At 74.3% G+C, this 56,812-nt stretch carries 51 protein-coding genes and 4 pseudogenes (1 of these 55 only partly in view); 36 read left to right on the top strand and 19 right to left on the bottom strand.

Annotated elements, in window-relative coordinates; genetic code table 11:
• Positions 1-148 precede the first annotated feature (148 nt).
• Complete coding sequence (locus tag HEP85_RS01220) at positions 149-1,360, top strand: helix-turn-helix domain-containing protein (RefSeq protein ID WP_168525336.1); 1,212 nt, start codon at positions 149-151, stop codon at positions 1,358-1,360.
• 414 nt (positions 1,361-1,774) lie between these two features.
• Positions 1,775-1,903, top strand: coding sequence for a hypothetical protein (locus tag HEP85_RS01215; RefSeq protein ID WP_282189824.1), 129 nt, complete (start codon positions 1,775-1,777; stop codon positions 1,901-1,903).
• Between the two features lie 91 nt (positions 1,904-1,994).
• Here HEP85_RS01215 and HEP85_RS01210 read toward each other — a convergent pair whose 3' ends face one another.
• Complete coding sequence (locus HEP85_RS01210; RefSeq protein WP_168525334.1) at positions 1,995-2,468, bottom strand: DUF1772 domain-containing protein; 474 nt, start codon at positions 2,466-2,468, stop codon at positions 1,995-1,997.
• A gap of 233 nt (positions 2,469-2,701) precedes the next feature.
• Between HEP85_RS01210 and HEP85_RS01205 the strand changes: the two genes are divergently transcribed.
• Positions 2,702-4,300, top strand: a complete 1,599-nt coding sequence (locus HEP85_RS01205; RefSeq protein WP_369657536.1) for an FAD-dependent monooxygenase — start codon at positions 2,702-2,704, stop codon at positions 4,298-4,300.
• A gap of 101 nt (positions 4,301-4,401) precedes the next feature.
• On the opposite strand, the gene HEP85_RS01200 is transcribed toward HEP85_RS01205, so the two are convergent.
• Entirely contained in the window at positions 4,402-4,995 is a 594-nt protein-coding gene (locus HEP85_RS01200; RefSeq protein WP_211117768.1) for a TetR/AcrR family transcriptional regulator, read from the bottom strand.
• A gap of 284 nt (positions 4,996-5,279) precedes the next feature.
• Between HEP85_RS01200 and fabD the strand changes: the two genes are divergently transcribed.
• The 24 genes and pseudogenes from fabD to HEP85_RS01080 all read left to right on the top strand — a co-directional run bounded on the left by fabD (position 5,280) and on the right by HEP85_RS01080 (position 27,124).
• On the top strand, positions 5,280-6,248 hold the full coding sequence (fabD, locus tag HEP85_RS01195) for an ACP S-malonyltransferase (protein WP_329284336.1): 969 nt from the start codon (positions 5,280-5,282) through the stop codon (positions 6,246-6,248).
• Positions 6,249-6,419: 171 nt separating this feature from the next.
• Positions 6,420-6,842, top strand: a complete 423-nt coding sequence (locus HEP85_RS01190) for an acyl carrier protein (RefSeq protein WP_248001767.1) — start codon at positions 6,420-6,422, stop codon at positions 6,840-6,842.
• 177 nt (positions 6,843-7,019) lie between these two features.
• Positions 7,020-7,787 carry an SDR family NAD(P)-dependent oxidoreductase gene (locus HEP85_RS01185; RefSeq protein WP_168525328.1) on the top strand — a complete coding sequence of 256 codons (768 nt, stop codon included), beginning with the start codon at positions 7,020-7,022 and terminating at the stop codon, positions 7,785-7,787.
• Between the two features lie 32 nt (positions 7,788-7,819).
• The gene (locus HEP85_RS01180; protein ID WP_168525326.1) at positions 7,820-8,272 is read left to right on the top strand and encodes a 3-hydroxylacyl-ACP dehydratase; all 453 of its coding nucleotides are present in this window, start codon (positions 7,820-7,822) and stop codon (positions 8,270-8,272) included.
• Positions 8,269-9,546: a beta-ketoacyl synthase gene (locus HEP85_RS01175; RefSeq protein ID WP_168525324.1), complete on the top strand. Its 1,278-nt coding sequence runs from the start codon at positions 8,269-8,271 to the stop codon at positions 9,544-9,546. Before HEP85_RS01180 ends, HEP85_RS01175 begins: the two co-directional genes overlap by 4 nt.
• A gap of 78 nt (positions 9,547-9,624) precedes the next feature.
• Complete coding sequence (locus HEP85_RS01170) at positions 9,625-10,008, top strand: 3-hydroxyacyl-ACP dehydratase FabZ family protein (protein ID WP_369658099.1); 384 nt, start codon at positions 9,625-9,627, stop codon at positions 10,006-10,008.
• Complete coding sequence (locus tag HEP85_RS01165; protein WP_369657535.1) at positions 10,005-10,844, top strand: beta-ketoacyl synthase; 840 nt, start codon at positions 10,005-10,007, stop codon at positions 10,842-10,844. Before HEP85_RS01170 ends, HEP85_RS01165 begins: the two co-directional genes overlap by 4 nt.
• Positions 10,811-11,101, top strand: a pseudogene (locus HEP85_RS01160) (hypothetical protein); the annotation flags it as partial. The gene HEP85_RS01165 and the pseudogene HEP85_RS01160, both read left to right, overlap by 34 nt.
• Positions 11,102-11,140: 39 nt before the next feature.
• Positions 11,141-11,296, top strand: a complete 156-nt coding sequence (locus tag HEP85_RS01155) for a hypothetical protein (protein WP_369658166.1) — start codon at positions 11,141-11,143, stop codon at positions 11,294-11,296.
• Positions 11,297-11,529: 233 nt separating this feature from the next.
• Positions 11,530-13,890 carry a beta-ketoacyl-[acyl-carrier-protein] synthase family protein gene (locus HEP85_RS01150; RefSeq protein ID WP_329524821.1) on the top strand — a complete coding sequence of 787 codons (2,361 nt, stop codon included), beginning with the start codon at positions 11,530-11,532 and terminating at the stop codon, positions 13,888-13,890.
• Positions 13,891-13,892: 2 nt separating this feature from the next.
• Positions 13,893-15,023, top strand: a complete 1,131-nt coding sequence (locus HEP85_RS01145; protein WP_329284323.1) for a 3-oxoacyl-ACP synthase III family protein — start codon at positions 13,893-13,895, stop codon at positions 15,021-15,023.
• A gap of 68 nt (positions 15,024-15,091) precedes the next feature.
• Complete coding sequence (locus tag HEP85_RS01140) at positions 15,092-15,961, top strand: ester cyclase (RefSeq protein ID WP_168525320.1); 870 nt, start codon at positions 15,092-15,094, stop codon at positions 15,959-15,961.
• Positions 15,962-16,421: 460 nt separating this feature from the next.
• Complete coding sequence (locus HEP85_RS01135) at positions 16,422-17,414, top strand: aldo/keto reductase (protein WP_168533187.1); 993 nt, start codon at positions 16,422-16,424, stop codon at positions 17,412-17,414.
• 26 nt (positions 17,415-17,440) lie between these two features.
• Positions 17,441-18,637, top strand: coding sequence for an NAD(P)/FAD-dependent oxidoreductase (locus tag HEP85_RS01130; RefSeq protein ID WP_282189822.1), 1,197 nt, complete (start codon positions 17,441-17,443; stop codon positions 18,635-18,637).
• Between the two features lie 43 nt (positions 18,638-18,680).
• A complete protein-coding gene (locus tag HEP85_RS01125) occupies positions 18,681-19,337 on the top strand; it encodes a thermostable hemolysin (protein ID WP_168525316.1) in 657 nt (218 codons plus the stop codon).
• Between the two features lie 58 nt (positions 19,338-19,395).
• Positions 19,396-19,608: pseudogene (locus HEP85_RS01120) on the top strand (AMP-binding protein); the annotation flags it as partial.
• Between the two features lie 284 nt (positions 19,609-19,892).
• Entirely contained in the window at positions 19,893-20,942 is a 1,050-nt protein-coding gene (locus HEP85_RS01115; protein ID WP_369658098.1) for an AMP-binding protein, read from the top strand.
• Positions 20,939-21,340, top strand: a pseudogene (locus HEP85_RS01110) (TauD/TfdA family dioxygenase); the annotation flags it as partial. The gene HEP85_RS01115 and the pseudogene HEP85_RS01110, both read left to right, overlap by 4 nt.
• A 188-nt stretch (positions 21,341-21,528) precedes the next feature.
• The gene (locus HEP85_RS01105; RefSeq protein WP_369657534.1) at positions 21,529-21,849 is read left to right on the top strand and encodes a TauD/TfdA family dioxygenase; all 321 of its coding nucleotides are present in this window, start codon (positions 21,529-21,531) and stop codon (positions 21,847-21,849) included.
• Positions 21,850-21,935: 86 nt separating this feature from the next.
• Positions 21,936-23,426, top strand: a complete 1,491-nt coding sequence (locus tag HEP85_RS01100) for an MFS transporter (RefSeq protein ID WP_369657533.1) — start codon at positions 21,936-21,938, stop codon at positions 23,424-23,426.
• 43 nt (positions 23,427-23,469) lie between these two features.
• Entirely contained in the window at positions 23,470-24,114 is a 645-nt protein-coding gene (locus HEP85_RS01095) for a cupin domain-containing protein (protein ID WP_369657532.1), read from the top strand.
• A 42-nt stretch (positions 24,115-24,156) separates the two neighbouring features.
• Positions 24,157-24,627 (top strand): nuclear transport factor 2 family protein, encoded by a 471-nt coding sequence (locus HEP85_RS01090; RefSeq protein ID WP_168525308.1) that lies wholly within the window; start codon positions 24,157-24,159, stop codon positions 24,625-24,627.
• Positions 24,628-24,868: 241 nt separating this feature from the next.
• Positions 24,869-26,356, top strand: a complete 1,488-nt coding sequence (locus tag HEP85_RS01085; RefSeq protein ID WP_168525306.1) for a DHA2 family efflux MFS transporter permease subunit — start codon at positions 24,869-24,871, stop codon at positions 26,354-26,356.
• A gap of 141 nt (positions 26,357-26,497) precedes the next feature.
• Positions 26,498-27,124 (top strand): dTDP-4-dehydrorhamnose 3,5-epimerase family protein, encoded by a 627-nt coding sequence (locus HEP85_RS01080; RefSeq protein WP_168525304.1) that lies wholly within the window; start codon positions 26,498-26,500, stop codon positions 27,122-27,124.
• A 314-nt stretch (positions 27,125-27,438) separates the two neighbouring features.
• Here HEP85_RS01080 and HEP85_RS01075 read toward each other — a convergent pair whose 3' ends face one another.
• The 4 genes from HEP85_RS01075 to HEP85_RS01060 all read right to left on the bottom strand — a co-directional run bounded on the left by HEP85_RS01075 (position 27,439) and on the right by HEP85_RS01060 (position 31,531).
• Positions 27,439-28,734 carry an MFS transporter gene (locus tag HEP85_RS01075; protein WP_168525302.1) on the bottom strand — a complete coding sequence of 432 codons (1,296 nt, stop codon included), beginning with the start codon at positions 28,732-28,734 and terminating at the stop codon, positions 27,439-27,441.
• The gene (locus tag HEP85_RS01070; RefSeq protein ID WP_168525300.1) at positions 28,731-29,270 is read right to left on the bottom strand and encodes a transcriptional regulator; all 540 of its coding nucleotides are present in this window, start codon (positions 29,268-29,270) and stop codon (positions 28,731-28,733) included. Before HEP85_RS01070 ends, HEP85_RS01075 begins: the two co-directional genes overlap by 4 nt.
• Before the next feature lie 204 nt (positions 29,271-29,474).
• Positions 29,475-30,467 carry a dTDP-glucose 4,6-dehydratase gene (rfbB, locus tag HEP85_RS01065; protein ID WP_168525299.1) on the bottom strand — a complete coding sequence of 331 codons (993 nt, stop codon included), beginning with the start codon at positions 30,465-30,467 and terminating at the stop codon, positions 29,475-29,477.
• The gene (locus HEP85_RS01060) at positions 30,464-31,531 is read right to left on the bottom strand and encodes a glucose-1-phosphate thymidylyltransferase (RefSeq protein WP_168525297.1); all 1,068 of its coding nucleotides are present in this window, start codon (positions 31,529-31,531) and stop codon (positions 30,464-30,466) included. The genes rfbB and HEP85_RS01060 overlap by 4 nt, the downstream gene beginning before the upstream one ends.
• A gap of 190 nt (positions 31,532-31,721) precedes the next feature.
• Here HEP85_RS01060 and HEP85_RS01055 point away from each other — a divergent pair, with 190 nt between their 5' ends.
• The gene (locus tag HEP85_RS01055; RefSeq protein WP_168525295.1) at positions 31,722-32,141 is read left to right on the top strand and encodes an ester cyclase; all 420 of its coding nucleotides are present in this window, start codon (positions 31,722-31,724) and stop codon (positions 32,139-32,141) included.
• Positions 32,142-32,315: 174 nt separating this feature from the next.
• Here HEP85_RS01055 and HEP85_RS01050 read toward each other — a convergent pair whose 3' ends face one another.
• Together HEP85_RS01050 and HEP85_RS01045 are read right to left on the bottom strand one after the other, a co-directional pair.
• Positions 32,316-33,284: a Gfo/Idh/MocA family protein gene (locus HEP85_RS01050; protein ID WP_369657531.1), complete on the bottom strand. Its 969-nt coding sequence runs from the start codon at positions 33,282-33,284 to the stop codon at positions 32,316-32,318.
• 17 nt (positions 33,285-33,301) lie between these two features.
• Positions 33,302-34,702, bottom strand: coding sequence for an NDP-hexose 2,3-dehydratase family protein (locus HEP85_RS01045; protein WP_168525293.1), 1,401 nt, complete (start codon positions 34,700-34,702; stop codon positions 33,302-33,304).
• 264 nt (positions 34,703-34,966) lie between these two features.
• Here HEP85_RS01045 and HEP85_RS01040 point away from each other — a divergent pair, with 264 nt between their 5' ends.
• Complete coding sequence (locus tag HEP85_RS01040) at positions 34,967-36,145, top strand: glycosyltransferase (protein WP_168525291.1); 1,179 nt, start codon at positions 34,967-34,969, stop codon at positions 36,143-36,145.
• 207 nt (positions 36,146-36,352) lie between these two features.
• Here HEP85_RS01040 and HEP85_RS01035 read toward each other — a convergent pair whose 3' ends face one another.
• Complete coding sequence (locus HEP85_RS01035; protein WP_369657530.1) at positions 36,353-37,981, bottom strand: condensation domain-containing protein; 1,629 nt, start codon at positions 37,979-37,981, stop codon at positions 36,353-36,355.
• A 185-nt stretch (positions 37,982-38,166) separates the two neighbouring features.
• Between HEP85_RS01035 and HEP85_RS01030 the strand changes: the two genes are divergently transcribed.
• Positions 38,167-38,793 (top strand): TetR/AcrR family transcriptional regulator, encoded by a 627-nt coding sequence (locus HEP85_RS01030; RefSeq protein ID WP_329284281.1) that lies wholly within the window; start codon positions 38,167-38,169, stop codon positions 38,791-38,793.
• A 126-nt stretch (positions 38,794-38,919) separates the two neighbouring features.
• Here the strand turns inward: HEP85_RS01030 and HEP85_RS01025 are convergent, their stop codons facing one another.
• Positions 38,920-39,381, bottom strand: a complete 462-nt coding sequence (locus HEP85_RS01025; RefSeq protein WP_168525283.1) for a DUF2871 domain-containing protein — start codon at positions 39,379-39,381, stop codon at positions 38,920-38,922.
• 197 nt (positions 39,382-39,578) lie between these two features.
• On the opposite strand from HEP85_RS01025, the gene HEP85_RS01020 reads away from it, so the two are divergent.
• Genes HEP85_RS01020 through HEP85_RS01010 form a run of 3 tightly spaced genes read left to right on the top strand, consistent with a single transcriptional unit; the run spans position 39,579 to position 40,452 of the window.
• Complete coding sequence (locus HEP85_RS01020; protein ID WP_168525281.1) at positions 39,579-39,716, top strand: hypothetical protein; 138 nt, start codon at positions 39,579-39,581, stop codon at positions 39,714-39,716.
• Positions 39,713-39,955: a hypothetical protein gene (locus HEP85_RS01015; protein WP_329524811.1), complete on the top strand. Its 243-nt coding sequence runs from the start codon at positions 39,713-39,715 to the stop codon at positions 39,953-39,955. Before HEP85_RS01020 ends, HEP85_RS01015 begins: the two co-directional genes overlap by 4 nt.
• A complete protein-coding gene (locus HEP85_RS01010; RefSeq protein ID WP_329524810.1) occupies positions 39,949-40,452 on the top strand; it encodes a hypothetical protein in 504 nt (167 codons plus the stop codon). The genes HEP85_RS01015 and HEP85_RS01010 overlap by 7 nt, the downstream gene beginning before the upstream one ends.
• Before the next feature lie 383 nt (positions 40,453-40,835).
• On the opposite strand, the gene rfbD is transcribed toward HEP85_RS01010, so the two are convergent.
• The 9 genes and pseudogenes from rfbD to HEP85_RS00965 all read right to left on the bottom strand — a co-directional run bounded on the left by rfbD (position 40,836) and on the right by HEP85_RS00965 (position 54,268).
• Complete coding sequence (rfbD, locus tag HEP85_RS01005) at positions 40,836-41,714, bottom strand: dTDP-4-dehydrorhamnose reductase (protein WP_369658097.1); 879 nt, start codon at positions 41,712-41,714, stop codon at positions 40,836-40,838.
• A gap of 329 nt (positions 41,715-42,043) precedes the next feature.
• On the bottom strand, positions 42,044-42,637 hold the full coding sequence (locus HEP85_RS01000) for a hypothetical protein (protein ID WP_248001761.1): 594 nt from the start codon (positions 42,635-42,637) through the stop codon (positions 42,044-42,046).
• A gap of 106 nt (positions 42,638-42,743) precedes the next feature.
• Positions 42,744-43,346, bottom strand: a pseudogene (locus HEP85_RS00995) (MFS transporter); the annotation flags it as partial.
• 10 nt (positions 43,347-43,356) lie between these two features.
• Positions 43,357-45,513, bottom strand: coding sequence for a hypothetical protein (locus tag HEP85_RS00990; RefSeq protein ID WP_369657529.1), 2,157 nt, complete (start codon positions 45,511-45,513; stop codon positions 43,357-43,359).
• Positions 45,510-46,742 (bottom strand): ATP-grasp domain-containing protein, encoded by a 1,233-nt coding sequence (locus HEP85_RS00985; protein ID WP_168525277.1) that lies wholly within the window; start codon positions 46,740-46,742, stop codon positions 45,510-45,512. The genes HEP85_RS00990 and HEP85_RS00985 overlap by 4 nt, the downstream gene beginning before the upstream one ends.
• 92 nt (positions 46,743-46,834) lie before the next feature.
• Positions 46,835-47,887, bottom strand: coding sequence for a guanitoxin biosynthesis L-enduracididine beta-hydroxylase GntD (gene gntD / locus HEP85_RS00980; RefSeq protein WP_168525275.1), 1,053 nt, complete (start codon positions 47,885-47,887; stop codon positions 46,835-46,837).
• Between the two features lie 96 nt (positions 47,888-47,983).
• Entirely contained in the window at positions 47,984-48,220 is a 237-nt protein-coding gene (locus HEP85_RS00975) for an MbtH family NRPS accessory protein (RefSeq protein ID WP_168525273.1), read from the bottom strand.
• Between the two features lie 126 nt (positions 48,221-48,346).
• Entirely contained in the window at positions 48,347-53,380 is a 5,034-nt protein-coding gene (locus tag HEP85_RS00970; RefSeq protein WP_369657528.1) for an amino acid adenylation domain-containing protein, read from the bottom strand.
• A gap of 291 nt (positions 53,381-53,671) precedes the next feature.
• Entirely contained in the window at positions 53,672-54,268 is a 597-nt protein-coding gene (locus HEP85_RS00965) for a TetR/AcrR family transcriptional regulator (protein ID WP_168525261.1), read from the bottom strand.
• Between the two features lie 165 nt (positions 54,269-54,433).
• Between HEP85_RS00965 and HEP85_RS00960 the strand changes: the two genes are divergently transcribed.
• The 3 genes from HEP85_RS00960 to HEP85_RS00950 form a co-directional block, all read left to right on the top strand.
• Positions 54,434-55,042, top strand: coding sequence for an ATP-binding protein (locus tag HEP85_RS00960; protein ID WP_248001759.1), 609 nt, complete (start codon positions 54,434-54,436; stop codon positions 55,040-55,042).
• 734 nt (positions 55,043-55,776) lie between these two features.
• Positions 55,777-55,914, top strand: coding sequence for a hypothetical protein (locus HEP85_RS00955; RefSeq protein ID WP_168500444.1), 138 nt, complete (start codon positions 55,777-55,779; stop codon positions 55,912-55,914).
• A 112-nt stretch (positions 55,915-56,026) separates the two neighbouring features.
• On the top strand, positions 56,027-56,812 hold the 5' portion of the coding sequence (locus HEP85_RS00950) for a cupin domain-containing protein (protein ID WP_168525259.1). Its footprint extends 60 nt past the window's final position; the window shows 786 of its 846 coding nt (coding positions 1-786); the start codon lies at positions 56,027-56,029; the stop codon falls past the right edge of the window.

The following is a 56,812-nucleotide window of genomic DNA, read 5'->3' as shown; positions in this document are numbered from 1 at the left end:
ATGAGACACACGTGAGACGGGCGTGAGGCCCGCACGAGATTTCCGCCCCGGGCCTGGCAAAGGTTTGCCCGCGTGTTGCCCGGCGCCCTACGCTCGGGGCGGCTCCCGGCGAAACTTTCTTGCCCGCTCACCCCAGGGGATTCGAATCATGCTGCGACAGCCCGCGTTCGGAAACCGCCTGAAGAAGCTCCGGACGGCCCGGGGGCTGTCGCAGACGGCACTGGCCGGTGAGGGCATGTCCACCGGCTACCTCTCCCGGCTGGAATCCGGGGCGCGCCAGCCCACCGACCGGGCCGTGGCCTACCTCGCCGACCGGCTGGGTCTCAAGGCCGCCGATTTCGAGGAGCCGGTCACCGGCTCACTGGCCCACGCCCTGACCCTGGCCTCCTCCACCGGTTCCGCGGACGCCATCGAGGCACTGCGCTCGGCACTCGCCGCCGAGGGCCACGAAAGCGCGGTGCTGCGCTGGCAGGCACTGTGGCTGCTGGCGAGGGCCGCCCGCCTGCAGGGCGACCACGCCGCGGAGCGCGCCCACCTCGGCCACCTCGTCGCGCTCGGCGACGAGGTGGGCCTGGCCGAGCTGCGGGTGCGCGGCCTGACCCGGCTGGCGCGCTGCCTGCGTTCACTCGGCGAGATCACCCCCGCCCTTGACGCGGCCGTCGCCGCCCACCGGCTCGCCCTGGGCGAGGACCTGGGCGTCGAGGACCGCGCCGCCGCGCTGCTGGCCCTGGTGTCCGTCCAGGCGGAGGCCGGACAGGTGCCGGAGGCCCGGGTGCACGCCGACGAACTCACCGCCCTGGTCGAGGGCCGCAGCGACGCGCTGTGGGCCGAGGCGATGTGGACGGCCGCCGCCGTACGGGTGCGCCAGGGCGACCACACCGGCGCGCAGCACTGCCTCGATGAGGCCCTGGAACGCTTCAGCAGCCAGGAGGACCTGGTGCTGTGGCTCAGACTGCGGCTCGCCGCGGGCCGGCTGCACCTGCAGAAACTGCCCGCCGACCCCGCACAGGCACAGCGCTGCGCGGAGCAGGCCGAGGCCGCCCTCGCCTTCGTCGGCACCCCCGCCCTGCGCCAGGACCTGACCGCGCTGAAGGCCGATCTGGCCTTCGCCACCGGCCGCTACGACGATGCCCGCGCCCTGCTGGGCGGCCTGGCCGGGGACGAGCCGAGGATGACCTACCGCGACCGGGTCCGGCTGGAGATCCTGCGCCAGCAGCTGCTGATCCTGGGCGGCGACGTCTCCGGCGTGGACGGCCTGCGCACCCTGGCCCAGCAGGCCCAGGCCGACGCCAACATCGACCTCGCGGCGGAGATCTGGCGCACCCTCGCGGACGCCCTCACCCCCGCCCCGCCGGCCTGAGAGCCGTCCCGTAACCGGGCCCGCCCACGCGGCCGTAACCGGCCCGCCCACGCGGCCGTGAAGTGCCCGCCGCCGGGACGGTGTCCGGCGCCGCGCCCACGACGAACGGCGCCGCCCGGACACCGCCACGGCCCGCGCACACCTGACCCCGCGCACCTGACCCCCGCACCCCTCACTCCGTACACCCCATCCCGCGCACCCGGGCCGGCAGAGGGTGGTGCCGGGGGAAATGCGAGTGGCCGGCGCGGTGGATTTCCCGCTGCCCGGGGGGATTTGAGAGTTCCCGCTTTTCCGGGTTTTTCTCGACGGCGCCTCGAATTCCGGTGGACGGGGCGGAACATGCCTTGACGCGTGGAGTGCCGGTTCGTGAATCTCGGTACGGTATTGGCCGTTCACGCCCGAAGGGACACCATCGTGGTCAGCAAGAAGAGGAATCCCGCAGGACCCGAGCCGGAGCTCATCCCCGCCTTCGGCAGTGAGGTCACCGACGGTCTGGACGAGGACACGGAGGCGGACGTCCTGGGCAGCATCGCCCTGCAGTAGGACGCCACCGTCCGCGGCGGCACGCGGGCGGACGTGGGGGAGGGGACCCGCCCGGCGGATCCCCTCCCCGTCCCGTCCGCCGCCCGCGTCGTCAGGACGTCACGAGCGCCACGCACATCGCGCCCAGGGCCACCGCCTGCAGCACGACCCGGGCGTTGATGACGCTGTCCCAGGTGCGCTGCAGGCCCCGCGCGTCGGGTGCGGTGCGGCAGTCCAGGGCGGCGCCGGTGAGCTCCTTGTTCACCGGCGCGCTGACCTTGTTGTAGACGGCCAGCCACACCACCAGGGCCAGCGCCGCCACCCCCGCGGCGACGGCCGGCGCCGTCCTGCCGCCGAAGCCGGCCGCGACGGCCGTGGCCACGGTGGCGACCAGGCCGAAGACGCCCGGGACGGGCATCCGCCGGTCCCCGAAACGGTGGATCTGCCCCATGGTGCTGGTCAGCACCGCGTCGTCGACGTGCGCGAGGGCGGGCCGCTGGACGATCGCGGAGAAGACGTCGGTGCCGTAGACCACCGCGTTGGCCATCGTGGCCACCACGGCCAGGGTTTGTACGAGCGCTTCCATCACAACCACCCTTGTCCGTCTGCCGGTTGCCACAAGGGCCGTGCCGCCCCGTGGGTTTATCAATGCTAGATGTCCTGCCGACACTATCAAGTTCAGTGCTTCGAATGCTAGCGTTGACAACTCCATTAGTCCGCAAGGGATTTCGCGAGGACGTGGGACGGCCCGGCCGCGGCGGTCCGCCGTACCGCGCCCTGCGAGGACATCCGCCCGCACCGCCACGAGGAGACACCCAGATGGCCATTGGACGTGCCCGTCGCGTACTCATCGCCGGCGGAGGGATCGGCGGCCTGGCCGCGGCCCTCGCGCTGCAGCGCAGCGGTGTGGAGTGTGTGGTCTTCGAACGGGCCGAGGAGCTGCGCGACGGCGGCGCGGGCCTGCACATCTGGACCAACGGAGTGCTCGCGCTGGACTGTCTGGGCGTGGCGGGCCAGGTCCTGGAGACGGCCCCGGCGCAGCAGGTCGCGCACTTCAGCACCGACCGCGGCGAGGTGCTGGGCGCCTGGCCGGTGGGCGACTTCGTCGAGCGCTACGGAGCGCCCACGATCGCCGTCGAGCGCTCCGTCCTGCACGGTGTGCTGCGTGACGCGCTGGAGGGCTCCGTGGTGCGCACCGGGGCGCACGTGGTCGGCTTCGACCAGGACGAGGACGGGGTCACCGTGCGCTTCGCGGACGGCGGCAGCGAGCGGGGCGACCTGCTCATCGGGGCCGACGGCATCCACGGCACCGTCCGCGACTGCCTGTTCGGCCCCGCCGACAACCGCTACAGCGGCTACATCGCCTGGCGCGGACGCTCCCCCCTCCAGCACCCCGGCATCCCGCCGGGGACCTTCAACGCGATGTTCGGGCGCGGTGTCCGGTTCACCTACTACGACGTCGCGCCCGGCCTGGTGCACTGGATGAGCGTGGCCAACGGGCCCGCCGGCGGACGCGACGAGCCCGGCGTGCGCGAGATGCTGCTGCGCCGCCACCGCGGCTGGGGCGGACCGGTCGCCGACATCCTCGCCGCCACACCGGAGGAGGGGATCATCCGGGGCGACGTCGAGGGCCGCCGCCCCGAACGCCGCTGGGGCCACGGCCGCGTCACCCTCCTCGGGGACGCCGCGCACCCCATCACCTTCAACATCGGCCAGGGCGCCTGCCAGGCGCTGGAGGACGCCCTCGTGCTCGCCGAGCACCTGGAACACGCCGGCAGCGACCCGGTCGCGGCACTGCGCCGCTACGAGAAGGAGCGCCGCGCCCGCACCGCGCCGCTGCAGCGGATCGCCTGGCGGATCGGGCGGATGGGCGCGGTGGAGCATCCGCTGCTGATCCGGGCGCGCGAGGCGTTCATGCGCAAGAACTGGAACACCAAGGCCTTCGCCGCGGCGGAGAAGGGCCAGGTCGCCTACGGCACCCGCTGGGCACGCGGGACCCGCCCGACCGGCCCGGTCCCCGCCCCCGCACCACCGTGGACTGACCCCGAATCCGCACCCCGTCAAACCGAGTCGGCCCGGCTTCGGGCCCCGGTGGACCGGCCCGACCGGGCTCCGGGGCGGCACCACGGTGGACCAGCGCCAGGCCGGCAGCACCATGGACCCGCGCCGGGCCCGAACCGCCACGCACCGGTCCCAGGCCCCCACCGTCGTGGGCCGCCGCCCCGCTCCGGTCCTGGCCCGGGGGCCACCCTGGTCCGGGGCACGCCCCCGGTGCGAGGTGCTCCCGGGCGCCCGGCCGCCCCTGGTCCGGGGTCCACCCCCGGTGCGAGGTGCTCCCGGGCGCCCGGCCGCCGCCGCCCCCGCCGCCCGCGCGCGTCGGCCGCCGGGGCATCCGCCCGGGCCGCGCTCCCGCCATGAGGGCGGCGGGAGCGTCGGCGGCCGGGCCGCAACGGAACGGGCAGCAGCTAAGCGTTGACGCTCCGCCAGGAAACACCCCCGGCCGGGACCCGCGCCCCCGGTCAGCCCGGCGGAGCCGTCCGCTGCAGCGCCCCCGGCCGCGCCCCGGCCCGCGCCGCCGGGTACAGCCCGTCCCAGACCGGGTCGTCGGGCGCGAACCCCAGGGAGACCAGGACGTTGACCAGCATCCCGTACGCCATGAACGTGGTGGTCTGGCCGGTGTCCGCGCCCAGCGGCAGATGGACGGTGTCCCACAGCCGCTGCCACTCGGCCCGTACCGCCTCGCCGAACCCGGTGTCCCCCTCCGCCTCGCACGCCGCCACCGCGACGTACACCTGCATCTGCATCAGCAGCCGTTCCGGCTCCTTGAGGATGACGCGGGTGTACGCGTTGGCCATCGCGCGCAGCGCCTCCTCGCCGCTCAGCCCCTCGGTCGCCTCGGCGAACAGCCGTGTGGTGTCGGCCAGGCAGCGCCGCGCCGCCGCGAGGAACAGCGCCCGCTTGCCCGCGAAGAGGCGGAAGAGGTACGGCTGCGACACCCCCGCGCGCCGGGCCACGGCCTCGGTGGAGGTGCCGTCGTACCCGCCCCGGGCGAACTCGCTCATGGCCGCGCGGATGACGCTCTCGCGCCGCTCGTCTGCACTCATCCTCACCATGACCGCAAGTTAGTGGTTGATCACTAACATGGTCAAGGGGGGCGGGGCGGGAAAGCCCGGTCCGGGTGGAATCCGGGTGGAATCCCGGCGGACCCCGGGCGGAAAGGGCACCGCCGGGAAGGGGCGAATGCGGCGGAGGGAATCCGGCGCGGTACCGCCGGTCCAGACGCATTCGAGGAATGCGCCAGAACTCCGTGCCAGATTCACAGAATCGAGATCCGCTCGCCGACGGCTCGATGACCTTTCTCCGGCGCTTTCGTCAACTCAGTGAGGCAGGAACGGGGATGATCGACAATTTCTTCACGATGTTTCCCGGGCAGGGCTCGCAGCGCGCGGGCATGGCCGGACATCTGCTGCGTGAGCACCCCCGCACCGCCGGACGCGTCCTGGCGCGCGCGCAGGACGCCACCGGCCTGCCGCTGACCGCGCTGTGCAGCACGGCGGGGGAGGAGGAGCTGGCCCCGACCGAGATCGCCCAGCCCGCCATCGTCGCCACCAGCCTCGCGGTGCTCGAAGTGCTGCGCGCGGAGGCCGGGTTCGTGCCGGCCGTGGTGGCCGGGCACAGTCTGGGCGAGTACACGGCGCTGGTCGCCGCCGGGGTGCTGGGCGCCGACGAGGCGCTGCGGCTGGTGCGCCGCCGCGGCGAGCTGATGGCCGGCGTCTCGCGCCGGGCCGGCGGGGCGATGACGGCCGTACTGGGCCTGGGCCCCGGCCGGATCGAGGAGATCTGCGCCGGCTGCGCCCCGCTGGGCGTGGTGGAGATCGCCAACTACAACGAGCCGGGCCAGACGGTCATCTCCGGGCAGCGCGCGGCGGTCGAGGAGGCCGCCCGCCTCGCGCTGGCGGCGGGCGCCGAACGGGTGGTGGCGCTGAAGGTCTCGGCGCCCTTCCACTGCTCGCTGATGCGGGCGATCGAGGACGAGTTCGCCGCCGAACTGGAGCGCGTCACCTTCGCCGCGCCCCGGCTGCCCGTGATCAGCTCGGTCACCGGCACCCTGGTGCGCGACGGCGCCCACGCCCGCGACCTGCTGCGCCGTCAGCTGGCCGGGCCGGTGCGCTGGGTGGACGTGCTGGGCGCCGCGGGAGCACACGGGACGGGCGGCTGCCTCGAGGCCGGCCCCGGCCGGGTGCTGAGCGGCTTCGCCAACCGCACCGGCGTCCACTCCGTGGTGCGCAGCACCCACGACGCGCGCCGCATCACCGCGCTGCTGCGCGAGCTGAGGCAGGAGTCCGCCCCTGACGCCGCCGCCTGACACGCCGCGCGGGGCGGCCCCCCGCCCCGCCTCCCGCACCCGCTCTCCCTGTCCGCGCTCGTCCCGTCCTGCGGTCTCTTCTGCCTCCTCCTTCCTCTCCCGTTCCCGTCCCTCCGGCGCCGGCCCTCGGTGCCGGCAGCGCACAACGACCCATCCGAAAGGCAGCCAACGGTGTCCGAAACCCTGACTCCCACCTCGAGCGACTACTTCTTCGCGGTCCAGGCCGCCATCGCCGACGCCCTCGGCATCGACGAGTCCGAGGCGGTTGCCGAGGCGACCCTGCTCGGACAGCTGGGCGCCGAGTCGATCGACCTGCTCGACATCCTCTTCCGTATCGAGCGCGCCACCAAGGTGAAGATCACCGTGGCCGACATCGCCGCCCTGCTCCAGGGCGGCATCCCCGACGAGGAGTTCGGTGACGAGAACGAAGTCGTCAACGACACCGGCCTCACCCACCTGGAGAAGGTCCTGCCGCAGTTCGACCGCAGCCAGCTCGCCGAACCGCTGACCGCCGAGGGCGTGCTGGGCCTGTTCACCGTGCAGAACCTCACCGACCTGCTGACCGAGCGGGCCGCGGCACAGAACGCCGCCTGACCCCTCCCGGCCGGTGGTGCGCGGGCAGGCGGCGTCCCGTGCACCACCCGTCGCCTCCCGCGCACCACCGGCCGTCCGCCCGCCCCCGGGCGGCCGGACGGCCGGCCGGGGGCGGCCCCTGTCCGCGCGGGCCCCGGCCGCCGCCGCCCACCTCGTAGCAGAAACGGGAAGAGACAGATGAAGCTGAAGGACCGCACCGCCCTGGTCACCGGTGCCTCACGCGGCATCGGCCGGGCCATCGCCCTGGCCCTGGCCGAGCAGGGCGCGGCCGTCGCCGTCAACTACCGCTCCCGGCAGGAGGACGCCGCCGCGGTCGTCAAGGAGATCGAGACGGCGGGCGGCCGGGCCGTGGCCATCGGCGCCGACGTCGCCGACCCGCAGCAGGCCGCCCGCCTGGTGCAGGAGGCCACCCGCCACCTCGGCTCCCTCGACATCCTCGTCAACAACGCGGGCACCAGCGACGACGGCCTCATCTACGACGCGCCGCCGGACGCCTGGCTGAACGTCATGAAGGTCAACTTCGGCGGCGCCTACCACTGCACGCACGCCGTCATGGAGCAGTTCATGGCCCACGGCGACGCCACGATCGTCAACATCTCCTCGGCCATGGGCGAGCGCGGCTGGATCGGCCAGGCCAACTACTCGGCCTCCAAGGGCGCGCTGAACTCCTTCACCCGCTGCGCGGCGATCGAACTCGCCCGCTTCGGCGTGCGGGTCAACGCGGTCCTGGCCGGGTTCACCCCGACCGACCTGGTGGAGGGGGTGATGCAGCGCGACGGCGGCCGCAGCATCAAGCGGCAGATACCGCTGCGCCGCTTCGCCACCGTCGAACAGGTCGCCGCGGCAGCGGTGTTCCTGGCCGGACCCGACTCCGGCTACACCACCGGCGAACTGCTCTGCGTCGACGGCGGGTTCTCCGCCCAGCTGGGCATCGGCCGTCCGTAACGGACCGTGAGGGAACGGAAGAAGAGACGACGATGCGATTCCATCTGATCGACCGGATCGAGACCTGGACGCCGCGGGAGCACATCACCGCGCGCAAGGTCACCTCCGTCGACGAGACCTACTGGCAGGACACCGGGAGCGGACCGGCACTGCCCTTCGGGCTGGCCCTGGAGGCGCTGTGCCAGTCGGCGACCTGGCTGATCATGCTCTCCACCGACCACCGGCTGCGTGCCGCGCTCCTCGCCGTCGGCGAGGCCACCGCGCACCGCGCCGTACGCCCCGGGGAGGTACTGCGCATGCGGGCCACCATCGAGTCGATGACCGAGGAGGCCGCCCTCCTGGACGGCACCGTGACCGCGGACGGCGAGGACGTCCTGAGCGCGAGCGGCATCCTGTGCGCGCTCATCGACGCCGAGCGCCTCGACGACCCGGCCGACACCCGGCGCATGGCGCACCAGTTGCAGGGCGGAGGGCCGGTGGGATGACCCGTGTAGCCATCACCGGAGTGGGGGCCGTCACCCCGCTCGGCAACGACGCCGAGAGCACCTGGCAGGGCCTGGCCGCGGGACGCAGCGGCGTCGGCCCGCTCACCACCTTCGACGCCTCCGGCTTCCCGGTGCGCATCGCCGCCCAGGTCAAGGACTTCGACGCGGCCGCCGCGATCCCGGCCCGGGTGGGGCGCAAACACCTCTCCCGGGTCGGCCAGTTCGGCGTCGCGGCCGCCTGGGAGGCACTGCGCAACGCGGGCGCCGACGACCTGGGCGAGGACGTGTACCCCTTCGACGAGCGCGGTGTCGCCATGGGCGCCAGCGTCGGCCGGCCCGAACTGCAGGCCCTCCTCGACGTCGGTCACCTGCGCGCCACCACCGGCCGCCCGGACGCCTTCCTGTGCCACCCGCCGGCCGTCACCCTGACCGACGACCAGAACGTGCCCTTGAGCGCCATGGCCCGGATGATGTCCGCGACCGGGCCGATGATCGGCATCTCCACCGCCTGCTCCGGCTCCGGACACGCCATCGGGGAAGCCTTCCGCGCCATCCAGGAGGGCGACGCCCAGCTGATGGTCGCCGGCGGCTACGACTCCCTGACCACCTGGCTCGACCTGCTCGGCTTCAGCCTGCTGGGCGCGCTGACCGACCGTCACAACGACGACCCCGAGCACGCCTCACGGCCCTTCGACGCCGACCGCTCCGGCTTCGTGGTCGGCGAGGGCGCCGTCGCCGTGGTCCTGGAGGACCTGGACGCCGCCCGCGAACGCGGCGCGCCCGTCCTCGGCGAGGTCCTCGGCTACGGCTCCACCCTCAACGCCTGGCGCATCACCGACTCGCCGCCCGACGGCTCCGGCGCGATCCAGGCCATGCAGGCGGCCCTGGCCGAGTCGGGCGTGGGCACCGGCGGCATCGACTACGTCGTCGCACACGGCACCAGCACCCACGGCAACGACCAGTCCGAGACCGTCGCCATCAAGAAGGTGTTCGCCGACGACGCCCACCGCCTGGTCGTCAGCGCCCCCAAGTCGATGGCCGGCCACCTCACCTCGGCCAGCCTGGGCCTGGGCGTACTGGCCGCGCTCGGCGCGATCCGCCACCGCCTGGTCCCGCCCACCGTCAACCTCGACCAGCCCGACCGCGGCCTCGACCTCGACTACGTGCCGCACACCGCCCGCCCGATGCCGGTGGACGCGGCCCTCATCAACGCGTTCGCGTTCGGCGGCAGCAACACCAGCCTCGTCATCGGCGCCCCGCGGGAGGACACATGACCACCACCGCCCCGCAGCCCACCGCCCCCACCGCCCCGCAAGACGCCGCCACCGCCGCGCGCGGGCCGCCGCGGGGGACTGCTTACCTTCGACCGGCTGCTGGAACTCGCCGAGGGCGAACGCGCCGTGGCCGTGCGCAACGTACCGGCCACCCTGGAGTGCTTCACCGCCCACTTCCCGCGCCACCCCGTCCTGCCCGGCGTCCTGCTGCTGGAGAGCCTGGCCGCCCTGGCCCGCACCGCCGCCGGCCCCGGCGCCTGGTGCCTGGCCGGCGTGCGCGGGGTGCGCTTCAAGCACTTCGTCGGCCCCGGCGACCAGGTCCACCTCACCGTCGAGGTGAGCCGGCACAGCCCGCAGCGCACCGAATGCCGGGCCACCGCCCGGGTCGAGGGCCGGGTGGTCGCCACCGTCCGCGCCCTGACCCTGCTCAGCGCCACGACGACCCGGGAGGGCACAGCATGAGCGAGCAGCGCCGCCGCGTGATGGTCACCGGCATCGGCCTGATGACCGCGATCGGCCAGAGCGCCGCCGAGACCTGGGACAGCCTGCTGGAGGGCCGCTGCGGCATCGGCCCGCTGCGCGCCTACGACCCGGCCCCGCTGCGCACCGGCATCGGCGCCGAGATCCACGGCTTCGACCCCACCCGGTGGGCGAGCCGGCGCACCCTGCGCATGCTGTGCCGCGGCGACCAACTGGCCCTGGCCGGCGCCACCCTCGCCCTGCGCGACGCGGGCCTGGACGGCGAGAGCGACCTGGGACAGCGCACCGGGCTCTTCCTCGGCAGCAACAAGGAAATGCCCCGCATGGACGAACTCATCGCCCAGCTCCAGGCCGTCCGCGCCGACGACGGCACCCCCGACCTGCACCGCCTCGGCCGCACCGCCTCCTCGGTCATCGCCCCCCTCTTCTTCGTCGAGGGACTGCAGCCCGCCGCCGCCTTCCACATCTCCGAGAAGTACGGCATCCGCGGCGCCAACGCCTACTTCGCCGGCACCGCCGACTCCGGCGCGATGGCGATCGGCCGGGCCATGCGCACCGTACGCCGCGGCGAGGCCGACGTGGTCCTCGCCGGCGGCTACGACGACGCCACCGGCTGGTGGGCGATGTCCAAGATGGACGGCCTCGGCGTCCTGAGCACCCGCACCGACCTCGGCCAGGAGGCCTTCCGCCCCTTCGACCGCGACCGCTCCGGCTCCGTGTTCGGCGAGGGCGCCGCCCTGCTCGTCCTGGAGGAACGCGCACACGCCCTGGCCCGCGGCGCCCACTGCTACGCCGAAGTCACCGGATTCGGCGCTTAAGCAACGACTGCGTCCGCCCGCCCAGCCCCCAGCCCCGCGCCCGCGGCCTGGCCCGCGCGATCACCCGCGCCCTGCGCGACGCCGAACACCCCTTCCCCGACGGCGGCTACATCGCCGCACACGGCTGCGCCACCCTGCAGGGCGACGCCAGCGAGACCGTCGCCCTGCACGACGCGCTCGGCACCGCCGCCAAGTCCGCCCAGATCAGCAGCGTCAAACCACAGACCGGACACCTGGTCGGCGGCGCCGGAGCACTGAACGCGGCCGTCGCCGCACTCGCCCTGGACAGCGGCACCGTGCCCGCCACCCTCAACCTGCACCGCCCCGCCCCCGAGTGCGACCTCGACTACGTCCCGCTCAGCCCCCGCCACACCCGCCCCGACAGCGCCCTGGCCCTGGCCCGCGGCCTGGAGGGACAGGCCGTCGCCGTCGCCCTGGGACGGCCCTCGTGACCCGGCAGCCCGACACACCCGCCATACCCCACACACCAGACGCACCCCCCACCTCCGGCACGCCAGCAACAGCCGACACGCCAGCAACAGTCAGCACGCCAGGAACGGGCAACACGCCAGCCACACCCGGCACATCGGCGACATCCGGTTCACCCGCGATACCCGCGATACCTGTGACACCCGCAACAGCTGGAATGCCCGCAACACACGGCATCCCCGAAAGGAGTGCGGCCATGACCGACGTCTACGACCACGACACCCGGCCGGACGCCGCGGCCCGGCCCCGGACCGTGGTGGTCTGCGGCGTCGGCGCCGTGACCGCCCAGGGCGAGGGCGCCACGGCGCTGTGGGAGGGCATCCGGGCCGGGCATTCCGCCATCGGCCCGGTCCGCGGCATGCCGATGGACGGCTACGGCACGGCCATCGGCGGCGAGGTACCCCACCCGTCCCGGCCCGCCTACGACTACCTGGCTTCCTTCGGCGGCCGCGAGCGCGAGCCGGCGATGGACTTCGCGCTGACCGCCGCGCAGGAGGCGATGGCCGGCGCGGGCCTCGGCGCGCTGCCCGCCGAACGCTGGGGCGTCGCCTTCGGCTCCTGCAACGGCGGCCTGCGCACCGCCGAGAAACTCGCCCGCCGCAGCCACGAGGGCACCGCGCTCCCCGACGACGGCCGGCACTACCTGCTGGTCCCCCCGCAGGCCATCGCCGAGGCACTCAGCAGCGCCTTCCGTCTCAAGGGCCCCGCGCTGAGCGTCAACACCGCCTGCGCGTCCGGCGCCCACGCCATCGCGCACGCCGCCGAGGCGATCTCCGCCGGCCGCGCGGACGCGATGCTCGCCGGCGGCAGCGACGCCTTCACCGAGACCGCGTTCGCCGGCTTCACCAGCCTGCAGTCGCTGTCCACCAAGCCCGCCGCCCCCTACTCCAAGGACCGCGACGGACTCTCCCTCGGCGAGGGCGCCGGCATGCTGGTCCTCGCCGAGGAGTCCGTCGCCCGCGCCGCCGGCGCCCCCATCCTGGCCGAGGTCCTCGGCTACGGCCTGTCCGCCGACGGCTACCACGCCACCGCCCCGCACCCCGAGGGCGAGGGCGCCGCCCGCGCCATCCGCGGCGCCCTGAAGGCCGCCGGCATCACCCCGCAGGACGTCGGCTACATCAACGGCCACGGCACCGGCACCCCCAAGAACGACTCCGCCGAGTCCAACGCGGTGCGCGCCGCGTTCGGCGAGGCCGCCGACAAGACCGCGCTCAGCAGCTCCAAGTCGATGATCGGCCACCTGCTCGGCGCGGCCGGCGCGGTCGAGGCCATCATCACCGTCCAGGCCCTGGTGGAACAGACCGCCCCGCCGACCGCCAACTTCACCGGCACCGACCCCAAATGCGGACTCGACGCCGTCCCCGACACCGGCCGCGAACTGGCCATGAACGCCGCCCTGTCCAACAACTTCGCCTTCGCCGGCGCCAACGCCTGCGTCGCCTTCGGCTGGCCCTCCGGCCGCCGCTTCTCCGTACCGGCCCCGCCCGCCGCGGAGAAGGTCGTCATCACCGGCGGCGCCGCCATCACGGCGGCCGGCGAAGGCCTGGACGCCCTGTGGGAGGCCTGGCAGCACGGCGGACGGCTGGGCACCGAAGAGGACGGACTGCACGTCGCCCGCGCCGACTTCGACCCCGCCGCACACATCAGCGCCCGCGACCGCCGCCGCATGGACCGACTCTCCCAGCTCGCCGTCGCCTCCTGCCGTGCCGCCCTCGCCCACGCGGGCCTGGACGCCGACGAGCACACCGGCGTCGTGCTGGGCACCGGCCTTGGCCCCATGCGCAGCATCGAGGACTTCCTGCTGCCCGTCCTGGGCGGCTGCCCCGACCACGGCAGCCCCGCGATCTTCCCCAACACCGTCTTCAACGCCGCCGCCGGCCAGGTCGCCATGCACGTCGGCGCCAAGGGCCCCACCTCCACCGTCACCACCGGCCACGCGGCCGGCGCCTCCGCCCTGACCGTCGCCCACGACCTGCTGCTGCAGCACCGCGCCGACGCCGTCCTGTGCCCCGCCGTCGAAGACCTCTCCCCGGGCGTCCTGACCGCCTACCGCGGCCTGCCGCTGTTCACCGACACCGGCTACACCCTCGCCGAGGCCGGCATCACCCTGGTCCTGGAACGCGAGTCGAGCGCCCGCGCCCGCGGCGCCCGCGTCCTGGCCGAGTTCGCCGGCCACGGCACCGCCTGCGACGCGGCCGGCGTCGGCCGCTGGGACGAGGACGGCGAAGGCGTCGAACGCGCCATGCACGCCGCCCTCGGCCACGCCGGACTGCACCCCGGCGAGGTGACCGCGATCTGGGCCAACGCCGCAGGACTCACCCGCGCCGACGCCCCCGAGGCACTCGCCACCGGCCGGCTCGCCGCCGCGTCCGGCTGCCCCGTGCACACCCCCAAGCAGACCCTCGGCGAACCCGTCGGCGCGGGCGCCCAGCTCGCCGCCCTGCTCGCCGTCACCGGCTGGCAGGAAGGCACCCCGGCCGGCCCGGTCCTCATCAACAGCTCCTCCCTCGGCGGCACCCACATCAGCCTCGTCCTGCGTCCCGCAACGGAGAACTGACCATGCCCCACACCCCCGCCCCGCCCCCCGCACCCGCCGAACGCCACGTGTCCGTCCTGGCCACCGGCGCCCACCTGCCCGGCGAGGCCCTCGACAACGACGCCCTCGCCCGCGTCTGCGGACCGCTGCCCGACGACGTCCTGGACGGCATCCAGGTCGAGCGCCGGCACTGGATGGTCGACCCCGCCACCGGCGCCCACACCACCAGCACCTCCGCCATGGCCACCGCCGCCGCCCGCCAGGCCCTCGACCGGGCCGGCGTCACCCCCGACGAGATCGACCTCATCGTCGTCTCCACCGCCAGCCCCGACTACCTGCTGCCCGTCGCCGCCACCTACGTCCAGGAACAACTCGGCCTGGAACGCTGCGCCGTCATCGAGGTCCGGGCCGGCTGCGTCGGCGCCGTCCAGGCCCTCGACATCGCCCGCCGCCTGCTCGCCGACGGCACCTACGCCACCGCCCTGGTCATCGGCGCGGAAGCCGTCTCCCCCCTGCTCGCCCCCGTCTTCTTGGGCCGCGAACCCGAACGCGTACGGATGCGCGACCGCCTGACCGTCTACACCTTCGGCGACGGCGCCGGCGCCATGGTGCTGCGCGCCGGCGAGGAAGGCTCCGCCGCCGGCCGCCCGCGCCCCGTCTTCGCCACCCGCTCCCTGGGCGGCACCCGCAAACCCGGCATGCACATCATCGGCGGCGGCACCGACGCCCCCCTCGCCGAACAGCAGCGCCGCCCCCGCCTCATGGACATCCGCCTCGACATCCCCGGCACCGCCCGGTTCGGCCCCCGCGTCTTCGTCGAGGGCATCCACGACATGCTGCACCGCTCCCGCCTCACCCTCGACGACATCGACGCCTGCGTCCTGCCCGAGGGCAACGCCGAGTACTTCGCCGGCGAGTACGGCACCGCCGGACTGTCCGCCGCCGACCAGACCACCCTGAGCAAGACCATCGTGGAAAACCTCACCGACGTCGGCGCCACCGGCTCCGCCGCCGTCCCGCTGGCCCTGGACGCCGGCTGGAGCCAGGGACGCATCACCCCCGGCGACACCGTCCTGCTGCTCGCCATCGAGGCCAGCCGCTACGTGTACGCGGGCCTCACCCTCACCTGGGACGCCCCCTTCCCCGGCAGGTGACGGGCGCCCGCCCGCCCCCGCCAGCCCCGAGCCGCCCCTCGCGGGCGCCGACGCCATAAGGATGGAACGTGTCGATACAAGAGACGGTGCGCACCGGCCAGAGCGTGGAGGAGCGCAACAAGAAGACCATCCGCCGGGTCTTCGACGCCTTCGTCAACCAGGGCGACTTCTCGGTCGTGGACGAGATCTACAGCCCCGACATGGTCGACCACCAGCCGCTGCCCGGAGCCCCCGAAGGACTCGAAGGAGTCCGCTACACCATCGCCGGCCTGCGCGAGGGCTTCCCCGACCTGCACGTGACCATCGAGGACATGAGCGCCCACGGCGACCACGTCGTCATCCACAACACCTGGCGCGGCACCCACCTGGGCGACTTCCTGGGCGCCGCCCCCACCAAGCAGGTCATCGAGTTCACCGGCGTCGTGGTGTGGCGGCTGCTGGACAACGGCCTGATCGCCGAACGCTGGGGCATCGGCGTGGAGTCCAACATGCTGGCCGTGCTCGGCATGCGCCGGCTCGCCCCCGCCGCCCGCACCGCCGCCCGCGCCGCCGCCCGCCGGGCGGTCACCGGCGCCTGCGCCCTGCTGCCCCTGACCGGCGGCGCGGCCGAGGGCTGGCGCCGCCTGCAGGCCGAGCTCGCCGGACCGCGGCTGCACGCCTACGAGGCCTCCCGGCGCCGCGCCGGCATCCTCCGGGAGTCCTTCGACCTGCGCCCCCTCGACGGCCGGGACGTCCTGGTCCACCAGATCGAGGCCCGCGACCCGCAGGCCGCCGCCCGCCGCCTGCTCACCTCCGCCGACCCCTTCGACCACTGGCTGCGCGAACAGGCCACCGCGGTCCTCGGCACCGACCCGTGGACCCGCCTGGCCGATAGCGACACCACCGGCACCGGCCACACCTGGGCCTCCGTCACCAGCGAACTGGCCGCCGCCGACTGACCCGCGAACCGGCCCCCGCGCAGGGCCCCTCTCCCGGAGAGATGAACCCCCGCGAACAGGTCCTCTGTCTGTCCAAGGGCGTCGACACCGGTGAACGGGCCCCGGACCCGCAGGATCTGACCCCGCGTACGGACTCGCGGCCCGCACGGGAGCCGGTGCCGGCGCCGGTGAACGGACCCCCGGCCCGGGGGAGTTGCCTGCGCGCACGGGCTCCCGGACCCGGGGGAGTTGACCCCGTGTACGGACTCCCGCCCCGGGGAGGGGAGTTGGCCCCCGTGAACAGGCCCGCCGCCCACCGGAGTCGGCGCCGGTGAACGGGGCGCCGGCCGGTCGGCGAAGCGCGGCCCCAGTACTTCTCTAGCAAGGGCATCAATACTGTCACTGCTAATTCCCGGGTGCTGCCGGCACCGGCGACCCCCGGGGATGACAACCGCCCGCACGGCTCAGGAAGGAACCGATGATGCGGCAACGAACACTCGGCAGCCAGGGGCCGGCGGTCTCCGAACAGGGACTCGGCTGCATGGGCATGACCTTCGCCTACGGCCCCGCCGACGACCAGGAGGCCCTGCGCACCGCGCACCGGGCACTGGAACTGGGCGTCACCCTCCTCGACACCGCCGACTTCTACGGCCCGCACAGCAACGAGGAGTTCGTCGCCCGCGTCATCGCCGGCCGCCGCGAGGGCGTCGTCGTCTCCTCCAAGGTCGGCAACGAGATCACCGAGGACGGCACCATCACCGGCCGCCTCAACAACCGCCCCGACTACATCCGCACCGCCATCGAGGGCACCCTGCGCCGGCTGGGCACCGACCACCTCGACCTGTACTACCTGCACCGCGTCGACCCCGCCGTGCCCATCGAGGAGTCCATCGGCGCCCTGGCCGAACTGGTCGAGGCCGGCAAGGTACGCCACCTCGGCGTCTGCGAGGCGTCCGCCGCCACCATCCGCCGCGCCCACGCCGTACACCCCCTGGCCGCCGTACAGACCGAGTACTCCCTGTCCACCCGCGACGTCGAGGTCAACGGAGTCCTCGCCACCGTCCGTGAACTGGGCATCGGCTTCGTCGGCTACAGCCCGCTGGGCCGCGGCCTGCTCACCGGCCGCATCCGCAGCCTCGACGGCCTGGCCGAACACGACTTCCGCCGCGTCGCACCCCGCTTCCAGCAGGGCAACCTCGACCGGAACCTGCACGTCGTCGAACGGCTGCAGCAACTGGCCGCGGCCAAGGGCATCACCGCCGGGCAGCTCGCCCTGGCCTGGGTGCTCGCCCAGGGCGACGACGTGGTCGCCATCCCCGGCACCAAACGCGTCCCGTACCTCCAGGAGAACCTCGCCGCCGGCGACGTGGTCCTGAGTGCGCACGACCTCACGGCGCTCGACGAGATCGCCCCCCACGGCTCCACGGTGGGGGACCGCTATCCCGTCGGCGCCATGGCCACGCTCGACGGCTGAGACCGGCCGCGGACCTTCGAAGGCGAGTGAGAGCGACAACCATGGCGAACATCACGATCATCGGCGGCGGACTGGCCGGCCTGACCGCGGCGATCTCCGCCGCCGAACAGGGCGCCCGCGTCACCGTCCACGAGGCCCACTCCCACGCGGGCGGCCGCGCCCGCTCCGCCTCCGGCCCCTACGTCACCAACGACGGGCCGCACACCTTCTTCGACAACGGCGACGCCTGGCACTGGCTGCTGCAGCGCGGACTGGCCGGCCGCTACGTACGGCTGTCCTTCCACGAGTGGACCCGGATGCGCTTCCGCCACCAGGGCCGGCTGCGGATGACGCTGCCCGGCGGCTACATGAGGATGACCTGGATGCACCGCGGCATCGACGTCCCCGTCGACCGCTCCTTCCAGGACTGGGCGAGCGAACGCTTCGCCCAGCAGACCGTCGACGAGGCCCTCGGCTTCCTCGGCCCGATCCTCTTCGACGGCGACCCCGGACGCCTCTCGGCGGCCTTCGTGTGGGAACGCCTGCTGCGCGTGGGCACCCCCCGCTTCCCGCTGCCCAGCCGCTACTTCATGGGCGGCTGGGGGGCGTTGATCGGGCGCATGGAACGCGTCGCCCGCGCCCGCGGCGTGGTCATCGAGACCGGCTCCCGGCTGACCGAACTGCCCACCGGCGGACCGGTCATCGTCGCGACCTCCCTCGCCGCCGCCCGCAGCCTGCTCGGCGACAGCTCCCTGGAGTGGCCCAGCGGCACCGCCGCCCTGCTCGACATGGCCGTCACCCACTCCAAGAAGGACGGCAACGTCTCCTTCGACATGGACGAGGGCGGCTTCACCTCCCAGTACTCCGACCACGACCCCTCCCTCGCCCCCGAAGGCCAGGCCCTGTTCCAGGGACAGATGCCGATCAGGCCCGGCGAGTCGAAGGCCGACGCGCTGGCCCGCCTGGAGAAACTCTTCGACCTGACCACCCCCGGCTGGCAGCAGCGCATCCTGTGGCGCCGCGAAGGCGTCTCCCGGGGCCGCACCGGCGCCCTCGACCTGCCCGGCCTCAGCTGGCGCGACCGGCCCGCCGTCGACCGCGGGGACGGAGTGTTCCTGGCCGGCGACAGCGTCGCCGCCCCCGGCATCCTCGCCGAGACCTCCATCAACAGCGCCCTGCGGGCCGCGGAACTCGCCCTCAGCGCCCGGCCGGCCGCGCACCGTTCCGCGGTGCTCGGGCGATGAGTCCGCCTCGCGTCCCACCCCACCCTGTTAGGGAGCGCAGCACATGAGAATCACCCTGTCCGAGCGCGGCACCCCGGACTGGCAGACCGCCGCGGACCTGGCCCGGCTGGTGTTCGCCAAGCAGTACCGGGCCAGCATCACCCCCGACCCGGACGGCTTCCTCGCCTTCTTCGAGGACACCGCCGACGGCCAGGAGGAAGTCCTCGCCTGCGCCGGCCTGTCCTTCCCCGAGGAAGAGACCATCCTGCTGGAACGCTATCTCGACGCTCCCGTCGAAGACGTCATCACCCAGGCCGTCGGCACCCCCGTCAAACGCTCCCAGGTCCTGCAGATCGGCTCCATCGCCTCCGTACGGGCCGCCGCCGGCGCCGAGATCATCAAAGCGATCCCGCTGATCATGGCCTGCCTGGGCCGCCCCTACGCCGTCATGACGATGACCGGCCGGCTCGCCGCGCTCATGCAGCGCCTCGGCTGCGTCTTCCACCCCCTCGCCGACGCCTCGCCCGAACGCCTGCCCCTGGACGAACGCGCCTCCTGGGGCACCTACTACGACACCCGGCCCGTCGTCGGCTACGCCGAGGCCGCCGAACAGTCCACCCTGCTGCTGGCCGCCATCGGCCGCTACTGCTTCACCTCGGTCGACATGCGGCTGCTGAGCAACCGCCCGGACCGGCAGGGGGTGCTGACCCGTGCCGCCTGACACCGCACCCCTGTCCCTGGCCCGCGGACTGCTCCAGCAGGCCGACAGCGACGCCGTCATGGTCCGCGTCCTGGCCGCCGACGGCGGCGAGGGCACCGCCCACAGCTACCGCGACCTCCTGCGCACCGCCCTGGCCCTGGCCGCCGACCTCACCGACCTGGCCCGCACCCTGGGCCGGCCCGCCCGGGTGGGACTGCTCGCCGAGAACTCCCCCGAATGGGTGGCCGCCGACCTCGCCGCCCTGTTCGCCGGCGCCGTCGAGATCCCCGTACCCACCGCCTTCACCGCCCAGCAGGCCGCCTCCCTCCTGGAGAGCGCCGACCTGTGCCTGACCGACACCGCGGGCAGCGCGGCCCTGACCCGCTGGACGGCCGCCACCCCCGACCCCGTGCTGCCCGCCGTACTGCCCCACCACCGCCCTCGACCTGCCCGCCCTGATCGCCCGGCCCCCCGCCCCCCACCCGCCCGTCCCCGGCGACGACGCCGTCGTCAAGGTCATCCACACCTCCGGCACCACCTCCGCCCCCAAAGGCGTGCAGATCCGCTTGGCACGGCCTGGACGCACTGCTCACCTCGCTGCGCACCCGCACCCGCCCGGCGATCTTCGAGCGGTACCTGTCGATCGTCCCCCTCAGCCTGCTCATCGAACAGGTCGCCGGCCTCTACATGCCCTTCCTGGCCGGCGGTTCGGTGTCCTTCCTGCCCCCCGGCACCGCCCTGGTCGGCACCGCCGCCGACGCCGCACCGCGCATGCTCACCCTGCTGCGCCAGGCCCGCCCCACCGCCCTGGTCGTCCCGCCCACCGTCGCCGGCCTCTTCCTCGCCCTGTGCGACCAGCAGCCCGCCGAGAGCGTCACCGAACGCCACCGGCGGATCTTCGGACACGACGGCCCCGTCTTCATCGCCTGCGGCGGCGCCCCCGTCCCGCCCGAGATCCTCCAGCGCCTGCACGCCCACGGACTGACCGTCCACGAGGGCTACGGACTGAGCGAGAACTCCTCCGTGGTGTCCTGGAACTTCCCCGGCGAAGTCCGCTTCGGCACCGTCGGCCGCCCCCTGGACCACGTGCACGCCGAACTCGCCGACGACGGCGAACTCCTCATCCGCAGCACCTCCCTGTTCGCCGGCTACACCCGCGAGGACCCCTCCAGCGTCGTCGTCGACGACCAGGGCCGCCTGCACACCGGCGACCTCGCCGAGATCGACGACGACGGCTACCTGCGCATCACCGGACGCAAGAAGAACCTCGTCATCACCGCCGGCGGCCGCAACGTCGCCCCCGAATGGGTCGAGGCCCGCTACCGCGAACTCGGCTTCATCCGCGAGGCCGCCGTCATCGCCGACGGCCTCGACGACGTGCACGGCCTGTTCGTCATCGACGCCGCCCTCGACCCCGACACCGCCCGCAGCCGCATCACCGAATTCGGCCGGCGCAAACTCTCCGGCATCGAACGCGCCGCCGTCGTCCACCTCATGTCCGAGGACGACCCCGCCTACGCCACCTGCTTCACCGTCACCGGCCGCCCCCGCCGCGACGTCATCCGCCACCACGTCCTCACCCGGACCCCCGCCGCGGCACCCCAGCAGACCAAGGAGAAGGCATGAGCACGGCTGTGCAGACCACGCCCTACGGCACCGGCAGCGGCCTGCTGGTCCAGCCCGCGGGCCCCGGCGGCCTCGACGGCATCGACCCCAAGGAACTGCGCGACCTCATCGCCCAGGCCGGCTTCCTGCTGCTGCGCGGCTTCGGCGCCGACATGGACGCCTTCACCGCCCTGGTCCAGAACACCTCCACCTCCACCACCCTCGACCCCGCCCGCGACTTCTACTCCGAGGTCGCCCAGAAGGTCGACGCCGGCTTCGACGAGGTCGGCCTGCACACCGAGAACGGCAACAGCCCCTTCCGCTCCCACCTCGCCTGGTTCTTCTGCGAGAAGGCCGCCTCCTCCGGCTCCCAGACCACCGTCTGCGACGGCTACCGCGTCTGGGACGCCCTCAGCGACCAGGCCCGCACCGCGTTCGCCGCCCAGGACATCGTCTACAGCCGCTACGTCGGCGAACCCCAGTGGCGCGCCATGGCCCACCACCTGCTGGGCCGCACCAAGCCCGCCGACCAGATCCAGGTGAGCGAACTCCTCGCGCTGGCCGGACAACTGCCCGGCACCGAGATCACCCCCAGGACGACGGCGGCGTGCGCTACTCCTTCCGCACCCCCGCCGCTTCTACCCCCACCGTCTTCGGCCCCCGCCCCTCCTTCGCCAACAGCATCCTGGGCCCCTCCTTCAACTACGAGAAGCCCACCATCACCTTCGCCGACACCACCGAACTGCCCGCACCCCTGCTCGCCGAGGTCGAAGAGGTCACCGCCCGCCTCACCGAGAACCTCGACTGGCAGGACGGCGACGCCGCCGTCATCGACAACACCCGCGTCATGCACGGCCGGCGCGCCATCACCGACCCCGACCGCACCATCTACAACGCCCTCAGCTACATCGAAGCACCCGCCGCCTGACCGGGCCGCCCCCTTCCCGGCCGCCCGCCCCCCGGGGGGGCGGCGCCGGGGGCGGGGCGGGAGGCAGACCCGTTGGAGAGGGAGCCATGACCACCGACCACCCCGCCGCCGCCCGCACCAAGGACCGCGCACCCGACGCCGACGCCGACGGCGCCGCGGCCGACCCGCGCCGCTGGCGCCTGCTCGTCTTCGTCGCCCTCGCCCAGTTCATGGTGCTCCTGGACACCACCGTGGTGAACCTCGCCCTGCCCGCCGTCCAGAACGACCTCGGCGCCGGCCCCACCGCCATCGAATGGGTGCTGACCTCCTACATCCTGTGCTTCGGCGGCCTCATGCTGCTCGGCGGCCGCACCGCCGACCGCTGGGGCAGGCGCCGCACCTTCCTGCTCGGCGCCCTGCTGTTCACCGCCGCCTCCCTGCTGTGCGGCCTGGCCGGCGACGCCGGCCTGCTCATCGCCGCCCGCGCCCTGCAGGGCTGCGGCGCCGCCTTCCTCTCACCCGCCGCGATGTCCCTGGTCACCACCACCTTCCCGCGCGGCCGCGAACGCACCACCGCACTCGCCGTCTGGGCCGCCCTGGCCGGCCTCGGCGGCACCCTCGGCGTCATCGCCGGCGGCCTGATCACCGACAGCCTCAGCTGGCGCTGGATCTTCTACATCAACCTCCCCTTCGGCGCCGTCGCCGTCGCCGGCGTCCTGCTGCTCTCCCGCGGCCGCCCCGACACCGCCGTCCGCGGCTCCCGCCCCGACCTGGCCGGCGCCGCCACCGTCACCGCGGGCCTGGCCGCCCTCGTCTACGCCATCGTCAACATCCAGGACCACGGCGCCGCCTCCCCGCCCTACGTCCTCGCCCCGGCCGCCGCCGCCCTCGCCCTGCTGGCCGCGTTCGTCCTCATCGAACGCCGCGCCGCCGACCCGCTGATGCCGCTGCACCTGTTCGCCACCCGCTCCCTGGCCACCGCCGGCCTCGGCCGCGTCCTGACCAGCGCCGTCCAGGCCTCCGTCCTCTTCCTGTGCAGCTACTACCTGCAACGCACCCTGGGCTACTCCACCCTCAAGTCCGGCTTCGCGTTCCTGCCCCTGGGCATCGTCGCCATCCTGGTCACGGCCCCCGCCACCCGCGTCATGCACCGCGGCCCCCCGCCCCGTCTACCTGGTAAGCGCTTACTCCCTGCTGGGCCTGCTCCTGCTCACCCAGGCCCCCTCCGACGGCAACTACCTGCTGCACCTGCTGCCCGCCCTGCTCATCCTGGGCGCCTCCATGCAGTGCTGCGGCATCCCCGTCAACGTGCACGGCGTCTCCGACATCCCGCCCCACCAGCAGGGCATCGCCTCCGGCGTCCTGGTCGCCGCCTTCCAGGTCGGCGCCTCGCTGGGCGTCGCCACCGTCGCCACCAGCGCCCTGACCCGCACCACCAGCGAACTCACCGCCCACACCGCCCCCGCCCTGGCCTGGCTGGACGGCCTCCACCTGGGCTTCTGGATCGCCGCCTAAGCATCGGCGTCCTCAACCTCCTCACCGCCTACTTCGGACTGCCCCGCCACCGCACCACCCCCGCCGGCACCCGCACCGCCTGACCCACCCCGCCACCCCCCCTCACCGGACGAGAAGAGGCACCCGATGGCCCGCCCCGGAGACACCCTGCGCCTCGGAAAAGACACCCTCACCTTCCTGACCACCGCCGCCGAGACCGACGGCGCCTACGTCGAGGTCGCCGTCGAATACGCGCCCGCCGTCATCAAACCGCCCCAGCACTACCACCCCCGCCAGACCGAACACATGCGCCTGGAAAGCGGCCGCCTCCACCTCCAGCTCGACGGCACCCTCCACGAGTACGACCAGGGCGCCGACTTCCACATCCCCCCGGGCGCCGTCCACTCCATGTGGAACCCCGGCCCCGAGACCACCCGGGTCATCTGGCGCACCACCCCCGCCTACCAGACCGAAACCGTCTTCGAGACCCTGTGGGGACTGACCAACGAAGGTAAGCTGCGCCCCGACGGCACCCCCCGCCTGCAGATGCCGCTGCTCGCCCTCGCCTTCCGCGACGAGTACCGCGTCGTCACCGGCCGCCCCTTCCCCCCTCGACATGGGCCTGTGCCTGCTGCTCGCCCCGCTCGGCCTGGCCTGCGGCTACCGCCCCACCTACCGCCCGCCCCAGGACACCCCCCCGCCTGCAGCCCACTGCCTGACAGCCCGTCACCACCCGCCCCGGGCCAGGCGGTTCGAGCCGGAAACGAGGGCCGAGCGAGCGCGCCGCCCTAGCGTCGGCGGCAACCGAACAGGCCGATGCGTGGAGGAATGGTCATGGCCACCGAAGCACACGAATTCACTCTGCCCGGCGCGGATCTCCCGCAGCCCGACGCCGAACTGCGCAAGAAGCGCGAGGCGGTCGTCCTGCAGCACACGGTCGCCGAGATCGCCTGGGACATCGACGGCGTGCTGGCCACCTTCCCGCGCGGCGGCGTCTACCGCATCCAGGCCTTCGAAGAGGGCCCGCTGATCGGCGAAGAAGCCATCAAGAAGGGCTACTTCGCCGACCTCAAGGCGGCCTTCCCCGACCTGGAGCACGACCTGCACCACGTGCACCACACACCCACCGCGGTGATCCTGGAGGCCCAGGCACGCGGCAAGCAGCACGCGGACTGGCGCGGCATACCCAACCGGGGCAAGTCCATCGACGCCCCCGTCGCCGTCTTCTTCCACTTCGACGGCGACGTCCTCATCGACGAGACCCTCTACTTCGACATCGCCACCTTCCAGCGCCAGCTCGCCTGACCCGGCCCACGGCCGCCCACACGCCGCGGCGCCCGCCTACCGGCACCGGTACGCGGGCCCCGCGGCGCCGCCGTGCCCGCACCGCGCACCGGCGCCCACCGGGACTCGAGGAGAAGTCGAGTACGCGTCCGTAGCGTCGTCGGCGCCGGACCGGCCCGGCGGCGACGGATGCGCCGGCGCAGGCCGGACAGGTCACGGCGAAGAGCATCTCGCACTGACCAGCCTCCAGAAAGGATGCTCGATGAGCACCGTCAACCCCCCATCCCCGGGCGGTGAAACCAAGAGGGTGGTCTTCTGGGCCATCCTCACCACCAGCCTCGCCTCGTTCATGGCGGGACTGGACAACCTCGTCATCATCACGGCGCTGCCCACCATCCGGGAGAAACTCGGCGGCAGCCTCACCGACCTGGAATGGACGGTCAACGCCTACACCCTGTCCTTCGCGGTCCTGATGATGTTCGGCGCCGCCCTCGGCGACCGCTTCGGCCGCCGCAAGGTCTTCAGCCTGGGCCTGCTGCTGTTCACCGCCGCCTCCGCGGCCGCCGCCCTCGCGCCCGGCATCAACGAACTCGTCGCCGCCCGCGCCGTCCAGGGCGTCGGCGCCGCCATCATCATGCCGCTGTCGGTGACCCTGCTGACCGCCGCCGTGCCCGCCGAGAAACGCGGCGCCGCCCTGGGCATCTGGGGCGCCGTCAACGGACTGTCCATCGCCGCCGGCCCACTGGTGGGCGGCGCCATCGTCGAGCACCTGTCCTGGCAGTGGATCTTCTGGCTGAACGTGCCGATCGGCCTGGCCCTGGCCCCGCTGTCCTTCCGCAAGCTCGCCGAGAGCCGCATCGCCCACTCCCGCCTCGACGCCGTCGGCACCGCCCTGGCCAGCCTCGGCCTGTTCGGCATCGTGCTGGGCCTCATCAAGGGCCACGGCGACGGCTGGACGTCCCCGCAGGTCCTGGGCGCACTGATCGGCGGCACCGCCGTGATGGCCCTGTTCGTCGTCTGGGAGAACCGCACCGAACACCCGATGGTGCCGATGCGCATGTTCCGCAACCGCGCCTTCACCGCGATCAACCTGGCCGGCGCCCTGATGTCGGTCGGCATGTTCGGCGCGATCTTCCTGATGACCCAGTTCCTCCAGAACATCCAGGGCTACACCGCCATGCAGGCCGGCGTCCGCCTGCTCGCCTGGACCGCCATGCCGATGGTCGTCGCCCCCATCGGCGGCATGGTCTCCGACCGCATCGGCGGCAAACCCGTGGTCACCCTCGGCCTCGCCATGATGACCGCCGGCATGGTCTATTGGGCCTTCGTCCTCGAACCGGACGTCTCCTACGCCGCCCAGCTGCCCTCCCTGATGATCTGCGGCGCCGGCATGGCCCTGTTCTACGCCCCGCTGATGAACCTCACCATGGGCTCGGTCGCCGAACACGAACAGGGCATCGCCTCCGGCGTCACCGCCGCCACCCGCGAGGTCGGCGCCGCCCTCGGCGTCGCCCTGCTCGCCTCCATCTTCAGCGCCAACGGCGGCTACGCCTCACCGCGCGACTTCGTCGACGGCCTCGTCCCCGCCATGTGGGTGGGCGCCGTCGCGGTGGCCCTGGCGACCTTCTCCATGCTGCTCGCCCCCTCCCGCCGCCGCGCCGCCGCGCCCACCCGCGCACCACTCGCGCAGGCCGCCCCGGCCGGGCAGCACACACCGGCGGGGGAGAGCACCCCGGCCCCGCAGCACTGACCCGCACACCCACCCGGGGTCCGCGGCCCAGGCCGCCGCGGACCCCGCCCTCGTCACACACCGGCGCACCGCCGCACTGCTGACGGCCCGTCACCCCGCGGCCGGACGACCCCACGACCCGACGACCCGAACCGAGGAAGCATGGCCATTGAGGAGATGAAGGTCCGCGACGCCTTCCGGATCACGCCGTCGCAACTCCCGGACAACCGGGGCCGGTTCTTCGAGGCCTGGCGCCTGGGCGAGCTGACCGGAAGCAGCGGCCAGCCGTTCACCGTCCGCCAGGTCAACTTCTCGGTCTCCCACCGCAACACCCTGCGCGGCATCCACGGCACCACCCTGCCGCCCGGCCAGGCGAAACTGGTGACCTGCGTACGCGGCGCCGCTCTGGACGTGGTGGTCGACCTGCGCGTCGGCTCCCCGACGTTCGGCATGTTCGACACCACCCTGCAGGAGGCCGGCTCCGGCATCGGCGTCTACCTCGCCGACGGCCTGGGCCACGCCTTCCTCGCCCTGACCGACGACACCTGCATGAACTACCTGTGCTCCGAGGAGTACGTCCCCGGCACCATGGTCGACATCCAGGCCCTCGACCCGGCCATCGGCATCCCCTGGCCCACCACCACAGGCCTGATCCGCTCCGAGAAGGACGCCACCGCCCCGAGCCTGTCCGAGGCCGTCGCACGCGGCCTGCTGCCCACCTACGAGGAGGCACTCACCTCCTACGGCCCCTCCTGGCAGCTCCCGCACCCCCAGCACCTCGGCCGCTGAACGCCCCGGCGGCCGGAGACAGCCACCGCACCCCGCCACCACGGCGACCGCCCCGGCGCACCCGCGACGGCGAACACGCCCTTCGCGCACCCGCGACGGCGAACACCGCACCCGTCCCCGGCCCACCGCCACGCAGGGCTCCGGCCACCGCCGCACTTCTGACGGGCAGGCCGAGGCGTGCGGGACCTTCACCCAGGTGCTCACGCGCCCGGAGCCGAAGCGAATTCCTCTTCCTCGACGACGACCCGTCACCTGATCGCGCTGCGCCGTACGGGCCTGGCACCCGGCCTGTTGCGGCGCCTTCGCGGCAGGCGTCACAACAGGCCGGGCGCACTCTCCCGGGCGGGATCCTTGCCCGCCGGGTGATCTGGACCGCCGGCCCGGGCGGCGGCCCGCAGCGCCGCCTCGACCCGGCGGTTGCTGGTCATGGATGCCGTGACGGCCGTCATCGCGAGGAGGAGGACGCCGGCGGCGCAGAGCGGGGTGCGGATGTCGTAGGCGGTGGCCAGCCAGCCGCCGAGGAAGGCCCCGACGGGGGCGGCGCACATGGCGAGCATGCGGGAGGTGGAGGCGACCCGGCCCATCAGGTGGGCGGGGACGATCGCCTGCCGGAGGGAGGGGGCGAGCACCATCGTGGCGCCCATGCCGGCCCCGCAGACGGCGAGCGCCAGCCCGGCCACGTACGGGTTCGGGGCGGCGGCCAGGCCCAGGATGGCGAGCCCTTCGACGGCGGCCGTGCAGGTCAGTGCGGTACCGGTGCCGAGCCGCCGGCCGAGGAAGGAGGCGATGCCCGCACCGAGCAGGCCGCCGGTGGCCTCCGCCGTGAGGAGCAGGCCGAAGCCGTAGGTGTCGATGCCGAGGCGGTCGTGCGCGAAGAGGGCGAGGACGGTCTCCACGGCGAGGAAGGCGATGTTCCCGACCGCCGGGCGGAGCGCGAGCCCGAGCAGCACCCGGTCCCGGAAGACGTACGAGGCCCCGGCCCGTGCCTGCCGCAGCAGTGATTCGCGGGCCTCCGGCACGGGGCGGGGCATGGCGGGCAGCGTACGGACGAGCAGTGCGCAGAGCGCGAACGACACCGCGTCGGCGAGCAGGGGGACCGCCCGCCCGAGCGCGAGCAGGGCACTGCCCGCGGGCGGCCCGGCGAAGCCGGACGCGGCGGTCTGGGCGCCGCGCAGGCGGGAGTTGGCGCGCTCCAGGAGCGCGGGGTCGCGGCGGAGCAGATCCGGCAGGTAGGCCGTGGCGGCCGTGTCGAAGAAGAGTCCGCCGAGGCCGAGGAGGAAGGCGACGGCCGCGAGCAGTGGAATGCTCAGCCCGTCGAGCGCGGCCGCTGCCGCGGGTATCGCGAGCAGTGCCGCACGCGCCGCGTCGGTGACCCACATCGTGCGGCGGCGGTCCCATCGGTCCACCAGCGCACCGCCGAGCACCCCGAAGAGCAGCCACGGCAGGGTTCCGGCGGCCGTGACGACGGCGAGCGCCATCGGATCCCGCGTCAACGTCAGTGCGATCAGCGGCAGCGCGGCCTGCGTCACCCCGTCACCGAGCGAGGAGATCGTCTGCGCGGTCCACAGCCGTCCGAACCCGGCCGGCAACTTCCGGATGTCCGACGTCACTTGGCGCCCCCCTCGGCCTGCTCGCGCGATGCCGGGTGGAACAGTGCGAAGACGAGTGACGCGTCCGGCAGCGACGGATCGGACAGCTCCCGGTACTCGTCCGCCAGTGCCTGCAGCCGCGCCCCCAGCTGTGCGAACTGCTCGTCGGTGAGCCGCAGGTGCGCCATCCGCACATGCCGCTCGGTATCCGCCGGCGCTGCCTCCAGGTCCGCCACCGCGTGCCGCATCAGCACATCCGGCCCTCCCTCGCCGGGATCCGGCAGCGCGATCGACCGCGCGGCCATCGCGTAGTACCGCTCGGTGACCCCCCGGACCTTCCGCGTCCGTACCACCTTCACCAGGCCGGCCCGCTCCAGCAGCCGTACGTGGTAGCTGGAACTCCCCTTCGCGAGACCCACTCGCGCGGCGATCTGCGTGATCGTCGCGGGCTCGAAGCGGAGCACGGCCATGATCCGGTGGCGCGTGAGGCTGGAGACGGCGCGCAGCTGTTCGTCAGTGGTGACGTGGAACGTCTCGGGGAGATCGTCGGTAGGCATGCGAGCAATGGTCAACGATTCTTGACCATTGTGCAAGGGGAGGGCGCGCGGACTTCCGGAATCTGCTGTCCGGCGCGCGGGACCTTCTGCCGATGCCGCCCGCCCGCCGCGGATCCGGGGGACTGTCGCACCGGTGCCCCGAAGACCTGTACGGGTCTTCGGGGCACCGGTGTGCGACCGTGCGGCCGGCCGGGGCTCACCCGTTCACAGGGCGGCCTTGTGCTTGAGGGGTTCCCACCAGGAACGGTTGTCGCGGTACCACGCGAAGGTCTCCGCCAGGCCCTGGGTGAAGTCCTTGCGGGGCCGGTAGCCCAGCTCGCGGGAGATCTTGCCGCAGTCGACCGAGTAGCGCAGGTCGTGTCCCAGCCGGTCGGGCACGTGCTCGACGCTGTCCCAGCCCGCCCCGGCCAGGTCCAGCAGCAGTGTGGTCAGTTCCTTGTTGCTCAGTTCGGTGCCGCCGCCGATGTTGTACACCTCGCCCGGCCGGCCGCCGGTGCGCACCAGTTCCAGGGCCTGCACATGGTCGTCGATGTGCAGCCAGTCCCGTACGTTCAGCCCCTCCCCGTACAGCGGGACGCGGTGTCCGTCGAGGAGGTTGGTGACGAACAGCGGGATGACCTTCTCGGGGAAGTGGTGGTGGCCGTAGTTGTTGGAGCAGCGCGTCACCCGTACGTCCAGGCCGTGGGTGCGGTGGTAGGACAGGGCCACCAGGTCGGAGGAGGCCTTGGAGGCGGCGTAGGGGGAGTTGGGCCGCAGCGGGTCGCTCTCCGGCCAGGATCCCTCGGCCACGGAGCCGTAGACCTCGTCGGTGGACACGTGCAGGAAGCGGGCCCGGCCGCCGGGCCGGCGCAGCGCCGCGTCCAGCAGGGTCTGGGTGCCCAGCACGTTGGTGGTGATGAACTCGGCGGCGCCGAGGATGGAGCGGTCGACGTGGGACTCGGCGGCGAAGTGCACGATCTGCTCGTGTCCGGCGACGAGTTCGGCCACCAGGCGGGTGTCGCGGATGTCGCCGTGGACGAAGCGGAAGCCGGGGTGGCCGCGGACCGGGTCGAGGTTGGCGGGGTTGCCGGCGTAGGTGAGCTTGTCGAGGACGGTGACGTGGACGTCGCCGGGGCCGGCCGGGCCGAGCAGGGTGCGCACGTAGTGCGATCCGATGAACCCCGCGCCGCCGGTGACGAGGATGCGTGTGGTGGTCATGACGATATCTGCACCTTGCTGTGGTCGCCGAGGATGAGCCGGTGGGCGGCGGGGATCCGCGGGGCGGGGGTCACCTCCACGTTGCGTCCGATGATGGAGGCCTCCACGCGGCGGGCGCCGCGCACCGAGGAGCCGTCCAGGACGATGGAGAACTCGATCTCGCTGTCGGTGATGCGGCAGTCGGCGGCGATGGAGGTGAACGGGCCGACGTAGGAGCCGGTGATCACGCTGCCGGCGCCGATGACGGCGGGGCCCACGATGCGTGAGCCGGTGACGCGGGCGCCCTCGTCGATCCGCACCCGGCCGATGATCTCGCTGGCGGCGTCGACGTCGCCCTCGATACGGGGTTCGGCGTGCTCCAGGACGGAGCGGTTGACCTCCAGCATGTCGCCGACGTTGCCGGTGTCCTTCCAGTACCCGGAGATCGTCGTGGAGCGGACGTCGCGGTCCTGGTCGATCAGCCACTGCAGGGCGTGGGTGATCTCCAGTTCGCCGCGCCAGGACGGCTTGATGGCGCGGACGGCCTCGTGCACGGCGTCGGTGAACAGGTAGACGCCGACCAGCGCGAGGTCGCTCTTGGGGTGCTCCGGTTTCTCCTCCAGGCCCACGATCCGTCCGCCGGGGCCGAATTCGGCGACCCCGAACTGCTGCGGGTCGGAGACCTGGGTGAGCAGGATCTGGGCGGCGGGCCGCTGCGCGCGGAAGGCGTCGACCAGGTCCGAGATGCCGCCCACGATGAAGTTGTCGCCGAGGTACATGACGAAGTCGTCGTCGGCGAGGAACTCGCGGGCGATGAGGACGGCGTGGGCCAGTCCCAGGGGAGCGGACTGGGGGATGTAGGTGACGGCGATCCCGAACTTGGAGCCGTCGCCGACGGCTTGCATGATCTCGTCGGCGGTGTCCCCGACGATGATCCCGACCTCGGTGATGCCCGCGTCCGCGATCGCTTCCAGGCCGTAGAAGAGAACCGGCTTGTTGGCCACGGGCACCAGCTGCTTGGCGGATGTGTGGGTGAGGGGGCGCAGGCGGGTTCCGGCCCCGCCGGAGAGTACGAGAGCCTTCATGGCTTCGACGCTAGGAGCGGCCACTTGAGCCGGGATCGGGGATGGGCCGGGCCCACAGGCGCCCTCCAGAGCGGCTCCAGAGGCGGTGGGGATCCTCGGGGGCAGCGGCCGGTGGCGGGCTCCGCGGGGTGACCTGCGGGGCCGCTCCGCCCGGCCGTCCAGTGACGCGAGCCCAGAGAGGCACACAGGCATGGCAGACAACCACCGTGAACTCGTCCAGCGCTTCGTCGACATGATCAACAGTCATGACGTGAGCACCATGAGCGCGCACACCGCGCCCGGGCACATCGACCACAACCCGGTCGTCGAGGACGGCATCGAGGCCAACACGGCGTTCTGGGAGCAGATCTTCGCCGCGTTCCCCGACGTCAAGGTCGTCACCCACGACCTGGTCGTGGAGGGGGACCGGATCGCCGGCCGCTTCGAGTACTCCGGCACCCACCAGGGCACGTTCTTCGGCGTCGAGGCCACCGGGCGTCCGCTCAGCTTCCAGTCGATCGACTTCTGGCGGGTCGAGGACGGGCTGCTGGCCGAGCACTGGGACCAGCTGGACATGGCCGGGCTCTTCCGCCAGCTCGGCGTCGACATCCACGCCGGCCAGGACGCGTAACCCCGGCCCCGGCGGGCGGGGGCAGGAGCGGCCCGGCGCGCACGCGGTGCGCGCCGGGCCGCCCCGTGCCCCGTCCCCCCGTCCCCGCCCCGATTCCCGTGCCCGCGGCGGCCGCCGGTCAGGTGGCGGCCTACCGAAGGCGGGGGACGGGGACGCGGGACGGGGGAGGGGTGGTCAGAGGGCGGGCGGCCGGGTGGCGGCGGCCTGTTCCACCTCGTCCACGAGCCGGGCGTGGGCCAGCACGGCCTCGGTGTGCGGGGTGAAGTCCTCGCCGTCGAGGACGGCGCGGGCGAAGACGCCCGCGATGTTGGTGAAGTGGGTGTCCGGCGCGAGCCGGATCTCCTGGACGGCGCCGCCGCGTTCGACGTGCAGTACGGGGACGTGCTCGTCGGGGGTGCTGAAGGCGCGTTCCAGCCGCAGCCGCCCCTCGCTGCCCCACAGGTCGTAGCCGCTGCGGTAGGCGTGCTCGACACCGTAGGCGAGCTGGGCGGCCGCCCCGGACGGGGCCGTCAGCAGCGCGCCGCCCGCGGGAGCGGGCCCGTGCGGGCCGGCCGGGCGCACCTGGGCGCCGGCCACCCGCAGGCCGGGGCCGAGGAAGAGCTGGGCGGCGCGCAGCGGGTAGGCGGCGACCTCGGGCAGGGTGCTGGCGCGCCGCGCGGCGCCGTCACTGTCGGGGCGCAGCGGGATGCCGAACTCGGAGCCGAACAGCTGCAGTTCGCCGATCAGCCCGTCGTCCAGGAGCCGGCGGACGTGTGCGTGCTGGGAGTGGTGCAGGAACATGAAGCTCTCCATCAGCAGCAGGCCGCGCTCGCGGGCGAGAGCGACCGCCTTGTCCGCGTCGGCCTGCCGCAGCGCGAACGGCTTCTCGCACAGCACGTGCTTGCCGGCCTCCAGCGCCCGCAGTGTCCACTGCGCGTGCAGCTCGGGCGGCAGCGGCACGTACACCGCGTCCACGTCCGCACGCTCCAGCAGCCGCGCGTAGCCGGCCACCGGCGTGCCGCCGAACCGGTCGGTGAACGCCCGCGCCCTGTCGAGGCTGCGGCTGGCCACGGCGCTGACCTCGACGAGCGGCTGACGGGCCATCGAGGGCAGCATGCGCCGCCCGGCGATGTCCGCGCAGCCCAGCACGCCGACCCGCAGCACCGGTCCTCCCGGCCCGCTCACCGGGCGTACGCCCCGCCGCGCGCCCAGGCCGCGCGCAGCCCGGTCAGCAGCGTACGGGCCTCGATGTTCAGGTAGTTGCTGTGCCGCAGCAGCGCGGACATCTGGTCCACCGTCACCCACAGGAAGTCCTCGGGCACGTCGACGGGGAAGTCGCCGCCCACCTCCATCAGGACGTAGCGGTTGCCCGCGTGGTGGAAACGCCCGCCCTCCTCGGACTGCACGGTGTCGTACAGCAGCGAGCCCGCCTCGGCCCGCAGGACCAGGTCCAGGAACCGCGGCTGCCGCGGTGCGGGCAGCGTCAGCGCGCGGCCCGGCTGGCACTGCACGGTGGGGCCGAGCTCCGCCACGTCCAGCACACCCGCCTCGGAGCGGGCGTGCGCCAGCAGGTGCGGCACGCCGCCGATGCGGCGCACCAGGAACGCGGACAGGCCCTGTTCGGCCGGCGCGAGCAGCGGCTGGGTCCAGCGGGTGACCTCGCGGTTGGCGGCGGCCACGGACGCGGCGATGACGGTGAAGTGGTGGCCGCTGTCGTGGGAGATCCCGTCCTCGGTGCGCCGCCAGCGCCGTACGGCCGACAGCGGCATGCTGGTCTGCACCAGCTCCCGGTGCGCCTTGATCTCGGTGAGCCGGTTGAGGAGGTGCTCCATGGAGTGCAGCGGCGGCCCCTCGTCGGAGAAGGACGGGATCAGCGACAGCACGGTACGGGCGTCCATGTTGACCACGTTCGACTCGTGCAGCAGCTGGTGGATCTGGCCGAGCGTCAGCCACACGAAGTCCTCGTGCTCGGGGACGGGGCCGAGCGCCTCCACCACCATGTTCCGGTTGCGTTTGCGCAGGAACCAGGAGCCCTGTTCGGACTGCAGGGAGTCGAACAGCACCCGCGAGGCGGTCCGCGGCGGCGCGAAGTACTCGATGTGGTTCACGGGGGCGCCCCGGTGCACCCCGGTGTAGTTGCTGCGGGTGGCCTGCACGGTGGGGGACAGCTGGACGGTCTCGATGTTGCCGGGTTCCATCTTGGCCTGCATCAGGCAGTGCAGGACGCCGTCGAACTCCTTGACGACGATGCCCAGGATGCCGATCTCCGGCTGGTTGATGATCGGCTGCGACCAGGACTCGGCGTGTCCGTTCCACTCGGTGCGCACGTGCAGGCCCTCGACGGAGAAGAACCGGCCGCTGTCGTGCACCAGGTTCCCGGTGGCGCCCTGGAAGCGCCAGCCGACCAGCTCGCGGAAGGGGATGCGGCGCACCTCGTAGCGGTTGGTGCGGCGCTGTTCGGCGAACCATTCGCGGAAGACCGGGTTGGGTGTCACCGGGCTGTCCAGGGTCTGGGCCGACAGCGTGAAGCGCCGCCCGAGGCCGGTGAGGGCGCCCGGGGGCACCGCTTGGGTGATGGTCATAAAACATGACTCCTTCGCCGTGTCCCGCGCGCCCAGGGCCAGGCCGCCGCCCACGACGATCCGGCAGGGCGATCGGCCGTTGCTGGAGGGCGCCTCGAAACACCCCGCACGCCACCTCGAGGCGCACCCCGGCACCCGGCCCGGGGGAGGGGCGCGAAGGGCCGCCCACCGCGCCCGCCCGCTCCTCCCTCCCCGCTTTCTATCAACGCTAGATATATTGTCACCGCTAGACAAAGGGGGCGGGCGTCCCTACGCTGAGGCGGTATGAGAATCCTCTTTGCCAGCGCGGGCAACTTCGGGCACGTCTATCCCCTGCTTCCCTTGGCGAAGGCCGCGCGCGCCGCGGGCCACGAGGTGGTGTTCGCCACCGGCGAGCAGCTCCACCCGGCCCTGCGGGCCGCCGGCCTGGAGCCGGTGACGGCGGGCCGCTCGGTCCCCGAGGCGTTCATGGAAGCAGTGCGCGGTAGTGACTCCCTCGAGCACGACGGCGCCGACCTGGGCGCCCAGGATGTGCCGCCGGAGGTGCTGGCGGACCTGCATGTGAAGGTGTTCGGTTCGGTGCTGCCCCGCTGGGTGGCCGCCGACCTCGCCCCCGTCCTCGCCGGCCGGCGCCCCGACCTCGTCGTCTACGAGGCGATGAACCCGGGCGCCGCCTTCGCCGCCCGGCTGGCGGGCGTGCCCGCCGTCGCGCACGGCGTCGGGGTGATGGCGATGGGCCCCGAAGAGGCCCGGATCCAGGAGGAGTTGCTGGCCACCGCGGCCGACCTCGGCGTGGACGTGCCGTACGGCCAGCTGCTGGCACTGGCCTCCACGTACATCGACATCTGCCCGCCGTCCCTGCAGGACCCCGGCTTCCTGGCCGCCCCGCTGCCGCGCATCGAGCAGCGCCCCGTCGCCTACGGAGAGCCGGGCGAACTGCCCGCGGCCGTCCGCGACACGGACGGCCCGTTCGTCTACCTGACCCTGGGCACCGCACTGGGCTCGGTGGACGTGCTGCGCACGGTCATCGACGGGCTGCTGCCGCTCCAGGTGCCGGTCCTGGTGGCGACCGGCCCCGTGGTGGCCGTCGCCGACCTGGGCGAACTGCCCGAGCGCGTGGTGGCGGTGGAGTGGGTGGCCCAGCCCGAGGCGCTGAAGCGGGCGGCGCTGGTGGTGCAGCACGGCGGTGCGGGCACCACACTGGCCGCGCTGGCGGCCGCCCTGCCCCAGCTGATCCTGCCGCAGGGTGCCGACGGCCCCGCCAACGGCACCGCCGTGCGCGACGCGGGCGCCGGCGAAGTGATCTTCGCCGGGGACCTGTCGGCCGACGCGGTCACCGAACAGGCCCGCCGCATCCTGGGCGACGAGAGCTACCGGGACGCGGCCCGCAAGGTCGCCGCCGAGATCGCCGCGATGCCCGGCCCCGCCGAAACCGCCGCCCGCCTCCCGCAGTTCACCGCCTGACCTGCCTGACCTGCCTGACCTGCCTGACCTGTTCGGTCCGTTCGCCTCCGGGTGCCGATCCGCCGGCCGCCCGGTCCCCGGCTCCGGTGCGCGCGTGCACTCCCCCGGTACGCGCGCACCGGATGCCCCCGGCCGCCGTACGGCAACCCGCAACCCGCAACCCACAGCCCGGAGTTCGGGGTCCGGGGGTCCGGAAGGGGGTGCGGGTCAGGGCAGGGGTACGGCGAGAGGGCGGGCGGCGGGCGCCTCGTCCCGTGCGGCCGGTGTCTCCAGCAGGTCGTCGACCGGCGTGTGCGGGGACGAGGTCACCAGTGCCGTCAGCGCGGCGCGCAGCGCGCGGGCGAGCTGCGCGGCCTGCGCGCGGGTGAGCCGCGCGCAGGCGAACTCCAGGCTCAGCAGGGGCTGTTCGCGCCAGCGCAGCACCGTCAGGGCGGCGTCCGCGGTGACGGCGCCCGGGTGCCCGTGGTGGAAACGCGCGGTCAGTCCGCCCGCCCGCAGGCTCTCGGGCAGCAGCTCGTCGCGGGCCGCGAACGTCACCTGCGGCGCGGCGGGGCGGAAGTGGTCCGCGGGCGCCCCCACGGCGCGCGCCGCATCGGCGTCGTCGGCGTCCGCGTACTGGAGGGCCTCACTGAACGCGCAGGCGATACCGCGCAGGAAGTAGTCGACGCCGCCCTCCAGTTCACAGGCCACCGGCACCGTCGCCGCGCACGGCACGGCGGTGCGCAGCAGCTCCGCGGTGGGCCGGCGCGGCATCTCGGTGCCCACCAGCAGCCGTTCGCGGCCCGCGCGCCGGCCCACCGCCAGCGCCCACGCCGCCAGCAGCACCGTGCTGTGCGGCACACCGGCCCGCCGGGCCGTCGCGTCGGCCGCGTCGCGCAGCCGGGTGCCGAGGCCGAACAGCAGCCGCTCGCCGCGGAAGTCGAAGGCGGCCGCCGGACGCGCGGCGGGAGCCAGGTCCAGGCCGGCGGCCAGGGAGCGCAGCCGCTCGACGCGTTTGGCCGGCAGCACCCGCGCCGGGCCCGGCACGTCCGGGGCCGGCCTGTCCGGGCCGGGGCGGGGGGTGCGGTCCAGCGGGCGGCGGCTCACGGCGCGGTCGTAGTCGGCGAGCAGTTCCTGCCACAGCAGGGCGGCCGACCGGCTGTCCGCCACGGCGTCGTGGTGGACGAACGACAGCAGATGCGAACCGGCCGCCAGCGGGGTCAGCACGAAGGCCAGCGGCGGCAGGCCGGGCCGGCCGACCAGCCGCCCCGCCCGCGCGGCCAGCCGTGTGTGCGCCGCCGCCACCAGGTCCTCGCCCGGGGCCGCCGTCACCGGCTCCAGCGTGACCAGCGGCGGGGGGCAGACGGCGAGCACCCGCCGTACGGGGCCGCGCGGGGTGGCGGCGAAAGCCGTCCGCAGGCCCTCGTGCCGTGCGCTCAGGGCGGCCAGCGCGCGGCGCAGCGCACCCGTCTCCAGCGGCCCGGACAGCTCGGCGCTGACGATCCGGGCCACCACGCCGCCGCCGGCGGCCCGTTCGGCGGCGAGCGCCGCCGACTGGCCCGGCAGCAGCGCCCGTACCGCCCCGGCCCGGTCCCCGCCGCCCGCGGCCCGCACCGGCGCCGGCCGCGCCCGGGCCAGTACGTCCGCGAGGGGGGCGGGGCCCAGCAGCTGGGCCAGGTCCACGGCCAGGCCCAGCTGCTGCTCGGCACGCGCCTGCAGCCGTACGGCCTGCCCGAGGCCGCCGCCCAGCGTGATGAAGGGGGAGCCCGCCGCCCCGGCCGGCAGGACGCGCCGGTCGCAGCCGATGACGTCCGCGGCCAGGTCGAGCAGCTCCTCCAGGGGAGTCGGCGTCAGCATGGGTGGCCCTCTCTGTGGGCAGTCGTGCCCCGATGCTGGCGCCCGCGCCTCGAAGGCCGCTCGAACGCGGCCGCACGACGGCAACCGCCCCGCCGTACGGCGGGCCGGCACCCCCCCGCGAATTTCAAAGACAGAAACCCTATCACTGACAGCTCGATTATCGCTGAAAGTGCTAAAGTCGGTCCATGACGCTCCGAGAACGACGCCTGCGCGAGCAGGCCCAGCGCCACCGCCTGATCCTCACCACGGCCCGCGAGATGGCCGAGGCCGAAGGCTGGGACTACGTCACCACGCGGCGTCTCGCGGACCGTATCGAATACAGCCAGCCCGTGCTGTACCAGCACTTCAAGAACAAGGACGCCATCGTCCACGCGGTCGCCCTGGAAGGTTTCGCCGAACTCGCCGCCGCGCTGCGCGCCGCCCGCCTGGGCGAGGCGGAGCCGCGCGCCGCGCTGGACGCGGTGGCCCGCGCCTATGTCGACTTCGCCGAGCGGGGGCCGGTCCTCTACCAGGCCATGCTCACCCTCGACCCGGGAGACGGCGACGCCCCCGCAGGCACCCCCGAAGGCACTTCGGGAGGCGCTTGCGGGGACACGCCGGCGCCGCTCGCGGACGTCCTCGCCGAGATCGGCCTCGCCGTGGCGCCCGTCGCGGCCGGCCGCGACGGCGAACTGCTGGCCGAGGTCCTGTGGAGCGCCTGGCACGGCCTGGCCGCCCTCACCGGGGGCCGCCGTCTGCGCCCCGGCCTCACCGGCCGGCGGCTGGCCGCGCTGACCGAGGTCCTGCTCGGCCCCGCGGCCCAGCCCGCCTGACACGACGGCGGCCCGGACCGCGGGCCCGCGCGCTCGCGGCCTCGGACGCCCGGTGGTCCAGAGGCGCGGTGGTCCGGGGGCGTGCCGGTCCGGGGGTCCGGTGGCTCAGACCGGGAGTCCGGTGCTTCAGACCGGGGTGCCGGCCGTCTCGGCCTGCTGCTCCGGCTCGGCGGGTCCGGTTTCGGCGGGCTCGTTGAGGCGCTTGCCGATCAGCACGAACAGCAGGATGAGCCCGACCGTGAGCAGGGTGTGCCCCAGGCCCGCGGTGAGCGGCACGGCCTCGGGCACGTGGTCGCCGAGCACGGTCTCGGTGCCGTGCACGAACATCATGGCGACGGTGATCGCGATGCCCGCGTTGTAGAACCAGAAGAAGTACGTGAACAGTTTCGTCCCGGACAGCCTGAACTGCTTGTCCAGGGCGAGGACGATGAGGAAGCCCATCATGCCCAGCGAGAGCAGGTGGGTGTGCATGAGCGCCAGCTGGGTTTCACCGTCGAAATCTTTGGCCTTGGTGAACTCCCGGTAATACAGACCGGAGATCACTCCCAGGATCATGTAGACGTGTGCCGCGTAATACGACTTCCGCATCCCCGTGCTCGCTCCCTGCTGGTTATTGCTGGTCAATTCAGGCCCTCACGGGGGCCATTGAAGCACTCCGGCGTGAACCCTTCGGCCGTTTCCGGAGATCGTTCGAGCCGCCCTCCAGCGGGCCTCGAGGGACTCTGTGAAGTCCCGGGCCACGCTGGGGCGTCGAGGTTCGTCCACGCACGACGAGAGGCATCCGCATGAGGCACTCCCGTACGGTCGCGGCCGTCGCCGCGGTCACCGGACTGGTCCTGGCCGCCGCGGGCGCGGCGAGCGCCCAGGTCACGCCCGGGCCCGTCACCCCGCCGTCGCCCCGGGACACGGAGGAGGCCGTATGAAGCACCCCCGCGGCGTCACGGGCGTCGCGGCCGCCGTCGCGGCCACCGGACTCGTCCTGGCCGCCGCCGGCGCGGCACCCGCGCAGACACCGGCCGGCCCGGAGCGCATCACCTCACGGGCGCAGCTGGCCCGCGGCATCGCCGGGGCCGTGGCCCAAGAACGGGCCGCCGCGAGCGCGCCGTTGTCCCCGGCGGCCCGGGGAATGAGCGTCGACGTCTCCTCCGTGCTGCCGTGCTGACGCGGGGTCACGCGCGCCCGGACGCGGCCGCCGCCGAGGCGGACACCCGTACGAGCTGGTGCCCCAGCGGGGCGGCGCACGCGCCGGAGTCGCTGGTCCTGGGCGTGCGCTCCGGCCTCGACGGACAGGTGACGTATCTCGCCGACGCGGTCCCGGCCGCCGCGGTGCTCGACCAGATCCCCGAGGACATCGAGCCGCGCCGGATCCTGCGGTTCGCCTCGCACTGCGTCACCGACTGCGCCAACCGCCGGGGCGGTGACTGCACCCTGGTGGAACGGGTGGTGGCGGCCTACCCGGCGCCGGCGGGCGGCGCGGTGCCGCGCTGCCATCTGCGGGCCGGCTGCCAGTGGTGGGCGCAGGCCGGCGTCGAAGGCTGCCGGCGCTGCCCGGCACTGGCCACCCGCCACCCCGCGGACGACGAACTGGCCTCCCTGGTCGCCGACCCGGACGTCACCCCCGAACAGCTCGCCGCCTGGACCGCCGCCCGCCGGGACTGACAACACCCGCCCACCGGACCCCCGTTCACCGGACCGCCGCCCACGAGCGGCGCCGACACGCACCGGCACCGGGGTCGGCACCCGGGGTCGGCACCTGGGCTTAAGCACCCGGGGTCCGGGTCGGGCGGGTGGCCGGGGGTCGCCGGACGGACCGTAACGCCGCCTGGTGGAGCGTGCGTAAGCGCCCGCGCGCCGACGCACGGCGGCCGGGCACCGCCGCACCGCCGCGGTCCCGCCACGGACCGGGGTGTCCACCCGCCGGACCACAACGCCGCCTCGCGGAGCATGCCGTGCCGCCGCGCCGTGCCGCCGCGCCGTGCCGTGCGTCGCGCCGTGCCGTGCGTCGCGCCGCGGCCCGTGCGGCCGGGCTGAGCCGGTTCGGGTCAGGAGGCGACGTCGCAGGAGGTGAGGGTGGTGAAGGCGGGCCGGCGCAGTGCCTCGGCGAGCGACGTGCGCCAGTCGGGGAGGGCGGGCAGGCCCGCCGCGGCCCAACGGGCGTGGCCCAGGACGCTGAACGCGGGCCGGCGCGCCGGGCGGGCGAAGGCCGCGGAGGAGGTCGGGCGCACCCGGTCGGGATCCAGCCCGCTGAGTTCGTACGCGGCCCGGGCCAGGCCGTACCAGGTGGTGCGGCCGGCGGCGGTGGCGTGGTAGACGCCCGGCGGGGCGTCGCCGGCGCGGCCGAGCGCGACCAGCAGCCCGGCCAGGTCGTAGCACCAGGTGGGCTGCCCGTGCTGGTCGTCGACGACGTCGACGGTGTCCCTGCGGGCGGCCAGGCCGAGGACGGTCGCGACGAAGTTTCGTCCGTGTTCGCCGTACAGCCAGGCGGTGCGCACGATGTAGCCGGTGTCGGGCAGGAGTTCGGCGACCGCCCGTTCGCCGGCCAGTTTGCTGCGGCCGTAGGCGTTGACCGGGCCGGTCGGAGCCGACTCGGGGTAGGGCTCGGTGCCGTTTCCGGGCAGCACGTAGTCGCTGGAGACGTGCAGCAGCCGGGCGCCGGTGCGACGGCAGGCGAGGGCCAGGTGACGTACGCCCGTCCCGTTGACGGCGGTCGCGGCGGCCTCGGCCCTCTCGGCGCCGTCGACATCCGTCCAGGCGGCGCAGTTGACCACCACGTCGTGGCCGGCGACCGCGGCACGGACGGCCCGCGGGTCGGTGATGTCGAGGGCGGCCCGGCCGAGCGCGGTGACCTGCCCGCAGGCCAGCAGCGCCCGCACCTCGCGGCCCAGCGCGCCGCCGCCCCCGGTGACCAGCCAGCGTGTCATCGACCGCTCCTCGCGTGAAAGGGGCCCGGCCCGCGGGCCGGGGAGGAAACACATCCCGCGCCCAGGGGGCGCGCGGCGGCACGGCCCACCGCCCCGCTCGTCCCGCGCACGCCACCCGCCACCCGCACGCCCGTCCCGCACGTGGCCGTGTCCCCGGACCGGCCCCCGGCACCGGACGGCCCCGGGCGCCGTCGCACAGCCCACACCCTCCCGCACCCGGCCCGACAGCGCACCGGCGACCACACCTTCCCGCACCGCACACCCGCAACGGCCGGACACGGACCGGGCGGCGGACCACGCGGCCCACGCGGCCCAACGGGCCCGTCGGGCTAGGCGAGTTGAGCGGGTTGGGCGGGCCGGACCGGCCGGGCGGAGCGCGTCACGGGCGGGGCGGCGGTCAGCGAGCGCACCTGGGCGCTGCACAGCGCCGCCGCGGTCACGCACACCACCAGCGCGGCCCCGCCCAGCAGCGCGCCGCTCGTCCCGGCGTGCGCGGCGACGGGACCCGCGGCCATCTCGCCCACCGGCAGGGCCACGAACGAGCCCAGCGCGTCGTAGGAGTACACGCGCGCCAGCCGGTCGGCGGGAATGTTCTCCTGCAGCGACACGTCCCAGGCCACCCCGAACTGCTCCAGCGCGATGCCGTTGGCGAACATCGCCGCGCCCAGCAGCAGCGCCCCGCCGCCCCGGGCCAGCACCACCAGCGGCAGCGCCTCCACCGCCACCGCCGCCACTCCCACCAGCAGGATCCGCCGGGCCCGGGAACGGGCGGCGAACACACCGCCCAGCAGCGCCCCGGCCATCTGCGCGGCCAGCACCGCGCCCCACACCCCGCGCCCGAACGTGGCATCGGCGACGGCCGGTCCCAGCACCTGCACGCCGCCCGCGACCACGGCGTTGACCACCATGAACTGCCCCACCACGATCCACACCCAGCGGCGCGCGGTGAACTCCCGCCAGCTCTACCCGCAGTTCCCGCAGCGGACGGGTACGGCCCGGCGCGGGTCCGGGCGGGCGGGCCGACCCGGTGCGCACGGCGAGGAAGCACCAGGCCGCCGCGCCGAACGCCGCCGCACTGCAGGCCAGCCCCCAGCCGGCCCCGCACCCGGCGGCGACCGCGCCGCCCAGCGACACACCGGCGATCATGCCGAGGTTGGTGCCCATCCGCATCAGCGCGCCGGCCGGGCGGATCAGGCCGGCCGGCACGGTCTGCGGGGTCAGCGCGGCGGAGGCGGGCAGCGACAGCGCGGCCAGCGCGCCGTTGAGGACACTGAGCACCGTCAGCAGGGGAAGGGAGGTGACACCCAGCAGCACGCTCAGCGCGATCGCGGTCTGCGCCCCGCACGCGGCCAGCGCGGAACCCCGTAGGACCAGGGTGCGCCGTATCCGGTCGGCGAGGACCCCGCCGGCCGGCAGCAGCGCCACGTTGGCCACCGAGCGCGCCCCGACGACCAGGCCCAGGGCGGTGGCCGAGCCGGAGGCGTCCAGGACGGCGAAGGCCAGCACGACAGGGGCCATCGCGTTGGCGCAGTACACCAGTGCCCGCCCGGCGGCCAGCCGGCGGAACGGGCGGTGGCCGAGCGGACCGCGCGGACGCGGGGCGCGTGCGGGCGCGGCGGTGGCGGGGCTCATGGCGGCCTTTCTACGGACGGGGCAGGACGGTGAAGTGCACCCGGGAGACGCTCACGCCCAGGTCCTGTACGGCGAAGGGGCAGAAGTAGTAGGCCTGCGGGGTGGCCCGGGGGGCCAGGTCGAGGGTGAACTCGGCGTGGGCGCGCCGCCCGGCGACCGCGTCGACACGGCGCAGCACGGGGCCCACCCGGGCGTCGAGGTAGAGCGGCAGCACGATGCCCAGGTTGAGGGTGCCGTCGCGGGGGGCCACCGCCTCCACCACCACGTGCAGGGTGCTGCCCGCGGCCGCCTCGGCGGGTGCCTTCACGCGCAGTTCGACGGCGCCGGTGTGGGCGTTGGCGACGTCGCCGCAGCGCGCGCACACCGTCTGGACGGTGTCGGCGATCGCCGGTACCCGGCCGTGACGGCGGTAGGAGCGCAGCGGCCGGCCGCAGGCGCACGGGGTGTCGAGCGCGACGGGCGTCCCGGCGGTGCTGCGCTCGCCGAAGTAGGTGGGGAAGGCGAGGACGGGGTCGTCGTGGTGCTTGGCGAAGCGGTGGGCCAGCGCGAGGTCGAGGGACTTGGTCTCGGCGGCGATCGCGGCCAGTGCCGGGCCGGCGTCCGGTGCGGAGCGGGCCACGGTGCGCACCGCGTCACGCAGCACGGTGTCCGCCAGCGCCCGCAGCCGGGGGCGCAGCGGGTAGTCGGGGCCCAGCAGCCCGCTGTCGAGCAGGCCCGACAGGCGGGCGCCGAGCCGGTGCAGCGGCGGGTACGGGGCTGCCGCGCCTTCCTCCCCGTTCCCGGTCCCGTCTCCGGGCACGTCTTCGTGTGTGTCCGCGGACCCTTCCCGGGCACCGCCCGCCGTGCCCGGGCCGGAAAGCCCTGAGATGCCGGAAGAGCCGGAAGAACCAGGGGAGTTGAGGGAGTTGAGGGGACCGGAGGACTCGAAGGCGTCGGCGGTGCGGGTGTGGGTGTCGGCGGGGGAGTGGGGGCGGGACGGGCCGAGGCCGGAGGACTGCAGGCCTACCTGGACGAACGCGGGGTAGGGGTTGATGTCGTGCAGCTGCCGGTTCATGGCGACGGCGGCGCTGCCGGCGTCCGCGGTGGCGGTGAGCCAGGCCAGGTTCTCCGGTCGCTGTCCGTCGCAGGCGGTGAGTGTGGCGACGACGGTCTGCGCGGGTCCGTCGAGCGCGTTGAGGAGGATGAGGTACTTCGGGTCGTACATCGCGTGGCCGGCGAGGGCGCCGCTGAAGCAGTTGGCCAGCACCAGTTCGGCGGCCCGGATGCCGCGGGCGGGGATGAGTTTGTCCTGCGGTTTGGTGCAGCCCAGGCCGTAGGCGCAGCGGGGTCCGGGCATCCCGGGCGCGGCCGCGGCGGGGCTTGCTCCGCACAGGGTGAACTGGCCGAGGTTGAGCTGGTCGTCCTTGCCGTTGCCGTGGAAGAGCACCCGCCGCCACACCTGGCCCAGCGCGATCTGCCGGACGTCGAGGCGGTGGACGTCGGCGGCGCCGAGCCATACGTCGGCCTGCGGCGCGGGGGCGGCGGTGTCGAGTTCGGACAGGACGCCGACCGGGGCGTCAGGGGTGACGCGGGCGTACTGCTTGGCCGCCATCCAGCTGAGGCTGTGCACGTCGCGGCCGGTCAGCAGGGACAGGGGGCGGCCGGTGGCGTGGGCGGCGTCGAGGGTGTGCTGCACGGCGTCGGCGCGCAGGCCGGCGTATACGCCGACCAGCAGGACGGATCCGGTGTCCGGCAGGTCGTGCGGGTCGTCCACCCAGTGGCGGGCCAGCGGGCGGATCAGCGCGTTCAGCGCGGCGGGCAGCGGGCCGCCGGCCACGACGCCGGTGTCGCAGGGTTCGGGGGTGCGCAGGCCGCTGTAGACCTCTTCGGCCAGGGCGATGCCGTCCAGCAGGTCCGTGCGGGGGCCGGTGAACACCGGCAGGGGTCCCCGGCCGCCGGCCACGGCCCGCGTGTAGTCGCCGAGCGAGGTGTACGGGGCGAACAGCGGCTGCTGCCCGGCACCGGGCCCGGTGCCGGCGGCCGAAGTCGGCACGGCGGGCGGGGTGTTCGCGGGGATCGTGACGGCGGGGGCGGTCCGGGCGGCCGAAGTCCGCACGGCGGGCGGGGTGTTCGTGGCGGCCGGAGTCCTTGTGGCGGGCGGGGCGGTGGGGGTGCTCAGGGCGTTCACGGGTGGTCCACCTTCAGCTCGAAGTGGTCGAGGACGGCCTGCATGCGCTGTTCGACCTGGTCGGCGGTGGCGCCCTCGACGTGGACGTAGCCGGTGGAGGCGTGCGAGGCGCGGGGCGGGTCGAGGACGTCGCCGGGTGCGGCGTCCAGGTGGGCGCCGATCACGCCGGGCAGCCGCAGCAGTTCCTCCTCGGAGCTGATGTGGACCACGCGGCCGGGCCGGGTGGGCAGCAGCAGGTCGCCGACCGCCCGGTCGCGGGTGTAGACGGGCTGCGGGACGCGGTCGAGGTAGGTGTCGAGGATGACGTGCAGGAAGTCGAACCCGTAGGCGAGGGAGTGGTTGACGGGGACTTCGCAGCCGCTGAGGCGGGCGGCGACCTCGCTCATGAAGAAGGAGCCGTCGTCGGTGAGGAAGAACTCGCCGTGCAGGTAGCCGAAGGGCAGGTGCAGGCCGTCGGTGAGCCGCTGGGCCAGGGCCCGTGCGTCGACGGGGAGCCGTTCGCCGGGCGCGTAGGTGATGTTGGCGTTGATCGCGCCGTCGAGGACCTCCAGGATCGGGCGGGGGTTCTTCGACAGGTAGGCGTCCACGACGCGGCCGCGGGCGACGACGGCGCACAGCTGGAACTCGCGGCCGCGGATGAACTGTTCGGCCATCCAGTCCAGGGCGGGGTCGAGCGGCGGGATCGCGGCGAGCGCGGCGGGGGAGTCGACGCGGTAGGTGTGCAGGCAGGAGTCGGAGTCGACGGGCTTGAGGACGACCGGCCAGCCGTGGGTGTCGCCGAACGCGGCGACGTCGTCGAGGCTGTGCACGGCGCGGTAGGCGGCGTGCGGGATGCCGAGTTCGGCGTAACGGTCCTTCATGGTCTTCTTGTTGCGGACCCAGGCGACCTGGCGGGGGGTCAGGTGCGGCAGGTCGACGAGGGCGGCGAAGCGCTGGGCGCGGTCCTGCAGCGCCTCGTTGGGGTTGCAGAAGAACCGCGGCCGGGGCAGGCCCCGGGTGCCTTTCATCCAGCGCAGGTAGCGGGCGGCCTCCTCGTGCAGGGGGGCGGCGGTGCGCAGGGTGAACGTGGGCAGGTGCGCGGTGCGCCGGAGGTAGTCCTCGCTCAGCGGCACGCAGTCGAAGCGCAGCAGGACGACGTCCACGTCGTCGCGGGCCAGGACGCTGTCGGTGAAGGCGGCCCGGCGGCTTTCGACGAGCAGGACGGCGGGGCGGGAGGGCGTGCTGGGCATGGCGGTCTCCAGAGGTCGGGCGGGTAAGCGCGGGCGGGCCGGGGCGGACGGGGCCGTGCGGGCGGGGGGTGGACGGGGCCGTGCGCGGGGTGTCAGCCGATGACGCGGGTGGCGCCGTCGAGGCGGCCGGGCCGGGTGCGCCGCAGGTCGCGGACGAGGTTGACGCGCTTGAGCCAGCGGTCGGATCCGTCGAAGCCGGCGCTGAAGGGGCGCCGTCCGTGCACCACGTTGCGGTTGTCGAGGAAGCAGACGGCGCCGGTGGGCACCAGCACGTCGGTGAGGTTGGCGTCCAGGTGCGCCACCAGCCAGGCCAGGGCCCGTTCGGCCGCCCGGTCGCCGGGCAGCGCGGTGAAGAAGTCCCGGTCGATGCGGAGCACCGGCAGGTCGCGGTGGCCCGACAGGACGGCGACCGGCTCGGCCGCGGGAGCGTCGGCGGCGAACTCGTGGGAGGTGTCGGGCAGGGCTGCGAACCGGGGCTGGGCCAGCACCGCGCGCACGTCCGCGGGCACCTGGCGTACGTCGACGTGGGCGACGGTGGTGGGCACCCGGCCCGGGTTGCGCAGTGCGAACAGGCCGACCCAGTCCGCCCGGTGGGGGGAGAAGGCGTCCTCGGTGTGCCAGGCCAGTTCCAGTGCGCTGGAGGCGGAGACGAGGCTGTGTTCGTAGCCCTTGCTGGGCAGGATGTCGGTCACCAGCCGGCCGGCCTGCTGGGTGGCCCAGCCGGTGATGTCGCCGAGCAGCGCCGCGTACAGCACCAGCAGGCAGCCGTGGACCTGGCTCGCCTCGGTGCCGGCCGCGCTCCAGTGGCCGGGGGTGGGTCCCAGGGCCGCCTGGTCGACGAGGTGGCCGCGGACCAGGGTGGCGTGGGTGTTCTCGTCGCGGCGGGCGGAGTTGAGGTGGCGGCGGACCGCGAGCGGCAGTTCGTGGGCGATCACCGGGGCCTCGTCGACGAACCGGGGGTCGTCGGCGGCCTTGAACGTCTCGGCGCAGGACGCGGCCAGGGCGTGCGCCGCGCGGGCCTCGCGGGCGGTCAGGTCGAGGACGTGGTGGCGGGGGTCGCCACGGCTCGGGGCGGGCAGGGGACCTGCGGGGGCGGCGGCCGGGCGGGAGGAACGCGTGGGGCGGGCGGGGGCGATGACGGTCATGGCGGGTCCCTTACGGCTACAGGAGCGGGTACGGGTGCGAATGCCGGTGCGGTGGGCGCTTGCGGGCGCGGGGCCGGTCCAGCGGGTGGTCCGGGTTCAGCGGGTGGTCTGCAGGTGGTCCAGGCACAGCTCGTACAGGTCCTCGGCGTGGGTCTCGTGCCAGCCCTCGGGGGCGGGTACGCAGGCCGGCCACAGGGCGTGGCGGTCGCGGGCGTCGGACAGGACGACGAAGGTGGCGTACTCGTCGGCGAAGGGGTCGTCGGCCGGGGGCGGGCCGAGGACGGTCAGCCGGCCGTCGGCGTCGATACGGGCGGCGCGGCCGGTGCGCCACATGAGGGCGGTCTGCCCGCCGGGGGCTTACCAGCGGGTCGGGCAGGAAGCGTTCGCCGGTGGCGGCGGGGGCGCCGGTGTAGCCGTGGGCGACGCCGGCGCCCGCGATGTAGAGGCTTCCGGTGCGGCTTACGCGGCAGGCCGCAGCTGCGCGTCCAGGACGTAGGCGCGGTGGCCGGGGGCGGGCCGGGGCCCGGCGGGGGTGTGTTCGACCCGCAGATGGCCCTCCGGCCAGCCGCCGGGCACGCTCAGGGTGAGGTGCTCGGCGGCGGCGCGGGCCGGGAGCGCCTCGCTTACGGCGCCCAGCAGCACGCTCGCGCCGCAGCCGCGCAGCCAGTCCAGGACGGCGGCGGGTGCGGCACCGTCCAGGGGGGTGGCGGGCAGGTGGACACGGGCGCCGGAGACGAGGGCGGCGAGCAGGCCGAGGGCGGTGTCCGCGTCCGGGTAACCGGCGCTCAGCCAGGCCGCGTCGGCGGCCGGGGCGAGGGTGGCGGCGACGACGCTCTCGGGGCCGATCTCCACCAGCGAGCCCGCCGCCGTGCCAAGCCGCGTCCGCCGTGCCGGTGGTGTCCGGTGTGGCGGGGGCCAGGACCACCGGGTGCGCGGGGTGCGGCGGGCGGACGGGCCGGGCCGGGGTGGCGGGCAGCAGGTCGGCGGCCGGGTCGCGGACCAGGCGGGCGGCTTCGGGGACGGCTTAAGCAGCACGCGGTCGGCGGCCTCGTCGAGGAGCAGGACGGCGGGCCGCGCGGAGGCGGGCAGCGGGCGGGCCGGGTCGAGGGGCAGGCAGGCGGCGCCGGTCTTGGCGATGGCGAGGACGGCGACCGCGAAGCCGGTCGGTGAGGCGATCGCGGTGGCCACCGCGGTGCCGGGGCCGGCCCGGTGGGCGAGCAGGGCGTGGGCCAACAGGTCGGAACGGGCGTCCAGTTCGGCGTAGTCCATGCCCGCCAGGGCCGGTGCGCCGGGGGTACGGGCGGCCTGCGCGGCGAACAGGGCGGCGACGCCCGCCTCGGGCAGCTCCAGCGCCTCCCCCGCCCACCGCCGCGCACCGTCGGCGGGGATACCGGGCGCGGCGCGCAGCCGGCTGAGGGCGGTGGCGGGCGCGTCCAGAGCGGTTTCGAGCAGCGCGGTCAGCAGGCCGGTCAGGTGCGCGGCGGCCGTCTCACCGACACTCTCGTGGTCGAAGGCGGCGCTGACGGTGATGCCGGCCGGCGCACCGGCCGGGGTGTGCCGTTCGGTCAGTGTCAGGCCGAGGTCGGCGTCCTGCGCCGGGAGTTGCGGCGGGGCCGCCTGCACGGTGAGCCCGGCCGCCTCGTACTCGCCGCAGCTCTCCGTGAGGACACTCAGCGCGATGCCGCCGGGCCGGGCCAGGGCCGCGCCGCCGGCGCGGTAGGCGGCGAGGTCGGCGGTACGCACCCGCCGCAGCAGTTCGGTGAAGGCCGGGTCGCCGGAGGTGTCCACGGACAGCGCGAGCACCCGCCCGTAGGGTCCCACGGCGCGGCGCAGCGCGGCGCTGTCGCGGGCCGGCACCGGCGCGGCCAGGGTGATGGTGTCTCCCGCGCCGAGCCGGGCGAGCAGGGCCGCGAGCGCGGCGTGCACCACCATGAACAAGGTGGCGCCCTGCTCGGCGGCCAGCCGGACCAGCCGCTCGTGCAGGCCCGCGTCCCAGTCGAGGTCGAGACGGCCGCCGTCCCGGCCGCCGGCCGGGGACGGCCCGCTGCCCGGCAGCACGGTGGGCGAAAGATCACCGGCCGCCGCCCGGGGAGCCGCCTGCGGCATGCCGCCGTCCCGGTGCGGGGCATCACCGGTGGCCCGCGCCCCGTAGGCCAGGGCCAGTTCGGCGGCCAGCGGGGTGTGCGACCACAGGTCGACCAGGCCGGCGGGCACCGTGAGTTCCAGCAGGTGGTCGTCGGCGGCCAGGGTACGCAGCCGGGTGCCCGCCGATCCCAGCCGGCTGTTGCGCAGCGCCTCGTGACGGCGCCCCAGGTCCCCCAGGGCCTCCTCCAGCGCCCGGACGCTCAGCGCGCCGCGCAGCCGCAGCGGCAGCACCGCGCAGCCCTCCCCGGCGCAGGCCCGGCCGGGCCCGGTGGCGTCGGCCGGCCGGTCACCGGCGAGAGCGGCGAACAGCGCGGGGGTGGGCGCCTCGTACAGAGCGCGGCTGCCCGGGTCGGCGCCCAGCACTGCCCGCGCCCGGGCCAGCAGCCGGGCCGCGGCCAGCGAGTGCCCGCCGATCCGGAAGAAGTCGGAGTCGGCGTGGACGGTGCGCCGCGGCACCCCGATCACCTCGGCGAACAGGTCACGGACGATCTCCTGCAGAGGGGTGCCGGGCGGCGTGCCGGGCCGGTCGGCGCTGAACGCGGGCGCGGGCAGCGCGGCACGGTCCACCTTGCCGTTGGCGTTCAGCGGCAGCGCCGCCAGCGTCATCAGCGCCGACGGGATCATGTAGTCCGGCAACTGCTCCTGCAGATAGGCGCGCAGGACGACCTCAATGTCGACGGTGCTCCCGAACGCGGTCGGCGTGTTGGCGCAGGCCCCGGCGGGTACCTCGGGGCCCGCGTACACACCGGTCAGGGGACCGGCGGGCACCTGCGCCGGGTCGACGAAGACGATGTCGAGGAGCCGGCCCTCCTCGGCCGACCAGGTCGGCAGGGCCCGGTAGCCGACGCGCTCCCCGGCCGTGCACAGCTCCTCCGGGTCGGGCGCGCTCCCGCTGTCGCCCAGGTGGGCCGCGGCGCCGGCGAGGCCCGCCGCGCCGTCCCGCAGGGCGCGCATCGCCGTCCACTCTCCGTGCACCCGCCGGTTGGGCACCCCGGCCAGCCGCACGGCGGCGGGCCGCCGCGTACGCAGGTACGCCTCCACGCCGGCCGCGGAGGCGGCGTCACGGCCCCACACCAGACGGGGCGCGGGGGAGAGGTCCAGAGCGGGGGCGGCGGTGGACAGCACCGCCTCGTAGCGGTAGCGGGTCAGTTCGTTGTGCGCGCCGCCGCGCTTGACCCGCACGTCCACCGCGCGCACGGCGGGCAGTTCACGCGCCCAGGCGGCGAACAGGGCCGGAGAGAGCAGGAGTTCGGTCTCCAGCGCCACCCGCTGCTCGACGGCACGCCACACGTCCGCGCCGTCGCCCGGCAGCGGCTGCCCGGCGCGGGAAGCGAGTTCGACCCCGGTCTGCAGGCAGGGCGCCAGGTCGAGGTTGCGGACATCGCCCAGCAGGACCGAGCCGCCGGGCGCGAGCAGCGGCAGCACGCCCTCGACGACGGAGCGCAGATAGGCGAGATGGGGAAAGTACTGGACGACCGAGTTGACGACGACGGTGTCGAAGTGCCCCGCGGGCAGGCCGTCCAGTTCGTCGGCCGCGCGGCAGCTCAGCCGCACCTTGCCGCGCAGCCGCTCGTCCGCCCCGGTCTGCGCGCGCAGCGCCTCGATGACGGAGGCGGAGAAGTCGGTCGCCCAGTACTCCTCGCACTCCGGCGCGCCGGCCAGCCGCGCCATCAGCAGACCGGTGCCGACACCGATCTCCAGGACACGCCGCCCGCCGAGCTCCCGGACGCGCTCCACCGTCGCCGCCCGCCACTGCCGCATCTGCTCGAGCGGGATCGGCCGCGCGTCGTAACTGCTGTTCCAGCCCGCGAAGTTCTCCCCGTACGCGGCCCCGGCGGCGTCGTCGTAGAGCGTCTCGTAGATCTCCTTCCACTCGGTGAGCTGCTCGCTCTCCCGCGCCGCGGCCCGGTGCGCGGCCGGCACCACGTGCGCCACCAGACGCCGCTCCCCGCCCGCGGCGCTCTCAGCACTCTCGGTGCTCTCAGCGCTGTCGGTGTTCGCGGTGTTCTCGGTGTTCGCGGTGTTCTCGGGGGTGGTGTGCACCGACACGACCGCCTCGGACACCGCCGGGTGCGCGGTCAGCACCGACTCGATCTCGCCGAGCTCGATGCGGAAGCCGCGCAGCTTGACCTGGTTGTCGACCCGGCCGGTGAACTCCATCTCCCCGTCCTCGCGCAGCCGCACCAGGTCGCCCGTGCGGTACAGCCGGCCGCCGCCGGGGGTGAAGCGGTCCTCGACGAACCGCTGCGCGGTCAGCTCGGGCCGGTCCAGGTAGCCGGTGGCCAGCCCCGGCCCGCCCAGCAGGAGTTCACCGCTGCCACCCGGCACGGCCGGCCGGCCGTCCGCGGCCACCACGACGGCGACGGTGGCACCCAGCGGCCGTCCGATCGGCACGGTCCGCGCGTCCTTCGCGACCCCGGTCACCTCGTGCCAGGTGGCGAACGTGGTGGTCTCGGTGGGCCCGTACACGTGCAGCAGCCGCTCGGGGCCGCCGGCCGCCAGGACCTGCCGTACCCGGCGCGGGTCGCAGGCCTCGCCGCCGAACAGGACGGTGCGCAGCGGGGCGAAGGCGTCGGGCCGTTCGCGGGCGATCTGGTGGAACAGCGCGGTGGTCAGGAACACGGTGCTCACCCCGTGCTCGCGGACCGCGGCGGCGAAGCGGGCCGGATCGATGACGGTGTCCTTGGCCAGCCCGACCAGACGGGCACCGGCGGCGAGGGTCGACCAGATCTCGAAGGTGACCGCGTCGAAGGCGGGGTTGGCGGCCTGGGCGACCACGTCGTCCGGTGTCAGGCGCACGTAGTCGGTGGAGGTGACGAGGTCGAGGACGGCGCGGTGCGGGACGACGACGCCCTTGGGGGTGCCGGTGGTCCCGGAGGTGTAGCAGACGTAGGCCGCGTCCCCGGGCCCCGGCCGCACGGCCGGCAGGACCCCGGGCCGGGCCGCGATCAGGCCGGCGTCCGCGTCCAGGTCGACGGCCACCGCGTCCAGCCCCGCGTACTCCCCGGCGCCGGAGCCCTCGGTCAGCACGGCGCGGGCCGCGCTGTCCCGCACGATCAGCCGGCGGCGCAGGCCCGGATGGGCCGGGTCCACCGGCACGTACGCCGCGCCGGCCCGCACCACGGCGAGGAAGGCGGTCACCAGACCCGGGCCCGGCCCGAGCGCGGTCACCACCCGGTCCCCGGGACCGACCCCCAGCGCCCGCAGATGGGCGGCGAGACGGTTGGCGGCCACGCTCAGCTCCCGGTAGGTGAGCGAGACGTCGCGGCCGCCGGCCGAGGGGTGGATGACGGCGGTCGCCTCGGGCCGCGTACGGACGTGCTGCTCGATCAGGCCGGAGAGTGACATACGGGCTCGCTCCTTCGACAGCGGCTCGGAAGGACGGACGGCTCCGCCTTGGCAAAACCTTGCCAAGATGTTGGCAACAAGATCTTGAGGGTGCGTCTCGCACCGCTGGAGCACCACTGGAGCCGCGGGTGACGGCCGACGGGCGCTTGCGCGGGGGCGGTCGACCGGCCTGGCGGCGGGGCCACCGTGCCCGGACGGACCAGGGATCGGGCGCCGCCGCCCACGGCACCGCCCGCGTGCGCCCCGTCCCGGCTGCGAGGCGGAGCGGCCCGGCGGACTTCTCCGCGCGCCCTAGAGGTCCTGCCAGCCGGGTTCGAGGCGGTCGAGGAGGGTGTGGAAGGCCGCGTCGGCCCGGTCCCAGTCGCCGTCGGTCAGGGGGGCGAGGAGCAGGCCGAAGGAGGCGTCGACCAGGAGGGAGGCCTCCGTCGCGGCCCGGGCCTCGGTCATGCCCAGGTCGCGGAAGACGGAGGTGAGCAGGCGGGTCCACTCGCTCAGCACGTCGCGCACGACGGGCCCGTACCGCTCGGGGTGGAGCAGGCCGGCGGCGAGGACCTCGAGGTAGAGGGGGAGCGTGGCGCGCAGGTCGGGGTTGTTGAACTGCTGCCAGGTCTCCTCCATGAAGCGGCGCACCCCCGCCGCGTCCCGGGGGGAGTCGGCGGCGTTGAACAGGCTCTGGGCGCGCAGGAGCGGTCGCCTCTCGTAGACGGTGAGCGCCTCGGTGACCATGCGTTCCTTGCTCCCGAAGTAGTACAGGAGCATGCGGTCGCTGGTCCCCAGGGCGCGGGCGAGCGGGCGCAGGGACAGGTCGGCCACGCCGTTGTGGATCATGTATTCGCGGACCCGATCCAGGAGGTCGCGTCGTTTGGCCGGGTCGGGCGGCCGTGCCATGGAGGGCTCCCACCTGCAGTGATACGGGACCGAGCGAACCTCGCATGTCCGGTTCGTTTATTTTCGTCCAGGTATTTACCGTAGCACTCGCTACATGTATATTTATGGATGTAGCGAGTGCTACGTGAATGCGGGACGCCGGCAGTACGGAAGGGACTGATTCCCATGGCCGCCTGGGCCATCGACCTCGCCTCGATCTCACGACGGGGATGCTTCGCCTGGTTCTCCGGCGGTCGGACAGAGGGACTCGGGCGGAAGGCTGCCGCGGACCACGCTCAGGACGAAGACCGGCCCGCGAAGGGCGCGCCCACCTCGTGGATCACCCGGAGCCAGGCTCTGTGGTCGCGCTCCCTGGAGCCCCTGCGGCCGCTCGACGCGCCGCGCGCCCGGGCCACCGCCTGGGACGCCTCCTGGCCCCTGCCGAGGGAACTGACCTCGGTCCGCCGGGCCCGGCGCCTGGCCACCGCCCAGCTGAGCGAATGGAATCTGGAGGACCTGGCCGACACCGCCGAACTCCTGGTCAGCGAACTGGTCACCAACGCCCTGCGCCACACACGCGGCCCGCTGCGGCTCAACCTGTACGCACGCGGCTCCGACCTGCGGTGCGAAGTGGAGGACACCGACTCCACCGGCCCCGTACGCCGCGTCGTCGACGCCGACGCGGAGGGCGGACGCGGTACCGAACTGCTCGACCTGCTCACCGAGACCTGGGGCAGCACCCGTACGGCCACGGGCAAGACGATGTGGTTCGAAATATCCACGCGGACGCCCTGACCCAAGAGGCCGCCCGCCCCGCCGGCACAGCTCTGGCGCGCCGGTGGGGCGGCCCGACGGCCGGGGACTTCCCGCTGCACGCCGACCGCGCCACGGCACGTTTCCGCCGCTGACCGCTGACCGCTGACCGCTGACCGCTGACCGCGGGGTCGCGGGCCGTGCCCGGCCGGCCGGCTCCGTCCCGGAGTCCGCCTCGCCCCGGCGACGTCCACCACGGCCCGAAGCGGACCCGTGGCCGCGTCCCCCGAACGCGGCCGCCGACCGCGCCCGCCGTGCCGACCGCGCCAGGCCTCGCCGTGCGGACCGCGCCGTACGGACCGCGCCGTGCCGACCGTGCCGTGACGGGTGCTTCCCGGCATCGCCCCCGCTCCGGGCCTCCTCTCAAGCCGTTCTCGTGCGGTTCTGCGGCAGCCCCCGGCACGGTGCCCGCACACGGCCATGACGCCGCGACCCGGGTCCGTGACGCCGCCACCCGGGTCCGCGATCCCCGAACCGCAGCCCCGGCCCCGCGCACTCCTCACCCCCCATCCCTCCCCCCCAACCCCCCTCCCCCCAACCCCCCTCCCACCGGCCCCCGTTGCCCAACAGGCCCGCCCGTTCCGTCCCGCCCGCCCCGGCGGCGCTCGACCGTCGCACCCGAGCGCGGTCAAGGACCGCGCGAGGCCCCGCTGGCATGCTCCAGGGCAGCTCACCGCACCACCGCGGTGAGAACCCCGCCGCCTGTGGAGGCTGACATGGGTATCCGCGACACGAAGAACGCGATCGACAACTCCGAGAACCCGGAGGAGCTGGCGCAGACGAACATCAGCGCCGAGGAGGAGGACGCCTTCGACTCCCCGAAGACGATCATGAACCAGATCTCCAACGCCTGACACGCCAGACGGCTCCGCCCGGCCGGAACGCCCGCACTCAGCCGAGCGCTCCGGCCGGCGCCCGGACACCGAAGACACCAGAGCCCTGGGGGTCGGGTTGAACACGTCGCTCGTGGACACTCTGCGCGGCGAGGGCATCTTCGCCGACGCATGGAACAAGGAATTCAGGATCCTCCGCGGCGCGGTCGATCCCGCCGGCCACCTCTCCTCCGCCTTCATCGAACAGAAGCTGGACGCCAGCCTGCTGCGCTGGCCCTACTTCTCGGTGCTGCGCCACGGAGCCGTACCGCCGGAAAGCGCCTACACCCGCTCCAGGGACGTCATCGGGCACCAGCGCCCCGGCTTCCCCGACGCCGCGGCCGTCCGCCGGCTGATGTCGGCCGGAGGCACCCTCAAGCTCAACCAGCTCTCCGACTGGCACCGCCCCACCCGCACCGTCGTCGAAGAGCTCCAGGCCGCCGCCCCGGTCGCGGTGGCCTCCTACGTGTTCTGGACCCCGCCCGAGAGCCGCGGCATGCTCCCGCACCGCGACGCCTCCCACGTCGTGGCCCTCCAGCTCGAAGGCCGCAAGGAATGGCAGCTGTACGCCGGCTCGCAGCAGGTCCGTGCCGACGCGGGCCTCGACGTCGATGCCGCCCACCCCACCCACACCTTCGTCCTGGAACCCGGTGACGTGCTCTATCTGCCGCACGGCTGGCCCCACGACGCCGTCGCCCGCGACGGCGACTCCCTCCACCTCACCTTCACCCTCACCGAGCCCACCCCCGACGACCTCCTCGAGGCGCTCGGCCGCCACCTCCTGGACGCGGACCCCGGCCTCGCCCACCGCTTCCACACCACCACCCTCGAACAGCGCACCGAGCACGTCCGCACCGCCCTGCTCGCCCACACCCGCCAC

Origin of the sequence: Streptomyces sp. RPA4-2 (assembly GCF_012273515.2) — a bacterium.
Lineage (GTDB): Bacteria > Actinomycetota > Actinomycetes > Streptomycetales > Streptomycetaceae > Streptomyces > Streptomyces kaempferi.
Note: the sequence above shows the minus strand (reverse complement) of the source record. Positions and strands in the feature narration are given on the sequence as shown.

Bases quoted from the DNA above. Each gene is read 5' to 3' on its own strand.
- HEP85_RS01085 (WP_168525306.1), top strand. From the start codon at position 24,869: ATGAGCACCGTCAACCCCCCATCCCCGGGCGGTGAAACCAAGAGGGTG.
- HEP85_RS01030 (WP_329284281.1), top strand. From the start codon at position 38,167: ATGACGCTCCGAGAACGACGCCTGCGCGAGCAGGCCCAGCGCCACCGC.
- gntD (WP_168525275.1), bottom strand. From the start codon at position 47,887: ATGACCGTCATCGCCCCCGCCCGCCCCACGCGTTCCTCCCGCCCGGCC.
- rfbB (WP_168525299.1), bottom strand. From the start codon at position 30,467: ATGACCACCACACGCATCCTCGTCACCGGCGGCGCGGGGTTCATCGGA.
- HEP85_RS00975 (WP_168525273.1), bottom strand. From the start codon at position 48,220: ATGTGGCGCACCGGCCGCGCCGCCCGTATCGACGCCGACGGCCGGCTG.
- HEP85_RS01125 (WP_168525316.1), top strand. From the start codon at position 18,681: ATGAGAATCACCCTGTCCGAGCGCGGCACCCCGGACTGGCAGACCGCC.
- HEP85_RS01070 (WP_168525300.1), bottom strand. From the start codon at position 29,270: ATGCCTACCGACGATCTCCCCGAGACGTTCCACGTCACCACTGACGAA.
- HEP85_RS01220 (WP_168525336.1), top strand. From the start codon at position 149: ATGCTGCGACAGCCCGCGTTCGGAAACCGCCTGAAGAAGCTCCGGACG.
- HEP85_RS01200 (WP_211117768.1), bottom strand. From the start codon at position 4,995: ATGGTGAGGATGAGTGCAGACGAGCGGCGCGAGAGCGTCATCCGCGCG.
- HEP85_RS00970 (WP_369657528.1), bottom strand. From the start codon at position 53,380: ATGTCACTCTCCGGCCTGATCGAGCAGCACGTCCGTACGCGGCCCGAG.
- HEP85_RS01020 (WP_168525281.1), top strand. From the start codon at position 39,579: ATGAGGCACTCCCGTACGGTCGCGGCCGTCGCCGCGGTCACCGGACTG.
- HEP85_RS01100 (WP_369657533.1), top strand. From the start codon at position 21,936: ATGACCACCGACCACCCCGCCGCCGCCCGCACCAAGGACCGCGCACCC.
- HEP85_RS00960 (WP_248001759.1), top strand. From the start codon at position 54,434: ATGGCCGCCTGGGCCATCGACCTCGCCTCGATCTCACGACGGGGATGC.
- HEP85_RS01060 (WP_168525297.1), bottom strand. From the start codon at position 31,531: ATGAAGGCTCTCGTACTCTCCGGCGGGGCCGGAACCCGCCTGCGCCCC.
- HEP85_RS01045 (WP_168525293.1), bottom strand. From the start codon at position 34,702: ATGACCATCACCCAAGCGGTGCCCCCGGGCGCCCTCACCGGCCTCGGG.
- HEP85_RS00955 (WP_168500444.1), top strand. From the start codon at position 55,777: ATGGGTATCCGCGACACGAAGAACGCGATCGACAACTCCGAGAACCCG.
- HEP85_RS01080 (WP_168525304.1), top strand. From the start codon at position 26,498: ATGGCCATTGAGGAGATGAAGGTCCGCGACGCCTTCCGGATCACGCCG.
- fabD (WP_329284336.1), top strand. From the start codon at position 5,280: ATGATCGACAATTTCTTCACGATGTTTCCCGGGCAGGGCTCGCAGCGC.
- HEP85_RS01040 (WP_168525291.1), top strand. From the start codon at position 34,967: ATGAGAATCCTCTTTGCCAGCGCGGGCAACTTCGGGCACGTCTATCCC.
- HEP85_RS01015 (WP_329524811.1), top strand. From the start codon at position 39,713: ATGAAGCACCCCCGCGGCGTCACGGGCGTCGCGGCCGCCGTCGCGGCC.
- rfbD (WP_369658097.1), bottom strand. From the start codon at position 41,714: ATGACACGCTGGCTGGTCACCGGGGGCGGCGGCGCGCTGGGCCGCGAG.
- HEP85_RS01205 (WP_369657536.1), top strand. From the start codon at position 2,702: ATGGCCATTGGACGTGCCCGTCGCGTACTCATCGCCGGCGGAGGGATC.
- HEP85_RS01145 (WP_329284323.1), top strand. From the start codon at position 13,893: ATGCCCCACACCCCCGCCCCGCCCCCCGCACCCGCCGAACGCCACGTG.
- HEP85_RS01180 (WP_168525326.1), top strand. From the start codon at position 7,820: ATGCGATTCCATCTGATCGACCGGATCGAGACCTGGACGCCGCGGGAG.
- HEP85_RS01165 (WP_369657535.1), top strand. From the start codon at position 10,005: ATGAGCGAGCAGCGCCGCCGCGTGATGGTCACCGGCATCGGCCTGATG.
- HEP85_RS01095 (WP_369657532.1), top strand. From the start codon at position 23,470: ATGGCCCGCCCCGGAGACACCCTGCGCCTCGGAAAAGACACCCTCACC.
- HEP85_RS01035 (WP_369657530.1), bottom strand. From the start codon at position 37,981: ATGCTGACGCCGACTCCCCTGGAGGAGCTGCTCGACCTGGCCGCGGAC.
- HEP85_RS01090 (WP_168525308.1), top strand. From the start codon at position 24,157: ATGGCCACCGAAGCACACGAATTCACTCTGCCCGGCGCGGATCTCCCG.
- HEP85_RS00965 (WP_168525261.1), bottom strand. From the start codon at position 54,268: ATGGCACGGCCGCCCGACCCGGCCAAACGACGCGACCTCCTGGATCGG.
- HEP85_RS01175 (WP_168525324.1), top strand. From the start codon at position 8,269: ATGACCCGTGTAGCCATCACCGGAGTGGGGGCCGTCACCCCGCTCGGC.
- HEP85_RS01025 (WP_168525283.1), bottom strand. From the start codon at position 39,381: ATGCGGAAGTCGTATTACGCGGCACACGTCTACATGATCCTGGGAGTG.
- HEP85_RS01135 (WP_168533187.1), top strand. From the start codon at position 16,422: ATGCGGCAACGAACACTCGGCAGCCAGGGGCCGGCGGTCTCCGAACAG.
- HEP85_RS01055 (WP_168525295.1), top strand. From the start codon at position 31,722: ATGGCAGACAACCACCGTGAACTCGTCCAGCGCTTCGTCGACATGATC.
- HEP85_RS01185 (WP_168525328.1), top strand. From the start codon at position 7,020: ATGAAGCTGAAGGACCGCACCGCCCTGGTCACCGGTGCCTCACGCGGC.
- HEP85_RS00985 (WP_168525277.1), bottom strand. From the start codon at position 46,742: ATGCCCAGCACGCCCTCCCGCCCCGCCGTCCTGCTCGTCGAAAGCCGC.
- HEP85_RS01210 (WP_168525334.1), bottom strand. From the start codon at position 2,468: ATGGAAGCGCTCGTACAAACCCTGGCCGTGGTGGCCACGATGGCCAAC.
- HEP85_RS01150 (WP_329524821.1), top strand. From the start codon at position 11,530: ATGACCGACGTCTACGACCACGACACCCGGCCGGACGCCGCGGCCCGG.